Origin of the sequence: Psychrobacter sp. 2Y5, from assembly GCF_051847375.1 — a bacterium.
GTDB lineage: Bacteria > Pseudomonadota > Gammaproteobacteria > Pseudomonadales > Moraxellaceae > Psychrobacter.
Genome location: NZ_JBPYDA010000006.1, coordinates 172,661 through 218,752 on the forward strand (window position 1 = coordinate 172,661; position 46,092 = coordinate 218,752).

The window sequence follows — 46,092 nt, forward strand, 5'->3', positions numbered from 1 at the left end:
GGCTCAGTGCTGATTGAGCGTATGCGCGAAGAAAAAGACTTCACTGGTATCACCCCAGTGTTTTTCTCAACCAGTAATAGCGGCGGCGATGCGCCAAGCTTTGATGGTATTAGCCCAAGTAAACTCAAAGATGCTCATGATATTAATTCCTTAGCGGACTGCGACGTGATTATTACCTGCCAAGGCGGCGACTATACCCAAAAGGTGCACCAGCCCCTGCGTGATAGCGGCTGGGAGGGTTATTGGATTGATGCCGCGAGCACCCTGCGTATGGATGAGGATAGCATCATTATTTTAGATCCGGTTAATCGTAACGTCATTGACAATGCTTTAGCTAATGGCAAAAAAGACTTTATCGGTGGTAACTGTACGGTATCACTTATGCTAATGGCTATCGGTGAGCTGTTCAATAGAGGCTGGGTGGAATGGGTCAGCGCGATGACTTATCAAGCGGCAAGCGGCTCTGGCGCTAACAATATGCGCGAACTTATCAATGGTATGGGTATATTACAAGATGCGGTCAAAGCTGAGCTCTCTGATCCTGCTAGTGCCATTTTAGATATCGATAAAAAGATCGCCGAGACTCAGCGCTCAGCTGATTTTCCTCAGCAGTATTTTGGTGTACCACTAGCTGGTAGTTTGATTCCTTATATCGATGCGCAAATGGAAAATAAACAATCAAGAGAAGAGTGGAAAGGCGGCGTTGAAACCAATAAAATCCTTGGTAACGATGTACAGAGCAATATCCCTATCGATGGGATGTGTGTTCGTATTGGTGCTATGCGCTGCCATGCTCAAGGCTTGACTATTAAACTTAAAAAAGACATCCCGCTAAGTGAGATCGAAGAAGCACTAAAAAATAGCGATAATAAATGGCTAGATGTGGTCGAAGATACCAAAGAAGCCACCGTTGAGCGTCTAACGCCGGTAGCCGTGACAGGGACTTTAACAGTGGCCTTAGGACGCCTGCGCAAACTGAACATGGGTCCTGAATACTTAGGTGCCTTTACCGTCGGCGATCAGCTATTATGGGGCGCAGCAGAGCCTTTACGCCGGATGCTTAACATCATTCGTGAGCAAAACAGCTAACTTAAAAACGAGTATTTCAATTACATTTATTTGTAGAATAAAAAAGACAGCATTTGCTGTCTTTTTTATTGCCCCGTGTATTTGGCAACGAGGCTTCTCTTAAGCGTATAGAAATAACGATCGCACAAAAAATCGCTAATAATGATATAATTAGCGCCATTTTCATAGCTCAGATAGCGATTATCATATGCAATTTACTTTACACAAAACTGCTAGCGGCGAGACTCGTGCTCGTCGCGGTACCGTTCATCTTAATCATGGCGAGGTACAAACTCCTGCCTTTATGCCTGTTGGCACTTACGGTACGGTCAAAGGTATGCTACCGCGCGATATTGAGGCCATTGGCGCAGATATCATATTAGGCAATACCTTTCACCTCTGGTTACGTCCGGGTACTGATATCATCGATCAGTTTGGCGGTCTGCATAAATTTATGCATTGGGATAAGCCTATCTTGACCGATTCTGGTGGCTTTCAGGTCTTTAGCCTTGGCGCAATGCGCAAGATTACCGAAGAAGGGGTAAATTTTAAGTCGCCTATTGATGGTGCTAAAGTATTCTTGTCTCCTGAAAAGTCGATGCAAATTCAGTATAGCTTGAATTCTGACATCGTTATGCAGTTCGATGAGTGTACGCCTTATCCGGCGACTCACGCTGAAGCTAAAAAGTCTCTAGAGCTCTCGCTGCGTTGGGGTCAGCGCTGTCTTGATGAGCATCAAAAACTTGGCAGTACTAATGCGCTCTTTGGTATCGTGCAAGGCAGTATGTACGCCGATTTGCGTCAGCAGTCGCTTGAGGGCTTACTTGAGATTGGCTTTGATGGTTATGCTATCGGCGGTCTCTCTGTAGGGGAACCTAAAGAAGAGATGATGGCAGTGTTAGATTACCTACCTGATGATATGCCAGCAAACAAACCGCGCTATCTGATGGGCGTGGGTAAACCTGAAGATCTAGTCGAAGGCGTGCGCCGCGGCGTCGATATGTTTGACTGCGTCATGCCGACTCGTAATGCGCGTAATGGCCATTATTTCGTTACTGGTGATGCCGATAATGCTGGTGTGGTACGCATTCGTAACAGCCAATACCGTACAGATGAAGGTCCACTAGATCCTGAGTGTGACTGCTATACCTGTCAGAACTTTAGCCGTGCTTATCTTTATCATCTCAATAAATGCAAAGAAATGTTAGGCGCGCAGCTCGCAACTATTCATAACTTACGCTACTATCAGCGTTTGATGCAAGGCGTTAGAGACGCGATTGAGCAAGATAATTTTGATGAGTTTGTTAGCGAGTTTTATAGCAAGCGCGGACAACAAGTGCCTGAACTAACCCTACACTAAGCTAAATGGCTCTTAATAAAACGCACCTAGTTTTATTAATACTTATGTTAATACCAAAAGAGCCAGTCGCTAATATTAGCGACTGGCTCTTTTTATAACTTTTAGCTGCTGATAACCTTAGTAGATCTGATCATCTGGCAACTGACTCATCGGAATGTCAGGATGCTTTCTCAAATGTAAGATAGCAGCGAGCAAACCACCCCATATTAGTACCATTGAGATAATCATAAAAATGATTGCTGAAGTTGTCATAATAAATTCCTCTTAGAATATTTATTGCCTGCTTATATCGTCTTATGATGCATCATCAAGAACGCGTGACTTATCATCTTCTGCGTCATGGATGCCTTTCATACGACTCAATATAAATGCGCCTAATCCAAAGAACACCACTACGCCCCAACCAAATAATAATAGGATAGTCGCCGAGTACCCTTCATAAGGCTCTTGTACTAAATCGATGAGTTTTAATCCCAAAGCAATGGTCAGTACCGTTGGTGTAATAACGGTTAGCATAAATACCCAAGCGCCGCCGAGTTTGACACTAGAGATACGGTTGATATGCTCTAATAAACCAGGGATCTTATGGCGGTTAAACCAAGTGACCCAAACAATGGACATGAGACCACCCGCTACGATACCGATGTTATTGGCAAAGTGATCGATGACATCGACTAAGACTAGCGAGCTACCGGTTGAGAATGCACAGATAGAGATTACTGCACAGACTCCGCCAATAATCGCTACTGCCTTTCTACGTGACCAAGCGAACTTGTCCTGAAAAGCTGAAATAGGCACCTCTAAAATACTGATCAAGGAGCTAATACCCGCTACTACTAAAGAGCCAAAGAATAAGAAACCAACAAGATCGCCACTAGCGCCCATGGTAGAGATAATTTTCGGGAACACGAAGAAGGCTAGTCCAACGCCGCCGCTAGCGACTTCACTAACGTCTTGACCCGTTGACATCGCCATAAAACCAATAGCGGCAAAGATACCAATACCAGCGATAAGCTCAAATGAAGAGTTGGCAAAACCGACCACTAAACCTGCGCCTGTTAAGTTGGTATTTCTCTTAAGGTATGAGGCATAAGTCACCATAATACCAAAACCTACTGATAGCGAGAAAAACACGTGACCATAAGCGGCAAGCCAAACGTTAGGATCGCTCATTCTAGTCCAATTCGGCTCAAAAAACGCATTTAAACCGATAGTAGCACCCGGCAAGTTGATCGCTTTAAAGACCATAATACCAAAGAGCACGATAAGTAATGGCAGACAAATTTTGTTAGCCAGCTCGACGCCTTTACGAATACCGCCAAACATAATCAGCATGGCCAAGGCCCAAACAATCACTAGACCTGTGAACATCTGCGGTACAAAAACTGAAGTCAGCTCTCCGGTATGCTGTACAAAATCGCTGACAAAAAAGTTGGTCGTATCCTCTCCCCACTTTTGCCCAAACGAGAAGACCATATAACTACCCGCCCAAACGATAACGGCCGCGTAATAAATAGCAATGACAAAAGACACTAACGTCTGCCACCACCCTACAAACTGGGCAGAAGGTACCATTTTTTTATAAGCACGAGGTGCGGCAGCGCGGTATTTATGACCGATGATATAATCTAGAAATAATAAAGGAATACCTGCGGTTAATAAGGCGATGAGATAAGGCACCATAAAGGCCCCACCACCATTATCATAAGCCACATAAGGAAAGCGCCATATATTTCCTAATCCCACTGCTGAACCGACAGCTGCTAGAATGAATCCAGTTCTACTGGACCAATTTTCCCTTTGCTGTGCCATATAACACTCCTAAAATTCACTGGTACTCTCTTTAAACGCCTCAAACAATACACTCTAAAACGATGAGATAATCAAAGAGACTACCAGTCAGCTATTGGTTAAAATAAGTTACTAAAACCTTACTACATATGATTGGAAAGTTTCTGCTAATCGACAGCAAATGTCAAGCAATGATAAACACAAAAAGCCATAACTTATCGTTATGGCTTTTTAAGTGGTAAAAATTATACTGTGTAGACTTGAATTAGGAGTACTGAATATCTAGAGTTAACTCTTAGCGCACGACTCCGCGTTTGCTATGTTGTAAGGAGTCAATGAGCAGCTGGATTTTTGGCTCTTTAGGGAGCAGCTCATTTTGTAAAACCTCAAGCGCTTGCACAGTGGTGAGACCAGATCTAAAAACAATACGATAGGCTTGACGTAAGACATCAATAGTCTGTTTCGACCAGTCTTTGCGGCGCATGCCTTCTATATTTAGACCATGAGCGCCCGCTGGATTACCCGACACCATCGTAAAAGCCGCGACGTCTTTTAAAATAAGGCTCGCTCCGCCTACTAAGCTGTAGTCATCAACCCGGCAGAACTGATGTATACCCGAATTACCACCGATGATAGTATGATCGCCGATGGTCACGTGTCCGGCAATGCCAACATTATTAGCTAACACATTGTGACTACCAATAGTGCAATCATGAGCGATATGAGTGTTGACCATCAATAGATTATGACTGCCAATTTTGGTGATAGTAGCGTCTTGCGCCGTACCGCGGTGCAGGCTACAAGCCTCACGAATAGTGTTATGATCGCCAATCTCAAGCCAAGTACGCTCACCGGCATATTTGAGATCTTGTGGGTCCTCGCCTATGCTAGCAAACTGATAAAACTGATTGTGCTGTCCTATACGCGTCAACTTAGCCACTACCACATGACGATGCAAAATCGTGTGAGCGCCGATAGACACTTCATCACCAACGATACAATACGGTCCTATAACCGCCGTTTCATCAATAGTTGCAGAAGGTGAGATGAGTGCTGTAGGGTGAATCTGGCTCATAGTACAGGCCTTAGTATCATCTAATTCAATGGAATAATAAAAATAGCTAACTCTGACTTGTCAGGGTTATTTTTCTTGACGAGCAATCATAATTTGCGCACTGACGGCGAGTTGCTGCTCAACGTGGACCGTACAATCAAACTTGTAGATGCCTTGCTTTTGCATCATTATCTTAGAGCGAATAATAAGCTGATCTCCTGGAATCACTTGGCGTTTGAAGCGCACCTTATCTACTCCTGCAAACAGGTATAGATAGCCATCCTCAGAGGTCAGACCGGCACTAATAAACCCTAAAACCCCAGACACCTGCGCCATACACTCTACCATCAACACCCCAGGCATAATAGGCGCGTCAGGGAAATGACCATTAAAAAACTCTTCGTTGATAGTGACGTTTTTTATACCCGTGATCCACTCTCCAGGCTTACAGGCCGTAATCCGATCTACTAGCATAAAAGGATAACGGTGCGGCAAATAATGCTTCAAATCATGATAAGTCAGCGGTAAAGTCAAACCGTTTGCTGCTAACTTATCGATATTTTCATCCGTTAATTTATCGAAATCAATGGCACTCATAATGGGCTTCCTTGCGCTACTCGCAATTAAAATACAAATTAGAAACGTTCACTTCTAAAAATAGTTATCTTTAAAAACAATCACTTTTATCAGCAATCACTTTTAAATATTCATTCTTAAATAGTGGTTTTAGCTGTAACATTTAACTTAAAGGTATCAATTTAATCATTACCCATTTGGCGAAAACGTACCGCCGCCCGTCGCCATTTAGCTGTTGGCATCGCTGCTGTGCCAGACGAGTATGAGCCTGAGGTTTTAATCGATTTAGTCACCATAGTCATGCCAGATAAAGTCACATCATCAGCAATCTCAATATGACCGGTGATACCGACAGCGCCGCCAACGATACAGCGCTTACCAAGACGAGTACTGCCAGCGATGCCGGTATGAGCAGCAATAGCAGACCCAGCACCGATATGAACATTGTGGGCTATCTGTACCAAATTATCGATAATCACGTGATTGCCTATCACCGTATCATCGATAGCGCCGCGATCGATACAGGTATTGCTCCCTATCCGAACCTGATCACCAATGATCACTCGCCCTAGCTGAACAATGCGCTCCCAGCCACTGTCACTAGGATCTTTAGTTGGAGCAAAGCCAAAGCCCTCAGCCCCTATACTAGCGCCGGCATGTACTCTGACATGATGACCTATGATGCAGTCATGACCGACGACCACTTGTGATTTAAAGTGACAATGCTCACCAACGCAAGTGTTCGCTCCAATGATCACATGAGCATCAAGACAACTGCCTGCGCCTATCTGTGCGCGCTCATCAACCACACAAAAAGGCCCTATACTGACCCCTTCACCGATGATAGCACTATCAGCAATGACCGCTGTCTGGTGTATGGTTGCTGTCGCAGGCTTGGTTTCAAATAGCTGAGTACTACTAGCATAGGCTAAATAAGGGTTAGCAACCACTAAAGCGATCGTCGGTGCGGTGACAGCCTCAGCATGCGCTTCGCTAACTAATACTACTCTAGCTTGACTCGTTGCAAGATAAGAGAGGTATTTTGGGTCAGTCAAAAAGCTAAGCTGCGAGCTAGTCGCAGTAGCCAAACTCCCGACACCGCTAACTTCAAAATCAAGTTGCTCAGGACTGAGCGCCGCCTTATTCAGTACGGGTTGGCGCTGCTCAATTTGAGTAATGAGATGCTCAATCGTAGTCATAGTCAGTAACACTGCTAACAATATATTAAAAATAGACACTAAGCTAAGGCATGCTAAAAGCTTGGCTTAATAATCCGTTCTACCCTTTCGTTTAAGAGCTGGCATGTGAGCCAGCTCTAAATAAAGCAGTTATGGTAGCGACTTAGAACGTACTACCAATTTGGAACTGGACTTTTTCAGTTTCATCACCTTCTTTATCGCCAATAGGTACCGCATAGCTAATAGAGATAGGTCCGATAGGCGTGTACCAAGTCACGCCAGCACCAGCACTAAAACGTAGATCGTTGTCCTGCTTTAATAATGGAATATCAATAGGATTACCATCTTTATCTACAGGACGCTTGCCACTTATAGGATCAACAAAGTTACGATCTTCTCTGTCGGTAGTATCAAAGACTTGTCCGCCTTCTGCGAATAATACCGGACGCACTTGATCTGCCCAGTCGCCTTTGAACGGTAAGGGTAGAATTAGTTCCGCACCGAAGCTCGCTAGCGCATTACCACCGACTTCTTCGTCTCTAATACGATCAAAACCCTCGACGGCATCGTAATAAGCTTTAGATCTAGGGCCTAAGCTTGAGGCCTCATAACCCCGTACTGAGCCATAGCCGCCAGCATAAAAGTTCTCATAAAAAGGCAGGTCATTACCATAACCAAGCTTAGTATAACCACGTGCTATCACATCTTTATAGACCGGATAATAGACGTTACCGCGATAGATGGCTTTTTGATAATTCGCATCACCTAAGCCGATAGTCGCGTCCACACTGTGGCTCATACCACGAGTTGGAAAGACTGGACGATCTAAAGTGCTATAGTCCCAGCCAAGTAGTAAATTATAAGTCGTATAGTCGTTTTTAAAGCCTGTACGATCGGTTGGGTTACCTGCATTATCTTTGAAAACTGAAGCGCTGCCGCCATCATTAAGAATCTGATCGACGTTGGACACACCAAGGAAGCGCCCACCGCGTACTGAGGTATTATCCACGTTGATACCGGCGCTCACGCGCTTAGTTTCATCAACAGGATAACTATAATTTAAAGTAGCGCCGTAAGAGTCAGTAACATAGTTGCTGACGTTTCTATCATCGTATTTGGTCTCGCGGTAATAAGCACTAACCCCTTGTGAGACGCCGTTTTCAGTGAAATAGGGATCGGTATATCCTAAGCTATAAGAATCGCGCGTCTCTGAACGCGAGAGCGCCGCATTGACTCGGTTACCCGTACCCATAAAGTTGTTTTGGGTCAGATCTAACTGAAAGGTAATACCGCCACTTTGCGAATAACCAGCAGCAATAGTTGAGCTGCCTGAAGGTTGCTCTTCAACGGTATAGTTTACGTCGACCTGATCTGGCTGATTAGGCACTGACTTAACATCAACGTTGACGGTCTTAAAAAAACCGGTACGCAGTAAACGGGTACGCGATAGCTGAATTTTTTCGTTAGAGGCCAGTGAGCCTTCTAACTGACGCATCTCTCGGCGCAGTACTTCGTCTTGGGTTTTTATGTTGCCGTTAAAATTAATACGGCGCACATAAATAGGTCTTACCGGATCGATATAATAGTCAACATCAACGATTTTAGTGTCGTCATTGATACGCGGTACAGGGCGAATTTGCGCTAGATAATACCCTTCGTTGCCATAGCGGTTTTTGAGCGCGGCGGTAGTCGCATCGAGCTTCGCTTGTGAGTACTGCTCATCAGCATTAAAAGTCACAAGCTCACCTAGCTCATTGACATCGAATTTGGGCTCACCTAAAAAGCTAATATCGCCGAACTGATACTGATCGCCTTCGGTTAAGCTGACTTCAATAAAAACACTTTTTTTATCTTCGCTGATATTGAGTATCGCATTGTCGACGTTGAAGCGCACATAACCATCGTTTTGGTACAGCGCTTTTAGGTTTTCTAAACTCGCGGCTAGCTTTTCTTTGGCATAGCGGTCTGACTTAGAGATGATATTCGTCCACGAAGTTTCTTTTACTGCGAATACATCCTTAATCTCTTCATCACTAAAGTGCTTATTACCAATAACATTGATATCGACCACTTTGGCAGCTTTGCCTTCGATAAAGCGTACATCAAGCTTGACCCGATTACCATCGAGCAAAGTCTGATCCACTTCGATACTGCTGTTGTAATAGCCTTGGGAGATATACTGCTGCTGTAGCTCATTAGCGACACCTTGCAGCGTCGCTTGCTTGAGGACGTCGCCAACTGATAAGCCAGCATTTTCTAGGCCTTGCTCTAGGCCTTCTTTGGGAATGAGCTGGTTACCCTCAAAATTAACTTCGGCAATGACAGGGCGTTCAATGACATCAAAGGTCAGCTGATTGCCCTCAACACGGCTTTGGATGTTTGCGAAATTGTCGGTAGCATATAAAGCTTTAATACTAGCCGCTAAACTGGCATCGGTAACCGTATCACCAACGTTGATCGGCAACACTGGATAAAGACTAGCGGGAGTCAGGCGTTGTAATCCAGTGAAACCAATGTCAGTTGCCACAAAATCTGCCGCTTGTGCAGAAACACTCATCATTGCTACCACTAACGGCAACCCAGCCGCGCTCATAAGTAAAGGCGTACGCATAAATACTATCCGTCAATAAAAAACTTGCTTAAGTTAAGGTAAAAAGCATATTTTGTCTATCTCATTGAGACCTTGCCTGCGACTCGATAAGATAGAATTAGAACACTTTATATAAAACGCATCATAAAATAAACTAAAAGTTACGTTAAATAAAGCTTAGCTACTATGAGTATTGTTTATTTCTATTTGTATAATGTTAGGTACAATCCTGCGCAGGCGTTAGTGTAGCGCATTTGGCTCGACATGTCGCGCCGCGTTCGCTTAAAACAGCCGGCTAATATCATTACCAATCGCTAACACCATGAAACCTGCTAGCAAGAGTAGGCCTATATTTAAGCCGGCGATTTGCACCCCTTCTGGTAGAGGTTTGCCTCGTATTAGCTCGATAACGTAATAAACGATATGACCGCCATCCAATATCGGAATGGGTAATAAGTTCAATACCGCTAGGCTGAGGCTGATCAAAGCGGCTGTAGATAGCACCATCTCCCAGCTAATATCGAAGCTTTGCTTAGCGACCTTAGCAATGGTGATGGGACCGGATAAATTATCTAACCCTATCATACCTGAGAGCATTTTCCCCATCGAGCTGACTGTCATTACCGCTAATTGTTCGGTTTTCTCAAACGACTTTACTAGCGACTCACCGGGCCCGTAAACGACGGTGTTTTTGTAGACTTCAGGGATGACGATATCAGTCTTAGCAACCATCGCGCCAATCTGCCCATAGCGATTGCCTAAATTGTCTTTTTTACCTTGCGGCATGATCTGTAGCTGCAGCGAAGTACCATCACGCAGTACCGTAAAGTTGAGCAATACCTCTGGGCTATCACGTATGATACGCGTGGCACTGATCCAATCGTTGATAGCTGTGTCGTCGATAGCGGTAATCTGATCGCCAACCTGCATCCCCTGCAAACTAGCCGCACCATCAGAAGTTAGAGCGCCAATGACAGGTTCAATAGTCGGCTGCCACGGTAGCGTGCCAAAGCTGGTCAGCGCATCTTTGCCTTGCGCTTGCCCTTGCATAAAATTAGTCACTGGCGCTTGATAAATGGTTCGCTGAGCGCTTGCCGCCTCTGTTGCTTGCGATTGTAGCGTGACACTCACGTTATCGGTCTCGCCCATGCGACTGGCTAAGCGGTAGTTGATGTTTTCCCAAGTCTGCACTTCATGACCGTCGATAGCGACAATCTTCTCACCCGCTGGTAACTGCGCCATAGCGGCTGGCGTGTCGGGTAACACTTGCCCGATGTTAGTCGCTAGCTGCTCTGAGGGCGTCATAAATAACACCCAAAACAAAGCAATGGCGATGATGAAGTTCATGATAGGGCCAGCGGCGACGATAGCTATTTTCTTTAAGGGATGCTGACGATTAAAAGCCAAATGCTGCTCATGTTCAGCCACTTTACCTTCGCGCTCGTCAAGCATCTTGACATAGCCACCAAGCGGCAAAGCAGAAATTCGGTAGTCTATGCCGCTACGTTTACTCGTCCAACCAGTAAGCTTGGGCCCAAAACCAATAGAATAAGTCAACACTTTGACGCCGCACAGACGCGCGACGATATAATGCCCCCACTCGTGCAAAGCGATTAAGGGTCCTAGTACAAATATAGCGGCAAGCAGCGTTAATATAAAAGTCATAGGTGGATCTCAACTTAGGTATAGATTTGAGGCGAACTCAAACTATCTGGCCAATAAGCGTCTGCGTATAGCGACGAGCAGCCTCATCAATAGCTAAGATATCATCGATACTAGCATCGGCAGCTAAGGTAGCTACATCGACTTGGCTGAGCGCTTGCTCATTGATATCCGCTATGTCAGTCAAGCGCACCCGCTTTGCTAAAAATGCGGCAACCGCGATCTCATTAGCCGCATTCAACACAATAGTCGCCTGAGTCCCTGCCTGCATCGCTTGCCGTGCCAGGCGCAAACAAGCAAATTTTTGCAGGTCTGGAGCAATAAACTCCAAGGCATTTAGCGCAAATAAATCTAACGGCTGTGAGCCACTATCGATACGCTTAGGGTAACTGAGGGCATGGGCAATGGGCGTCTTCATATCCGGGCTACCCAGCTGGGCCAAGTAGCTACCATCGTTATATTCTACCATTGAGTGAATGATACTTTGCGGATGAATCACCACGTTTATCTTACTCTCCGGCAAATCAAACAAATAACAGGCTTCAATCAGCTCCAAGCCCTTGTTCATCATTGTCGCTGAATCGACAGATATTTTTTGACCCATCGACCAATTGGGATGTTTAACCGCCTCAGCGACTCCCGCTTGCTGCATATGTTCAAATGAATGATGTAAGAAGGGTCCGCCAGAAGCCGTCAACCAAAGCTTACGTACCCCGTGATAAGACTGATGGATCTGAGTACTATCCTGCTGAATAGTCGGCGGCAGACATTGAAATATGGCATTGTGCTCTGAGTCAATCGGCAGCAAAGTGGCATTGTGGGTTTTAACCAGCGAGATCATCACTTGCCCGGCCATGACTAATGCTTCTTTATTGGCTAATAAAATACGCTTGCCGGCACGTGCGGCTGCTAGCGTCGAGGCCAATCCCGCTGCGCCAACGATAGCTGCCACCACCGTATCTACTTGACTGTCTGCAGCGATATCATCAAGACCTGTAGCGCCGCCAACAACCTCAGTGTTGAGTCCTGCCTGCACAAGCTTCGCGGCAAATTCATCGATCTTATCTACAGGCACACAAACACGCGCAGGGTTGAACTGTCGGCACAGCTGTAGCAGTTTATCTAAGCGCTGATGACCGGATAAGGCGTAGACTTCAAAGTCGTCGCCATGCGCCGCTAAGATAGCTAAGGCGCTATCTCCGATAGAGCCAGTCGCGCCAAGTACAGCGATGCGTTGTCTGTTAGTCATAAGCTGCGGTGCCTATAGTGTTATTAAAAGTATTATTAAAATAAGTAAGAACAAAAAAGCGAACTAAACTAGCTAAACGATGAGCAGACCAAGCTGCTGTAGACCTAAAAACCCTAAGGCAAAGATAGGCGTCGCAGACAGTAACGAATCGATACGATCTAGTATGCCGCCGTGACCTGGCAGAATAGTTCCCGAATCTTTGACCTTGGCACGGCGCTTGAGCATCGATTCAAACAGATCACCTAACACGGATATCAAAATAGTCACTACAGATAAGGCTACAAAAGCCAGTAATGCTGTACCGGTCAATTGCAGCATAAACACGCTAATACCGATAACAACCAATAAGCCAGTGACCACTCCGCCTGCTAATCCTTCCATACTTTTATTTGGGGAGACATTTGGCGCCATCTTACGTTTGCCAAGCTTACGGCCGACGAAGTAAGCGCCGCTATCTGCGCACCAGACTAGTAAGAACACATACATCAGCCACCAAGGCGACTGCTGCCATAAAAAGAACATGGCAGTAATGGAGGCAACTAATATCACCATCCCCATAATCGACAGCCTACGACCATACCAACTGGTATGGGTAGGAAACTTGCTCACCCAAGATAAGGCCATCAGCCATATTATCAAAGAAGCTGTCCACCATAATACCCATGTCATCGGAAATACGAGTGAGATGAGCGTCAGTGCTAAAACGATCAACACAAAAACCGTCGGTTGACGCCATTTCGGCATGAGCTTGGTCCATTCATGGGCCGCAATCGTCACGCCAATAGCCAGTAGCGGCGCAAAGAGTATAGGCGTTTGGCTTGCAAATAGAGCAATACCTACAATGATAATTAAGACGACTGCTGTTCTAATCCGTTGCCACATACCAATCAAGCCTTATACTAGTTAAAGAGTACTCTAGGGGGTATAGGGTATCCGAGAGACGACAGACACGGTTTATCGCGTGCCAATTATAACGAGATAACGGAGAGCTATCACATTATTTGAAGCTCAAGCTTCAAAGACTAGTTTGCATAGCCACCTGCTCGCTAGTTTTACCAAAGCGGCGTTGACGTTGACTAAACTCCCTTAGCATACCATCAAGCTCACTTGCGCCAAAATCTGGCCATAGTGTTGGCGTAAAGAACAGCTCAGCATAGGCGGACTGCCATAACAAAAAATTAGAGAGTCTATACTCACCGCCTGTCCGTATCAGCATATCAACAGCTGGAGCATCAGCAAGCTGCACATGCTGAGTCAGTAATTCCGCACTAATTTCATCAGCGTTAAGCTGTCTAGCTTGTACTTGCCGAGCAAGTTGCTGCGCGGCATGAGCGATATCCCATTGTCCACCATAACTGATGGCAATCACTAAAGTCATAGCCTCAAAATGCGCCGTCTTATCCTCAGCATCGCCCATCAATTGCTGCAGATTGTCATCAAGCTGGCTTCTATCGCCAATAAAGCGCAAGCGAATACGGTATTTATTCATCCGCGGCAGCTGCTCATGAATAGTTGAGGTCAATAGACGCATCAGTAATGCCACCTCAGCTGCAGGACGTTGCCAGTTCTCACTCGAAAACGCAAACACGCTAAGCACCTCCACCCCAACCTCAAGACAATGCTCGACGATAGGGTCCAAAGCGTCTTTACCGGCGACATGCCCTTCACCTTGACCTAAATCATTGGCCCGGCCATAACGATTATTGCCATCCATAATAATGGCGATATGACGAGGAAGTATAGAGGTTGCGTTACTATGATTGCTATGATTAGACATTTTGGAGCCAGTTTGATTGGAGTGTTTGAGCACTGTGATAAAGCGCTGCTTAACAGTATGGTGTTGACGATTGAGCTTACCTAAATTTTCTATAGCCTAAAATCACTAGAGCCGTCACTGATAGAGCCATATCATCCGTCATAACACCTGTCTTTATAACAGACTTTATCAAAGACAGCCTAATAAACAGGTTAGTAATAAAAAACTGGCACTCTAACAATTAGTGCTTGATAGATGCCAGTTTAAAGATGCTGCTTAATAGCGATGCTAATTCAGACTTAAAACATAAAGATACTAATCGATTTAAACTTCCATCAAATCGCTTTCTTTTTTGCTTAAGCGGCTATCAATGGTTTCGATATACTTATCAGTGATTTTTTGGATATCATCATTAGCGCGGCGCTCATCATCCTCTGAGATCTCTTTTTCTTTGGCTAGATCTTTGATGTCATTCATCATATCACGGCGAATGTTACGGATAGAGACACGGCTGTTTTCCGCTTCGCTACGAGCCAGCTTTTGCATATCGCGGCGGGTCTCTTCAGTCAGTGCAGGCATAGGCACACGAATCACATCAGCACTCATTGGGTTAAGCCCCAAATCGGCTTCGCGAATGGCCTTGTCTACTGCTTGCACCATAGTACGGTCAAAGGGCTGAACGAGTAAGGTACGAGAGTCTTCAACGTTGACGCTAGCGACTTGGTTCAATGGCGTATCCGCCCCATAATAGCTGACCATAATCCCTGATAGCATACCAGGGTGAGCGCGGCCAGTACGCACTTTACTAAAAGTATTATCAAGGGCCTCTAGCGTTTTTTTCATGCGCTCTTCGCCGTCTTGTTTGATTTCTTTAATCATCATATTTCCTTAATTTATTTATACGACAATAGTCATAGTTACTTATTTTGAAGGTATACGGTTATAAATAGTGGACTGCCGGTTAATGATAGACACGAGTGCCTTCATTTTCGCCCATGACGACATTTAATAATGCGTTAGGCTTAGTCATATCGAACACTTGTAGCGGTACATTATGCTCGCGGCATAGGGCAATAGCGGTCAGATCCATCACCCCAAGCTTTTGCTCGAGCACTTCATCAAAGGTGAGGCCATCGTATTTAGTCGCGTCGCTATGCAGACTTGGGTCTTTGTTATAAACCCCATCAACCTTAGTCGCTTTTAAAATGAGACCGGCTTCGATCTCAATACCGCGCAAGCAGGCGGCGGTATCGGTGGTGAAAAAAGGATTGCCGGTACCGGCCACAAAGATACAAACCTCGCCGTTCTTAAGGTAGCGAATGGCATTACGGCTGCTGTAACTTTCAGTGACTTCGCCAATAGGTAAAGCCGACATCAAACGCGTCTTAATATTGCGGCGCTCAAGCGCATCACGCATCGCCAGGCCATTCATCACTGTCGCGAGCATCCCCATCTGATCGCCTGTGACTCGGCCCACAAGCCCCTCTTTTTGTAATTGGGCGCCGCGGTATAGATTACCGCCACCAACGACGATACCGACTTGCACCCCAAGGCCACGTAAATGAGCAATGGATAGACTCATCTTATCGAGTACCTCAGTATCGATACCCATGTCTTTGCCGCCCGCTAAGGCCTCGCCTGATAGTTTAAGCAAGATACGCGAAAAACGGGGATTTTTATCAGACATAAGAGCACCTTTTTATCATTAAATATTATCGTTAAATTACCGTCAGAACTGTCATCAAGTCGCCAATAGCCTGATCAGCAGAGCAAATCAGCTAAATTGCGCTAATTGTAGCAAAAACTATCCCTTATTGGGCAATTTTCATTCACCGCCTCTGTCATTACTCATGACAGCTATACGCTTTTATTTAGCCTTAGCCTTGAAAGCTTGCAAACAAATCATATTCGCTCGCGTCATCGATAGTTACTGTCAAAAATTGCCCCACTTGCACCCTAGCGTCAATATTGTCGACATAGACGTGACCATCAATTTCTGGCGCGTCCGCGTAACTGCGGCAGATAGCGATATTTTCTTCAACGTCAATCTCATCGACCAACACTTGCAGCATCTTACCGATTCTCTCTTGTAGCTTTTGCGCTGAGATTTCTTGTTGTAGTGCCATAAAGCGCTCGTAACGCTCTTGTTTAACCGCCTCAGGAACGGGGTTAGGCAAGTCGTTAGCGACAGCGCCTTCAACTTCTGAATAAGTAAACGCGCCGACGCGGTCTAGACGGGCTTCAATCAGCCAATCGAGCAGACATTGAAAGTCCTCTTCGGTCTCACCTGGAAAACCCACCACAAAGGTTGAGCGAATGACAATCTCAGGACAGATCTCACGCCACGCTTTGATACGCGCCAAGGTGTTTTCGCTATGCGCAGGGCGTTTCATAGCCTTTAGAATCTTATGACTGGCATGCTGGAACGGGATATCAAGATAAGGCAGTAGCTTACCCTCACCCATCAGCTCAACCACTTTATCGACGTGCGGGTACGGATAAACGTAATGCAAGCGCACCCAAATGCCTAGCTGATTCAGCGCTTGACACATATCGTAGAATTTGGATTTGAGCGGCATACCGTTCCAAAAGCTGGTCTTGTATTTGAGATCTAATCCGTAAGCTGAGGTATCTTGCGAGATAATAAGCAGCTCTTTGACGCCTGCGTTTTTTAGCGCTACCGCTTCATTCATCACCTGATCAATGGAGCGCGAAACTAAGTCACCGCGCAGACTTGGAATAATACAAAAAGTGCAGCGATGATTACAGCCCTCAGAGATTTTAAGATAAGCATAATGGCTTGGCGTCAGCTTGATGCCTGCTTCATCGATTAAGTCGATTTTGGGATTGTAATCTTTATCTTGCTCTCTATTAGGACGCGGCACATGCTGGGCAACAGCAGTAATGACCTCGTCATAAGCATGCGCGCCGGTCACCGACAATACGGCTGGGTGCATGGTACGGATTTTGTCCGCTTCTTTGCCCAAGCAGCCGGTGACGATAACTTTGCCATTTTTACTGATGGCTTCGCCGATAGCGTCGAGCGACTCTTGTACTGCCGACTCGATAAAGCCGCAGGTGTTCACTACGACTAAATCAGCGCCGTCGTAATCACTTGCTACTTGATAGCCATCGCGGCTCAGCTCAGTGATAATACGCTCGCTGTCAACCAAAGCTTTTGGGCAGCCTAAAGATACAAAACCGATTTTGGGCGCAGTGACAGGCGAGCTGGCGCTAACCTCAGCAGAATGCATACTGCCGCTTTGCTCGATGCTACGGTTTTGGTTGTGATTGGCCTTGTGGTGATAAGCCTTATTAGTAATAGGCGCTTGGTCAAGACTTTCGTTACTAGGCACTTGCGTAGGATTAAATAGGGTCGCAGTATTTTTTAGAGCGGCGTTAGCTGGCGATACCGTTACCGAATCGGCTAAAATAGTATCATCTGATGGCATAGAATTTTTGGACATAGCTGACCTTGCTTGAGATAAAATGGCTGAGCGCATTGTACGTTTTTTTTATGATAACTGCTAGTTTTGCCATGCTATGCTGTTGATTTATGGTTAAATGTTGCTGATTAAACCATAAAGGTGCAAAACATCGCACCTCTTTACTTATTAGGCAGTATCAATGACTATAAACTCAGTACCCGCAGCGACTGTGCCCGACTTAGCCTTTATCTCCCAGCAGCTATTCACCGCCGTCTTCTGGGTCGATGGCTCATTAGATATTGAGTGGGTGAATGCTCAAGTAGAGCAACTACTGGCCATTAGCCGCGGTAGGTTACTGGGACAATCCATACTCAAACTACTTGCGCCCGAAGAGTTAGAGCGTGCAGCTACAAGCTCATCTATAACGACGGTTCACACTCCAAATGGCCCACTGACTGAACGTTTTTATCAAGCACAGCAGTATCAGCAGCCTTTTGTCACTCATGATCATACGATAAATTCTTCTTCTAACAGCCGTGCGGCACTACTCGTAGACTATAGCGTGACTCCGGTGATTTATCAGGATAAACACTACTTTATCATTGAAATGTGGGGCAAAGATCGACAAAGCCGCATCACGGATGATCAGCGCCAACAGCAGCAATACGAAGTCGCTCGGCAAATGCTGCGCTCGGTTGCTCACGAAGTCAAAAACCCGCTCGCAGGTATCCGCGGTGCCGCGCAGCTACTCGAGCGCCAATTCAATAAGCTTCAAAACATCAAAGACTCACTACGCAATGAAAGCAATACTATAGAGACTGATGACAACACAAAAAGTAATGCTCTCAGCGAAAAACTGCACGCTTATACCGATATTATTATCTCCGAGACTGATCGCTTAACGCAGCTTATCGGTCAGCTGTTAGGTTCTAACCAGCCTGCCCATTGGCAACTGCTTAACATCCATCAGCCCTTAGAGCATGTTTTGGCCTTAGTCTTTAGTCAATATCCCGAAGTGAAGGTGCAGCGTGATTATGATTTATCTCTGCCAGAGCTGACAGCCGATAGAGATCAGTTGATTCAAGTGTTTTTAAACTTGCTTAATAATGCTTGCGAGTCGATGACTGAGCATGCGCAGCGACAAGGTAATCCTAACTATCAGGCGCAGCTAGAGATTCAAACGCGTATCGCTTTTCAGCACACTATCGGTCAGCAGCAGCATAAGCAAGCACTGCAACTCTCCATCACTGATAATGGCGGCGGCATAGAGTCAAACTTGCTCGGACAGATATTTTTCCCGATGGTGACGAGCCGCGCGGCAGGTACAGGACTTGGTTTATCGATTGTGCAAGATATTCTCAGCCGGCATCATGGTATGATTGAAGTCAGCTCTAAACAACATGAGAAGGGCAATTCAACTTGCTTTACGCTGTACTTACCTTTTACTCAACCGTTGAACTAACTTGATTTTATAAATTATGTCTACTGCTAATAACGATGAGCTACATAACACTATGACCACTCTTGCTACCTTATGGCTTATCGATGACGATGCCGCGCTACGCTTGGTATTAGCCGATACTTTCACCGAAGCCAATCTAACGGTTATCAGCTTTACACAAGCGCAAGCGGCATGGACGCGCCTCAATGAGGTGTTACAAAAGCGCGCGTCTATCTCTGAGCTACCTGATGTTATCTTGACCGACATTCGTATGCCGATGATGGATGGTCTGTCATTCAGCGATTGGGTGCATAAGCACTTTCCTGAGCTACCTATCGTCATTATGACCGCGCATTCAGATCTAACCTCAGCAATTAACAGCTATCAGGCAGGCGCTTTTGATTATCTAGCCAAGCCCTTCGATTTAGACGATGCCGTAGCGATTATTTATAAAGCGCTCAGCTATCAGCCGAGTGGCGATATTCATCAAGAAAGCTTAATTGAGAATAATACGGCTATAGACGAGGCGCCTATAGAATCAAACCCTACTCAGAACACCAACAAACAGCAAGAGACTAAGACTACTAGCAAGGCCAAGAGTAAGCTTACTTCTAAGCCAAGCGTCACTACCAATCCGAGCGGCATCATCGGGCAGTCGCAAGCCATGCAGACGGTATTTCGTGCTATTGGTCGTTTGGCACATTCGCCGATTACCGTGCTTATCACCGGCGAGTCGGGCACGGGCAAAGAGCTGGTGGCGAGCGCCCTACATCAACACTCACCGCGCGCTAAGCACCCTTTTATCGCGCTAAACATGGCGGCTATTCCGCATGATTTGATTGAGTCTGAGCTGTTTGGGCATGAAAAAGGCGCTTTTACCGGAGCAACGACTCAGCGCCAAGGCCGTTTTGAGCAAGCCGATGGTGGTACGCTATTCTTAGATGAAATCGGTGATATGCCGTTTAGCACCCAGACGCGACTACTGCGCGTGCTCGCGAACGGAGAGTTTTACCGAGTCGGTGGTCAGCAGCCTGTCAAAGTCGATGTGCGTATTATCGCTGCCACCCATCAAAACCTAGAGCAGCTCGTCCAGCAGGGCAAGTTTCGTGAAGATTTATTCTATCGTCTCAATGTTATTCGCCTGCCACTACCGCCTCTGCGCGCTCGCCGTGAAGACATTCCGGCCTTAGCCAGTCATTTTATGCAGCAGGCGGGCGAGCAGATGAACACCACAGTCAAACAGTTAAGTCCTGATGCTCTGCGAATTATGCAAGACTTTGACTGGCGCGGTAATGTGCGCCAATTAGAAAATGTTTGTCTTTGGCTGACGGTTATGGCGGCTGGGGATACGGTGCTTACCCATGACCTACCTCCTGAGCTGCTAGCTCAAAGAGCGCCGGACTCAGCGTTTAGTGATAGCTTTCAAGCCACTCTTGCCCCTCAACCGTCTCAGTCTACGCAAACCTTAGATAATACTTCGCCTATCCATTCGCATACCCATACAGCGGTAAATGAGACTCCAATTAGCTGGCAGCAAGCCTTAGCAGACTGGGCTAAGCAGTCTTTGCAAGCGGGTGAAACTGACATTCTACAGGCAGCGACCCCAGAGTTTGAGCGGGTACTCTTGAGAGCCGCGCTTAACCATAGTGGTGGTCGCAAGGTAGCTGCGGCTCAGCTATTAGGTTGGGGCCGCAATACGTTGACACGCAAGCTAACACTGCTCGATGTATCAGAGCCTAACCCTGCTACAGAGGATTAAGCAAGTCTTTGATAAGCTTAGCCTTCCTATAAGAGAATCAACAATTTCCACTCCAGCACCAAAAAAATTAAATTAATTTGCAAAAAGGGGTTGCCAAAACTGCGAAACTCTATATAATAGCCAACCACTGAGACGCACTACCGAATCAGTTATCTGTCTGTCAGAGGTTTGAATTTAAGCGCTGACGATGATAGAGTAACGATAATGGGGCTGTGGCGGAATTGGTAGACGCACCAGATTTAGGTTCTGGCGCCGCAAGGTGTGAGAGTTCGAGTCTCTCCAGCCCCACCATTTTTCGATAGTTCTTCTCAAACCGTATTTAACATTAAGCCTGCTTTTTAGCAGGCTTTTTTGTGTTTGCAGATTTATTTTATAGTTCCAAATCTTTCAAAACCTCATCCATATTGAAGTAACGCTGCCCTACTCGCTTAGCCATAGCTTTCATAACAACATCATGATAATTATTATACTGAGAAGGTAATTTTGGAACAGACTGCTGACAATGCTGAATCGCCCAGTCTTTTAGCGGCTCACTAGTCGACGACTCAATAGCGTAAGGTCGCGCGCCCGCTAAAATCTCATACATCAGAACCCCAAAAGCATAAATATCACTTTGCACTGCCCCGCCCTGACCTTGCCAGCGTTCAGGCGCAAGATAAGCAGGCGTGCCTGCGCTATTTTTAGCTTGCATATTGTTTTTAGGGCTATTGTCAATTGGCTGCGCTAAAGCAAAATCCGTTAATAGTAAACTCAGCTCTTCATCATTATTGATTAATAGATTACTAGGCTTAATATCGTTATGCAGCCATCCTGCTTGATGCAAACTATCGATAGTTTTTGCCGCTTGCACGATCAGCTGGTGCTTTTGTTGAAGGGTTAGTGACTGCTTGAGATGTTGCGCTAAACTGCCTTGTAAGTAATAAGGCATAGCTAGCAAAGTTAACCACTGCTTTTGCTGTAATATGTTTAAACTCAATATTTCGTAGGCTAGAATTGGCGGCGCGATAGCGTTTTCATTAGCGGTTTCATTGCTACTTTGCAGACTGTTCAGTATTCTTAAAACTCCTATTTCATGATTCAATGATGTTGAATCTAACAAGATATCAGTGCTAAGTTGCCATTTTATCATCACCTCATTAAACTGCTGATGCACAGCACGGCTTAAGCCTTGATAGGTTTTTGCAGAATCGTTTTGTTGGCTAAGCCTTTGATGCACTATATCAAGATAACCTAATTGCGCAAGCTCATGGGTTATCGTAGGTAATAGCTTGGCAGCCTGTCCCTGCAACCCTTGTTTTTTTGACCCATGACTTTCCTGATTTTTCATAGTAAAGTAAAGCCCTTATATTGCTATTGCCTGCATTAAATTTAACCTAAACGATTAGAATAACTATGTCTGAATCAAAGCCGTTCGATCACTACGCCCTACCCGAACCATTGCTGAAATTGCTCAACCAATATCTACAAGAGCGGGTCACGCCAACTATCCAAATTGACCCCGAACAGTTGGCCTATCGCTGGGTCGGTGGTCGTACAGGGCACCTTGAGCCGTTAGCGGTCAATCTGTTTTTAAGTTTAGACGATTTGCAGGGTATTGATAAGCAAAAAGCAAAACTGGTACAAAACACGCGTCAATTTCTTAAAGGCTTTCCGGCCAATCACGTATTAATGACCGGAACTCGCGGCGCTGGTAAATCATCGCTGATTCGTGCCCTGCTACAAGAATATTGCAGCGAAGGTTTACGTATTATTGAGATAGCGCGTGATGACCTACAAGTGCTCGATAAGATTCGCGCCGCTATCAATGAGCTGCCCGCTGACAGCCAGTGCCGTTATGTAGTGTATTGTGATGATTTGGCGTTTAATGGGCAAGATGAGAGTTATAGAGCGCTCAAAAGCGTGCTCGATGGTGCGCTTGACTCTGAGCAAGACAAGCTACTGGTGTATGCGACCAGTAACCGTCGCCATCTATTACCACAATTGATGAAAGATAATATCAGTATTTATGATGGGCAGACCGATGAGGTCAACCCTTATGAGACCGTGGATGAGACCGTGTCTTTATCGGATCGCTTTGGTCTCTGGTTGTCTTTTCATCCGATGGATCAAAACACTTATCTTCAAATTGTGCAGCATTATCTGAGCTTAGAGCAAGCGATAATATCTGGCGCTTTAGAAACTAATAGCGAGGCTAAAACGAATACCATTAGCAAAGAAGATAAGCCTCTAGCTGATGATATCAGAGCCGCGGCTTTACGCTGGGCATCAGAGCGTGGAGGCCGCTCAGGCCGAGTTGCTTATCAGTTTAGTCGCTATTGGAGCGGTAAAGCGCAATTGGCTGCGGCTGATAATCAGGGCTAATTTTCGGAAATTTTGAAAGACTCGTTTATTTACTAGCTTTTATTATAAGACCTAAATACTGTACTGTGCTGTCAGGATGACTGTCAGATTTACGATCAGGCTTAGCAGTAACTGCTTGGCCTGCCACTAAATATTGCGCAAAGTCCTCGGCTAACCATAAATTACCTTGATAAAACGCTTCAGCTTCTAAGCGAAGATGACTCATATTAGCAGTATCGCTATTAGGATTATCAAAGTTCTGATAACGAGCGCTAAAATGAGTCAAGATTAAATTTTGTAGACCGCTGTCCTTCGCAAATTGCGCCACTTGTTGAGCGCTACTATGCATAGGATCAAAGCCTGCCTTGCTAGACATTTTGGCTAAAATACGCGCTTTTATCTCGTTGGTATAAGTCGCTTCATGTATTAGTAAATCCGCGTTTTTGACAGCCGTATTCAATAGCTCTGGTCTATCGTTATCGCCTGCCACCACTATTCGTGTACGCCGTTGGTTATTATCCACATACTCTGCCGATAGTAGCTGCTGCCCATCTGCAAGGTAGACATCATGGCCCTGCTGCAATTGACCCCATAACTGGCTAGCAGGGATGCCCGCCGCTTTTAACTTATCCGTATCAAGCACCCGCTGACTAATCGTTTGTGTCACCTCAAAAGCATGTGAGGCCACCCGATGCGACAGCTTGGTGATATCAATCTCTAACTCATGCTGATTATCTAAAGCCAATTTTATTTTATCATTCTGCATTTGACTACTGACAGTTTTCTCATTTGTATCATCACTACTTTGTTTACTGTCATCTGCAGCGATATTTTTATTGGACAAAATATCTTCTATCGCTATAAAGTCGATAGCAAAAGTAAAATGCAGCTCAGTGGTTGATTGTATGGCAGTAAGGAATGCATCGATGGCTTTGGGCGCAATAATGGTCAACGGCGCAGTGCGTCCTGACATAGCGCTGCTTGCGAGCAGACCTGGCAGGCCATAGCAATGATCACCATGCACATGAGTGATACAGATAGCCGTCAGCTGATGCAAAGACAGTTTAGTCTGTAGCAGTTGCTGCTGAGTGCCTTCGCCGCAATCGATAAGTAGCCAAGGTCGTGATTTTTTGCGTGACTGATTTTGACTAGAGAAGTAAGGATTAAGGCATTCGATAGCGAGCGCGGTGACATTACGCTGCTTAGTTGGTACTCCCGCTGAAGTGCCCAAAAAGGTCAGTTGTAGCATAGCTTACGGCTTACTCCTTAAAGTCAAAACTAAGGTAATTCACAAATAAACGTGCGTTTTCCTTCAATGATTTGCCCACCACTAGCGTAACATTCGTTCGCCATATTAGACTCGTAAGACTTCCAGCCACCATAAAAACTTGCGATACAAAGCAGCGCGACTAGTAGTTTTTGTCCCCAGGACTTTAGCGAGATTGGCTGCTGCTCGATAATCTCTTCCTCAAAAGGCTCATTAGTCGTTTTATTTGGCTCTTTCATTATCTTACCTTTTTGCAGCGTTTAATTATATTTTGCTATTACAAAGTCTACTAAATAGAAAATCATTTGCTAGTCATTATAACCAAAAAGCGCATCATCAACGAATTGAATGACACGCTTTTCACTTATACCTATAAAGCCATCTTGCTGGTTTTTAACCGCTTAGAAGTTCAGACGACCGCCCTTCTCTTCGCTGCGCTTAAAGGCCGGACGCTCTTCACAGCGTTTGAGCCAGTTTAGAATGTTGGCATATTTCTTTCTATTCAAACCTTCGCCTGCATTGGCGCCTAATATTGGCAGATGCATTTGAATATCGGCAGCACTGAATTCACTACCCGCAAACCATTGGTTATCTTCTAAATGCTTCTCCATCATCGCAAATATTGGATCTAGGCTTGATTTAATCATGCTTTTTTCGATCTGCGCTTGAATCTTTTTACTGACCGGTTTGATCAGCATCGGCGATTGCTGCACCACTTTGGTAAATACCAAACGCATCACTAGCGGCGGCATAACTGACGCTTCTGCAAAGTGCAGCCAAAAGGTATATTTCTCCCAAGCGGCTTCGTTGTCATCTGCAGGCTTAAACTGCTGCTCTTTATCATAGTGCTTGAGTAAATATTCAATAATGAATCCTGACTCTATTAGTGGACGTCCATCTACTTCTAATATTGGCGCATGACCTAGTGGATGGACTTCTTTTAGGCTATCTGGGGCGCGGTAAGCTTTGGTTCGATTATAACAAGTGAGCTGATAGTCAGCCCCCAATTCCTCTAATAGCCATAAAATACGAAAAGAGCGCGAGTTTTCTAGATGATGAAGATGCAACATAAATTCTCCTAATAATATTTTGATAAATTGAGCCAGCTGATGGATTGTGATGGTGAATGATATAGATACCAATGATTTAAAGTCTTACCACTTTAATATCATCATATCTCAGTCAATCCCCCTTTAACACCAGCAAAGTCTATTACAGTTACCAAAAATAATATCTAACCGGTCAAAGTTTCGCAGCCCTGGAGTTTATCTATAAATACTGTATGTGCTCGAAAGAGTTGACTTACTTAGTATTTAATTTATCAATCTTACGCGACATTTTCGCTATTTTTTGTTGATAGCGGCTGATTTTGCGAAAACGCCTAGCCGCTAATATCCCTTCAATACGGCGATTTTTGAGACGTTGACGCGAAGGAAAGCTATGTACTAATGGCTCATTATAACCATGCAACCGATCTTCGCGGCGACGATATAGATAACCTCTAGCGCTGTCTATAATCATAATCGCTAAAGCCACTATAATCATGCTATACATAAATAACGAGCCACCCTCATCGAGGCTCTGACTCAATACTGTAATAGAGAATATAAATAAGAAAATTGGCTCTAAATAGCTCAAAGTTCCAAATAATGACACCGGCAATTTACTACTAGCTACCATCGTCAGCGACATTGCAAGCGCGCTAAATATTCCTAATAGTGGCAAAAAGTACCAAAACTTGTTATCGCTTAGCGCTACACTAAAGCCGCCACTGCTATACAGCGCAAAAAGCACCACCGGCAACAGTAAAGTCAGATCAGACAATAGACCGGTGATCGGTGGCACGGCAAGCTTGCGACGCATCAAAAAGTACGGCGGATATCCTAAACAGACAAATAAAGTCGCCCAAGATATCGTGCCGTATTGATAAATATCATACGCGACGCCTAGCGCCGCTACTAGCGCTGCTAACCACTGCAGAGCGCTCATATACTCTTTATAAAAAAAACGCCCTACCATGATCATCACTAATGGCAATAAAAAATAGCCCAAAGTGACATCGAGTCCTAAGCCATTGACCGGCCCCCACATAAATAGCCAAATCTGTCCGCCCAAAATCGGCGTAGGTAGAATAAATATTAGCCACTCTTTTAAAGTCTTTAAGGTTTTTAGATAATCAAAAACATGCTGCCACTGCTTAGTTAAGCTGACCAATACTGTCAGGCTGATAAGCATCATAATGACCCGCCATGACGCTACTTGCGTGCCTGTTAAAGGCTGCATCAATAAACCAAATAAGAATAATAGCGAGAATAAAAAGCTCGCAAGCGATCCGGCGATAGTTCCTTGTACGGTTTGATTGGTCTTGAGCATAACAGCAGCCTTACAAAATGAGCTGATACAGAAAGCAGCAGGTAAAAAAGGTCTAGAACTATAGAAAAATAAATGTCTTGTTAATGAAAATAGTAAAAGCCTCTAACAAGGGTGTCAGAGGCTCTTTATAAGAGGCCGTGAGATTAGCAAACTAGTAATTTAGCGTGAGTGGTTATATAAAATAATTGGAGACTAAAACGAGCTTAATCTAGCAAATATCTAATCACTACATGACAATACGGCCCCCTCTATTTTCAGCTTGCTTAAACGCCTCTCGTTGTTGACAGCGCTTCATCCAAGCGCTTATATTAGGGTAACCGCCCTCTGCTAATGCAGTACGAGATTGAGCGGCAATAGCTACAAAGTATACTTGAATATCAGCGGCGCTAAAACTCTCACCTGCAAACCAAGTGTTATTTTGCAAATGCGCTTCCATCATGGTCAAAACAGCGCTAATACTATCCGCTATCATACTTTTTTCGACCTGCTTCTGAATGCCTTTAGCGACAGGCTTTATCAGTAGCGGTGATCTCTGTACGACTTTATTAAACACCAAACGCATGACTAGTGGCGGCATCGCTGAAGCTTCGGCAAAATGCAGCCAAAAAGTATAATGTTCCCACGCCGTTTCATCGCTATCGGCAGGTTTCAAGCTTTGCTCGTCATCATAATGCTTAAGCAAATACTCAATAATAAAACCAGACTCCAATAAGGGTCGACCATCGACTTCTAATATCGGCGCATGCCCTAGCGGATGCACCTTTTTTAGGCTATCCGGAGCTAAGTAAGCTTTGGTACGATCATAGCTAGTCAACTCATAATCAGCCTTCAGTTCTTCTAAAAGCCAAACAATACGAAAAGAGCGAGAGTTTTGTAAATGATGCAGATGTAACATAAGTCATCCTGATTTAAGTCAATTATAAAAGGCTATCGTTGATTGATAGTAGCGTAGTTTCTTGAACTTTGATACTAACTAGTAGTTTGCCTCTTTCATTCTGGCATCAAATTTGCTAAAAGCAAAAACCTCCAACGATGAGGTTAGAGGCTTTTTTTTAAAAAGGTTAAAATTAGAGTGCCATTGATGGCGCTAGAGGTTTATTTTTCGTCGTTAACTTCGCTATCCTCATCCTCTAATGAATAGTCGTTGGCGATATCGACAGCGTCACTAATATCATCGTTTGCGCCGCTAGCGGTGGCCGCATCGATATCTGCCTGCTCTTGACCATCAACGTCAAAAGTACCATCCTCACGCATGGCTTCAATCAGCTCGTTGTCGTCTTCTTCATGCTCAACCCTTGCCATAGCGACTAGCTTCTCATCTTTAGACAGACGGATCAAGGTCACCCCTTGAGTATTACGGCCAGCACTAGCAACATGCTCGACAGGCGTACGTACTAAAGTGCCCTTATCTGATATCAAGATAATATCATCTTCTGGATCGACTTTGGTTGCACGAACCAAAGCGCCATTACGCTCGCTAGTTTTGATAGCGATAACGCCGCCACCGCCGCGATTCTGCGTATTGAACTCTTCAATAAAAGTACGCTTACCAAAACCGTTTTCACAGGCAATCAGAATCTCGCGAACATCATCTTCAATAACCACTAAAGATTTAATAAACTCATCATCTTTTAGACGCATACCGCGCACGCCTTTGGCAGTACGGCCCATAGCTCGGGCATCGTTTTCATCGAAGCGTATGGCTTTACCACTGGAGGCAAATAGCATAACTTCTTGGCTACCGTTAGTGATACGCGCGCTGACTAACTTATCGCCTTCCTCTAAATTTACCGCGATCAAACCATTGGAGCGAATATTGGCAAACTGCTTGAGCTCTACGCGCTTCACTGTACCATTAGCCGTCGCAAAGAAGACAAAAGGCGGCTCGGCAGTAGTACTACCTTCTAATGACTCCTCGTCTATCTCGTTTACCGTAAGTTCATGTTTTGCAGAGGACTCTTCTACTATTTTCGGAATAGGCAGTATCGTCGTCACCGACTCATCACCTGCTAAGCCAATCAGATTGACTAAAGGACGACCTCGCGAACCGCGACTGGCAATCGGCACTTCAAAGCCACGTAGACTAAAGACGCGGCCGGTATCCGTGAAGCACAAGACAGTAGCATGCGTTGAAGTAACCAAAAGGTGATCGATGACATCATCTTCTTTCATCGCCGTCGCTGACTTGCCTTTGCCGCCACGTTTTTGCGCCACATAATCGTCGATAGGCTGCGTCTTGGCATAGCCAGTACGCGAAACCGTCATCACGACCGTCTGCTCAGGAATCAAATCTTCGCGGCTAAAGTCAGTACGCGAATCGATGATATCGGTGCGGCGCTCGTCGCCAAAGTTCTCACGGATTTCAATCATCTCGTTAGAGATAATGGTCATCAGCTTACTAAAATCGCCTAGAATAGATTCTAAATTAGCAATCTCACGTAACAAGTCTTGATATTCTTCGGTCAATTTATCTTGCTCAAGGCCGGTCAGACGATGCAATTGCATCTCTAAAATCGCATTGACCTGCTCAAGCGATAAGCGATAACTTTGCTCGCCTTTAATCGTGTCATCGATAAGCCCAAACGGCGCTTTGGGATCTTCGCCTTCTATATACTCAGGGCGTACCGATTGACTACCGGCTGCCTTTAGCATAGCGACGACGCTACCTGAGCCCCAAGTATTACCAAGCAAGCTCTCACGCGCTTCACCGCGGCTAGCAGATGCTTTGATCGCGGCGATAATATCATCAATATTGGCTAAAGCGACCGTCAAGCCCTCGAGCAGATGACCGCGAACCCGCGCTTTATTAAGCTCATAAATGGTACGGCGCGTCACCACTTCTTGACGATGACGCACAAAGGCAGCAATCAGCTGACGCAAGGTTAATAGCTTAGGCTGGCCATTATCGAGGGCCACCATATTGATACTAAAGCTAGTCTCAAGCGGCGTCTGCAAGAACAAATTATTGACGATAACTTCAGCGGTTTCGCCGCGGCGCAGGTCAATAGCGATACGCATACCGTCTTTGTCAGACTCATCGCGGATCTCTGTGATACCTTCGATTTTTTTGTCGCGTACTAATTCTGCGATACGCTCAATCAGCTTAGCTTTGTTGGCTTGATAAGGCACCTCGGTGAAGACAATACGCTCACGATCACGGTTGACCCCTGTGTCGCTCATCGGCTCAATATGATAGCGACCGCGCACATGTAAGCGGCCTTTGCCCGTGCGGTAAGCGTCTTGAATACCCGCGCGGCCATAGATGATACCGCCTGTCGGGAAGTCAGGGCCTGAGATGTGAGTCATCAGCTCTTCGCCCGAGATTTGCGGATTCTCAGCATAAGCTAGACAGGCATTAATGACCTCAGTTAAGTTATGCGGCGCCATATTGGTCGCCATACCGACCGCAATACCGGTCGCGCCATTGACCAATAGGTTGGGCACACGAGCGGGTAACACGCTAGGCATACGCTCGGAGCCGTCGTAGTTGTCTTCCCAATCGACAGTATCTTTGTCCAAATCGCCTAGCATCTGATGGGTGAGCTTGGTCATGCGCACTTCGGTATAACGCATCGCCGCCGGTGGATCATCATCAATCGAGCCAAAGTTACCTTGACCATCGACCATAGGATAACGCAAGCTAAAGTCCTGCGCCATACGTACGATAGCATCATAGACTGCGCTGTCGCCATGTGGGTGGTATTTACCAATCACATCACCGACCACACGCGCCGATTTTTTATAAGGCTTGTTGTAGTCGTTAGAGAGCACATGCATCGCGTACATGACGCGGCGATGTACTGGCTTGAAGCCGTCACGGACATCAGGTAGCGCGCGCGAGACAATCACACTCATCGCATAATCTAAGTAGGACTGTTTTAATTCATCTACAATGCCAATAGGACTGACCGACTCGCTCATATACACTCCTTCACTCATATTCTCTTCATTAATTTTGCAGGCTTTATAGATAGCTCACCGGTCTAAGCGAACTGTGATAAATATCAAAAAATCAACCGGTAAAACAACACCATAAAGCGTGAAAAATCTTGGAAAACTGATGATCGTTTTAGTAGTAAACAAAGAGGACTATTTTAGCACAAAACTGCTCTTATAGGGCGTTGTGTGCGCCAATAAGACCCATCAAAAATGCGCTATTATGATCGCTGAATTCAACAATAAATTAAGGTGGTCAACGTTGGTATCTTAAATACTACAAACCCGTGGTCAAAAAGACTAGACCACTACAGTATTACAGGGTCAGATTAATTCGACATTCAGATTAGACTCTAACGTTAAGTCCCAAGTGTATATATGACCTAAATGTCGGGTCAATCGACGTCCAGTAGAGGCAATCGTCCGCTGACCGGGATCGCGACACACACTAGAACTGCCTCACCCACGGTCGTAGCTCGATTTCCCAACTCCAAGAAGACCGATGCTGCTCGATCAGATGTATATAGTTCTGGGCGATCTCATCAGGATCCATTGGACTGTACGTTGGGTCAGAAGATGTTGAGTTTTCTTCCTGTCCGGCCTTACCAATACGGCCATCAATGACCACATGCCCGATGTGAATATTCTGAGGATGAAGCTCGCGTGCCAATGATTGACACAGACCTCTCAAGGCAAACTTACCCATCGCATAGGCAGCAGAGTTAGCGTAGCCCTTCACCCCAGAGGAGGCACCGGTAAACAGCATTGTGCCGCTGCCATCATTTAGCATCCGTGCGGCAGCCTGCTGGGCCATCAGGAATGCCCCAAACGCCGTTACTTCAATTACTTTGTGCACTTCAATCGGGTCAAGCTCAGTGATCGGACCCCGAATCCAAGGACTCGGATTGTAAACGGCAACATCAAGAGTGCCATCCATACCGTCGATCGTCCTGAATAGCTCAGCAACGTCATCCGGCTTACTGGCATCACACTGCAGTGCAGTAGCGTTAACCTCGGCGCAGAGAGCATCCAGTTTGCTTATATCTCGGGCTACCAAGATCAAGCGATAGGAGCGCTGAGCAAGCGCACGAGCAATCGAAGCCGACAAGCCCGAGCCAGCACCTACAACGAGCGCGAGAGAAGTCATTGTGAATACCCCCTACAGTGCACAATAATAGTAAAAAAAGTTCTTCCCAAAATATAGTTCCCAGTCAAGGACTTAGCAGAACACCCGTAATAAAAGGTGAGTAGAAAGGCTGGGGCGGAATACATCAGCGATGATTTCCTGCGCCATCCGCGCAATAACGTCATAAACAGCACTGTCGCCATGTGGGTGATATTTACCGATAACATCACCGACCACACGTGCCGATTTTTTATAAGGCTTGTTGTAGTCATTTAGTAGTAAACAAAGAGGACTATTTTAGCAAAAATTTGCCTGCTTAGGGATATCTATATACTAATAAAATCAAGCAAAACAGCTGATTAGTAGGCTTTATTTTATAATAAAAAACTGCGGTTATTTGCTCTTCATAAACGACCTTTATTCGTGAAGAAATCGGTAAGCAATCAAAAAAACTGCACCCTCTTGAATGCAGTTTTTGTCTACGTTATTGGCTAATTACAAATCACTATTTTTAGCTTAAGACTGATCGAAGTCTTGTTCAAAGAATTCGCGAGCCGCTTGTGTACAAGCTGCCGTCACTAATACGCCATGATAGTTACTATAAAATGCTAATAAAGGATTGGCACCTTGTGCGGTAGCATCATCTTTGACTTTTTGCACGCTATTACTAAATCTAGTTTGTACGCTATCTACCACGTCGTTAATGTCCCACGTATTCATCGATGCTTGTCCAATGGTGGTCAAAGTCGTATTGTTTGGGCGTGCATCAGCGTTATCTCTATCGACGTCTAGGACAGTAATGTTAAGGTTTGAATTAGGAGTGTTAGCACTAGCCGCTTGTAGCAACTTAGTTATAGATCCTGTATTGGTATCAAAATAGACTGTTGGGTCTTGATTACCACCACAAAGCAGGGTGGGCATAGTCGGCACGTAACCACGTAAATCGTTATCTTTTAGCGCTTTACGTAAGTTGTTTTGCGGGTTGGCAGCCGGTAAAAGGTTACCATTAGCCACGTTTAGGCCATCAGGATTATTAATAGCGTCAGTCACGTAAGCGGCGCGAAAATCTGATTTTATCAGATAGTTACTATCATCATAGCCGCCTAAAATTGAAAATATAGCACCTTTACCTAATCCTGCCAGCACCGGATTGCTCGGGTTATTTTGGAACAAGGCATTATTAGGCACTTCGCCCGCTGTTACTAAATCGCCAAATGCTGTATTACTAGGTAGTCGTACGTCAGCATACTTGTCCAAAAAGATATCTGAGGGTTGCTCATAAATATTGCCATACTTCTCTTGTAGCCCGATACCCAATAGTGGCGCAAATCTAGAAGCACCAATATTAACGTTCCCTTTAAAGATCTCGTCGCCAAAGGCTGCCAACGCATAAGGCCCTGAGAGCGGTGCGATTGCCGTCACTTTTTTATTTTGTGACTCAAGTAATCTAGCAGTCGCCATAGCGACGTGACCACCTTGTGAGTAACCGGAGAGATATAATTTATCAGAATCATCGATATTGGTATAATTGATATTGTTCGCAAGCTTTTGCTCATCGATAACAGCCCGGGCACTCTCTAACGCATCGACCATATCATTAGACTGCTGCTCAGCGACTAGATAAGGATGATAATCAAGCTCTGACTCATCGTAACCGGCGTAGTTGGGTGCAACGACAATATAGCCTTGGGCGGCAAAGTTAGCTGCTATTAGCGTTGATTCACCGGCGGCAGGGTTATTGGGATTACCGACTTGGGTAAAATCATAGCCTTTATCGGTTGTCGTGCCATGAGCGTAGAGCAGCACAGGACGATCACCTTGGCACTTATCGCTATCCCCTGTCGGTATCATCAAAGCTGCGGTAGCATTGGTTGCCTCTCTCGCAGCGCCGACAGTCGCATAGCTGACCTTTTCGATAGTCACCCCGCACTCAGCATCAGGGGTGTCAGCAGTATCTCCAATGAGAGTGTCGATTTGCTCTTGACTTAATGTCTTTACAAACTTAGAAGTTGTTGTTGAGGATGGCGTTGACACTTGCTTATTGAAGTCATTATCATCATCGCCGCAGGCCGTTAGTAATAAACTACTTGCTACTGCTACTGATAATAAGCCGCGAGTCATGATTGGTTTTTTGGAGAAATTAGAATGGGAGAGAGACATATTCGCTATCCTTAGCATTGAGTAACAGAGTTTGAGTATCTTATTGAGCTGTAATTTTAGTGAGCTATAACAGCCACTTTATCAATTGAACTACTTTGATAATTAATAATCAATATTGCTTGTACCTTACTGTTTATACCGTAAAAAGCTCATAAAAGATACTCTAAAATTTATAATTCAAGCTCTTGGATAAGCTTTTGGTTTTAAGCAAACCAATATAGTTATAGACAAAATATTCTTAGTCGCTAAACTGACTACACATTTTCTCTCACCAGTTATCAAGACTAATTCTCAACTTATTATTTTTGCAGGCCATTTTTATGGATATCGTTTTAGCTATCGTTTGGATTTTGGCAATGGTGCTCTACAGCTTCTCTAGTGACTACGCGCAGTACTTTCCCAATCATAACAACCGCGCCCTACCCTTTGTGCGCTGGGGATCATTATTGCTAGCGATGGCGCTATCGGCCTATCTTGCTCAGGCCTATCAACAACACCTACAAGGCACTGGCATTTGGGTCTTTGTCATTGTGGTCTTCGTCATCATTATGTTAGCCAAACTAGTCTTTAAGTGGGTGCTAAGACGCCGTCGCTAGAGGGTAAGCACAAGCGTATCCACTTTACCAAACTTCTCACCCCTACCTTAATAATATAATATAAGCTCATATGACAGACCAAACTCAAGATAATTCAGCTGAGATAACGACACAAACCCGCACCGATCGCAGCTTTGAGGCGATTGCCGATCATTTCGAAAAAAAGGTCTATGGCGGATTAAAAGGTGAGATTAGGCTTGCGGTACTGCGCCGAGATATCTTTGAGTATGCTCAGACAAAAAGTCAAAGCTTAGGGCGGCCGCTGCGTGTCTTAGATGTGGGCGCAGGACTGGCGCAGATTGCTATAGAGCTGGCAGCGCAAGGTCATACGCTCGTCATCAATGATATCTCAGCTAGTATGCTGTCAAAGGCGCAGACGCAAGTAGCCGCTATTGAGGCAGATAATAACACCAAGCTTGATATCACCTGGATGGTTTGTCCTTATCAGCAGCTACCCGCTAAATTTGCTGAAGACCATAGCGATAAATTCGACCTGATACTCTGCCATGCCTTACTTGAGTGGCTGGCCAAACCTGCTGAGATAATGGACTTTTTTGATGCGCAGCTAAGCGCTCAAGGTGCATTATCGTTATGCTTTTATAATCCTGCAAGCTTTGATTATCGTAACCTAATTATGGGTAATTTTAATCTACTGGATCGTATGCTCGATGGCGACTATGCTGCCGATAATAAAAAGAGCCTAACCCCTAATCATCCGGTCGCTATGCAAGAGGTGCAAGCGTGGCTACAACACCATCACTATAAAATCATGCTAGAGAGTGGCCTGCGCGTTTTTCATGATTATGCACCGCTCAAGCGTGGCGGACATAATGACCCAGAAGCGGTGATAAAGATGGAGCTACGCTATTCACAACTCGCCCCTTATAAATGGCTAGGACGATATTTACATATCTTAGCGACTGCTGGGACTTAAAGCTTTAGTCAATTCCACTACAGCGCTCAGTGTGATCTATCGTATTCTGACCACGTGGTCGCATTGACGTCTTTTTCATCAAACACTACCACATGTTCAAGTAATGGCAAAATACCAATATGGCTGCCAACCTCATGATTATGGTGGCTCGCCACAAGTGACAACACCGTTTGACCATTCTCTAATTGCAAGCGATACAGATAGTTAGCACCGCGAAACACCCGTCCAACCACTAGAGCAGTCTGCGGGCTATCATCGTCATGAATAATATCGTCAGGACGGACGAGGACTTTAATAGGCGTGCCATTAGGATAGTCATACTCACAGTATTGCGGCTGACCTGAAGCATCATAGACCTCCATGCGCCGATAGATATCGCCAAGTGCCGTCTCAACATGACCCTCTTTGATGATGCCATCTATCATCGCGCCCTCGCCAACGAACTCTGCGACAAAAGGACTAACGGGTTCATGATAGAGCTCACTTGGCGTTGCCCACTGTACGAGTTTACCTTGATGCATCACCCCGACTTTATCCGCTATCGCAAAAGCCTCGTTTTGATCATGCGTCACTAAGATAGCAGTCGTATTGGTGCGTTTTAGGATGTCACGCACGCTCATCGCTAGTGACTCGCGCAGTACCACGTCGAGATTAGAGAAAGGCTCATCAAGCAGTAGCAATTTAGGCTTAGGGGCCAGCGCCCGAGCTAAGGCCACGCGCTGCTGTTGACCACCCGATAACTCAGCGGGACGCTTATCTGCATGCTCATTCAATCCCACTAGCTCTAACATCTCCGCTACGCGCGCTTTTTTGTCGCTTGCAGACCATTTATTGAGACCAAAACCGATGTTTTTAGCGACACTGAGATGACCAAATAGCGCATAGTCTTGAAATACCATGCCCATACTGCGTTTGGCAGGAGCTACTGCAAATGAGTGGCGTTTATCTTGTTCGGTTAGGCGTTGATGATTGAGCTCAATTCTACCTTGACGGGTAGGTTCAAGACCGGCTATCGCTCGCAGCGCTGTAGTTTTACCGCAGCCGCTATAGCCCAAGAAACAACCAATCTCGCCTTGCTGTAAGCTCAACGATAAGCCATTGACAATAGTTAAATTATCATAGCCAACGATCAAATCCTCTACCTTTAAAAAAGGCTCAGTGTTGCTGCCCAAAGCGCGCTTTCCACTATTAGCATCAACTTGTCCAAGCATTTGCTCATTTTGCATAGATTGGCCTTTTTGAGGTAACACTGATAGAGGAATCACAGATGATTTTTTACTCGCTTCTAGTCTGGCTTTGGCTCTTGTAAGCTTTGGATCTAGACCTTTTGCAGATTTTTGACTGCTTTTTACAGAAGGCTCTTTTTGACTCTTATCTTCTTTGTCTAGAGCGTTATTAGTCAAGTTAGTATACATAGAAGGTACTCGTAAGCTATCAATAAATAAGACTAGCGACTATCAATATTAAGGGTGATGACTACTATTTAAAGAGGCTAAACTTAAAGGTGCTAAATTTAAGAGTGTCACATTTGAAAGTGCTAACACTAAACTTTAATCATTTAACATAGTCATTTACGTGGATTAGTTATACTTTTCACTTTGACGCAGTAATATCCATACTGGTATTAGCCCCACTAAGACAATCAGCAAACTTGGTAGCGCCGCTCTCGCCCACATGCCTTCGCTAGTCATCTCAAACACTCTTACTGCAAGCGTATCCCAGCCTTGGCGACGCGTCATTAAGGTAATCGGCATCTCTTTCATCACTTCCACAAAGCCCATTAATAAGGCCGTCAGCACCCCAGGACTGAGCACCGGTAACACCACTTGCCGCCAGCGCTGTAGCGGACTGGCGCTCAATAGCTCAGCGGCGGCTTCTTGATTGACCGTAAGCCGCTGCAATTGCCGATCAATTGGCTGAAAGCTCACCGTCATAAAGCGGGTCGAGAGCGCTAATAACATCACAATGACGCTACCTGACAACACCTGCTTTGAGGTAACGCCAAAAGCGATCAGCTGATTGTCCAGCCAAGCAATAGGAATAAACACCCCAACCGCTAGCACTGTGCCCGGTACTACATAGCCTAAATTAGCTAAAGTGGTCATCAGTTTCGTGCTTTTATCGGCATACTGACGCTTAATCCAAGCAATAATGATAGCGAGAAAAGCAATCAGCACTGTGGTCATGCTCGCGATAAGCAGACTGTTGGTGACAAAATCAATATAGCGCGCATCAAAGTCTTGGCGGTAGTTCATCGCCGTCCAATATAGTAGCTGCAAGAACGGCACTAAAAAGGCTAACAAAAATATAAGACTGCAGAGCAGCGTCATGCCCCATTTAGCTGCTGCATTACTAGTCAGACGCTTATTGCTACTTTGCGCGCTTTCTTTGCCGCGACGCGCCTGCCAATACTGCTCAAATATCACGACAATAAATACTACGCCAATGAGTAAAGCCGCCAGTTGCGCTGCGGTGGTCAAACTAAAAAAGCCAAACCATGCCTTGTAAATAGCAGTGGTAAAGGTATCGACATTAAATACCGACACCGCGCCAAAATCCGCTAGAGTCTCCATACTCGCCAGCAGTAAGCCGCCAATAATCCAAGGCAGCGCTTGCGGCAGTGCTAAACGAAAAAACACGCGGCTACGACTGAGCCCAAGCATCTGCCCCGCTTCGATAGCGCGGTGACCTTGCGACAAAAAAGCTTGCCGAGCTAATAGGTAAACATAAGGATAAAAAGCAAGCGATAAAATAAAGCCTGCGCCCCAAACGTTGCGCACTGAAGGAATAGCGGTGCTAATGCCAAACTCTCGTAAGCTGGTCTGCAAAGGCCCACTAAAATCAACAATCCCCACCGTCACAAAGGCGAAGACATACGCAGGTATCGCTAATGGTAGCATCAACGCCCAAGAAAAAAACCGTTGCCCTGGGAAGCGGTACATACTGGTGACCCAAGCAAGCGAGGTGCCTAGGCTACCGGAGATGATCGTCACCATCGCTAATAAAATAGCGGTGTTTTTTAGCACTTGCGGCAGCACATACTCGCCCATATGCGACCAAATATCAGCCATCGGCTGTGTCCATGATAGTAGGACGATCAAAATCGGTATCAGCATAAACAACGAAATCAGTCCTAAGACTGATTTTGATAAAACACGCTTAAGAAGGGTACGGTCCTTAACAACAACAAGGTCCGGAGTCCCTATATCGTCTTGATGTTCGGACGCTTTTGGTATCGTTAACATAACCTTACTACCATCTTGTACCCTTTATAGCGACTCTAATGATTGAAGCCTACTTATAGCCAGCTTTATCCATCATTTGGATAGCTTGAGTTTGCAGCGAGCCAAATTTTTGTACATTGATGTCATCTTGTTTAAAGCTGCCCCAAGATCTCAGCATATCTGACTGATCAACGCCTTCTTTTACCGGATATTCTTTATCGGAGCTGGCATAGATGCCTTGCGCTTCATCAGAAGATAACCATTCCATCAGTTTAAGCGCGCCATCTGGATTGTCTGATGCCGCTACCACGCCAGCGCCAGAGATGTTGACATGCGTACCGGTGGTGTCTTGATTGGCCCAAAATATCTCTACGGGAAAATCAGGGTTTTCATCAAGGATACGTCCATAATAGTAGCTATTGGCAATACCCACTTCGCACTGACCAGCAGCGATGGCTTCCAGCATACTAGTATCATCACTGAACACATCAGTAGCTAAATTATCCACCCAGCCGCGGATGATCTCTTCGGTTTTCTCGGGGCCTAAATGCTCAATCATACTGGCAACTAATGATTGGTTATAGACCTTTTTTGAGGTGCGCAGGCATAGCTTGCCTTTCCATTTTGGATCGGCCAAATCGGCATACGTCGATAGCTCCTCAGCATCAACCTTGCTAGGATCATAAAAGATAGTACGAGCGCGTAGTGATAAACCAGTCCAATTGCCCGCTGGATCACGGTACTTCGCCGGAACATTAGATTCTAGCACGGTAGAGGCCACAGGCTGCAATAAACCCTGCTCCCCTGCTTGCCATAAGTTACCGGCATCAACGGTCAAGAGCATGTCGGCTGGCGTGTTATCTCCTTCTGCTTGCAGACGCGCCATCAGTGGGCCCGTTTTATCGGTCACCAGCTCAATCTTAACCCCAGTCTCTTCGGTATAGCGATCTAATAATGGCTTAATCAGCTGCTCATTACGCGACGAATAAATCGTCACCGTTTGATCGCTATTGGCCGTTGCTGCCTCAGTCTCAGTCGTTGGCGTCTCACCCTCAGCCGTCTGTTCAGGCGTCTGCGCTTGATTACAACCGACCAAACCTAACATCATGCTAAAGATAGCCACAGATAACGTGGTTCTTATGGGTTGACTTACCGCGACTGAGTCATTGAGCGCTTGTAACGACATGGCTTTCTCCAAAGCTGGATTATAAATAAAAGAACATCAATAAAGGAATATATAAAACGAGATAAACGGCTTAAAACTAGAAACCACATACTAATAGAAATGAGATTAATTATCAATAACTTTATGCGACTCGCTCTGTCAGGTATATCCTATTAAAGGCTCGGTTTTACAGCATTTATTAGCGATGTAAAATCCACTGTCCGACAATGACATTCACCGCCGCTTCAGTACGCAATATTCTTGGGCCGATAGTGAGCGCTTGGCAGCCTTGCGTAGCTAGCAGCTCAATCTCATAATCGATCCAACCGCCCTCGCTACCGATACAAACTATCTTAGGTAAGCCATTATTCTCAGGTAAGCCGCCATCAATATAAGCTCGCTGTAAGTATGCTGACAGCGATAACGAGCCATAAGGATGAGCCACAATCGCCTGTCCCTTTGCGGCGGTGAGCAAACCTGGCAGCTTGTCTTCCACAAAAGGTTTGAAGCGTTTCTCTATAGTGATAGACGGCGCGATAGTATCGACACTTTGCTGCAAACCTTCGAGCACAAACTCATCAAGGCGGCTAAGCGTTGGACTTTGCCAGTAGCTTTTTTGGCTGCGATAGCTATTTATTAAGATGATGTTTGCCACTCCAAGTGCGGTCATATCCATAATCAAACGGCGCAGCACCTTTGGGCGTGGCAGCGCTAAAATAACGGTTAGATCCAACTTAGCAGGCGGTGCAAGAGCGAGCTCCACCTCGCGCAGTTGAATGACCGTCGGTGTTATATCATCGATGATAGCGCTACCGAGCTTGCCACCCAGTTGCCCAATCTTTATAGTGTCGCCTACTTTTAGCCCTAATACTTTATCGATATGAGCGATTTGTAGAGGCGAAACAATGCGGGCAAAAGTACCTGAAAACTGCGCCTCTGGTAATAAAATACTATTCATAAACTGCCTTATCGATGCTTTGCTCAACAACCTGCTCAATCATCGTTAGTTGCTGCTCTAGCACCGATTGTTGCTCGGCTGTCATCTGCGCTCCTGCTTGCCCAGCTGACTTGGCAGATGACAAATGATTCAACCAAAACGCTAGCTGCTGATAGATAAGTTCATTATCACTGAGCATTTTAGAGTTTGAAATGGAATTATTTGCAGCATCCATAACGGGTAAACTACCTTTATCAGAGTGATAATGCTCATTGTTCGGCTGATATAGTGCGCCTACCTCTGCTAATTTATCCACTACGCTTTGACAAGACTGCGTATATTGGCCCATCAGTATAGGCGTTGCTACGCTCGCGGGCTCTACGGGATTATGACCGCCAATATCCACTAACGAGCCGCCAACTAGAGCGACATCGGCTTGCTGATACCAGTGCATCAACTCGCCCATCGTATCCGCTAGATAAACTTGCGTTTGGGCGCTAACAGGCTCATCTAAGCTACGTCTAGCCAGTGTTAAACTGCGAGCTTTGATCAGATCAGCGACCTCATCAAAACGCTCAGGATGCCGCGGCACTATAATCAATAGAGTATTGGCTAATTTGGTATCCGCTAATAAGCGCTGCTGCATAGATAAGGCAGCCTCCTCCTCGCCTTCGTGGGTGCTAGCCGCTACCCATAACGGTCGATTCAACGTTTTAAGCCCTACAATGTTAGTTGCGTCTGGCTCAGCTTGCTTGGCAGAGGTAGGCGTATTAATCACCCATTTCAACGAACCAGCTACTCGAATTTGCGCGCTTGACGCACCAAGCTGACGAAAGCGCTTTGCCGATTGGTTATCTTGCGCGATGATTAAGCTTAAGTTTTGCATCATGCTAGCGCTTACCGCGCCGATCTTTTGATAGCTGTTAAAGGATGATAAAGATAAGCGTCCATTGACCAAAATACTCGGAATGCGCCGTTCAGATAGTTTGCTCAAAATAGTAGCCCACAGCTCAGTTTCTATAAATAAAGCGGCAATAGGCTGCACGTGCGTCAAAAAACTCTCAATAACGACAGGACTATCAACAGGGACATAACTGTGACTCAAACGCCCTTGCGCGATATCATCAGCGAAGCGCTTGGCTCCGCGAGCAAAACCAGTTTGAGTGGTATTAGTCAGCCAAATAGCGTAGCCTTTTGCCATCAAAGCGTCCAATAAAGGAGCGGCAGTATTGGTCTCTCCTAGAGATACCGCGTGACACCAAATCACTGTTGGCGCTTGTTTAGAGGTCATTACCTGTGACGGTTGCGGCGGCGCAGGATACGTCTTGCCAAAACGCTGAGCGACCTCCTGCTGATAATTATCACGCTTGTGCGAGCGGTGCCAAACTTGCATACGATATAAGGGCTTGAGAATAGCAATAGCTACTCGATAATACCAAGGTGGCGCTACAAAAGAAGAGGACATGAGAGGTTCAGCTTGGGTTAATGAATAATATAAAAAGCGGTAATTTTACTGCAAATGATTAGAATAACGCTATTAGTCAGACAAAAATAATTAATAATAAGGCGACTAGCACTACCATGCCAATCAATAGCTGATAGCGTTTTAAGCTATGCTGTTCTTGGGCTTTAGTCGTCATCAAGAGCTGTGCTTGCTGCCATTGTTTATCGATAATCATCGCCTCAGGATGACCATTAGCGGCTGCTTGCTCTAGCCAATATTTGCCCATAGCTATATCCTGCGTAAGCCCAAACCCTTGATAATACAGCTTACTTAACAAGCGCTGGGCACGGCTATCATTGGCATCAGCCGCTTGCTTAACTAAGCTTATGCCTTTGTCTTTGCTAGCTTTGCCTATAGCCGCTTTGTCTTTATGGGCCGGACTCTCAGTGTCTATACTCGGCTCAGTCATGACTTCGCCTAATAGCTCATACATCGCCAGTCGTAACATAGCGGCAGTATGGCCTGCATTGGCTGACTTCTGTAATAAACTTAATGCTTGCTGGTGAGCAGCCTGATGAGTATCAGAGAACTTGACTTGCGCGCGCGGTTTATTTTGCTTAGCAATATGACGCTCGAACTGATCGAGTATGTGACAAGCTTGCTCGTATTCCTTGATACCAGCATTTTGTGGGAATTCAATCTCATTCAGCTCAGTTAATAGACGAGTAAAAACCTCAGGAGTTGGTTGGGAGTTTTTATTAGCAGCTTTATGATTTTTGGTCTGGCTATTAGGGCTTTTATTAACATGGTTATCAACCTTAATATCCGCCGTCATTGCAGGATTATTACCACTTTCAGTTGGCTTTAACTGCGCTGTGGTTGACGATAAGACAGTATGAGTAGGCGGCTTAGTGTCTATATCTACCGATTGACCTCGCCCTAATTTTTGCTGATATTCTGGCTTGTTTTCTGTGTTCGCCTGAGGTCTTTGAATCGTTGCTGTGGTAGTAGCCATCTGAGAGGTTTGAGAACGGATCTGAGGCAAGCGCTCTTTAACCGCCTGATATAGGCCACTAGCAATTTGCCCACCTTGAGCGGCGACAAACTGCCGATCAATATGACCGAAAAGTCGTAAGCCGATTGGCTCTAAAGCAAAAAATAACGCACTGGAATGAGGGTTCGCATCATTCAGATCGTTATTTACTTCAGGGCTATTTACTTGAGTGCCATCTACTTCAAGGCTATCTGCTCGATAAGCCACCGCCATTTCTTGATAAAAATCAGCAACAGATAAGCTCAGATCAGGATAACGGCGACGCAGCTCAGACTGACTATACCAATGCGGTAGGCTTTTCCACTCACGGGCTAAAATACGTCCGACATAAAACGCAAGGAACCATAATAAATGCCGAAAGCGATCGTCAGCCAATAAGTCAGCTTCTGCTGTGACATGCTTAGCATTATCTCGGCGTATTTGCGATAACAGCGTGTCCACGCGCTGCAAGCTCGCTAGCGTCTCATCTAGCTTGCAAGCCTGCAGCTGCTCCTCATAAGCGATACCACCGGCGATAGGTCGCTCTCCTAAAAAGTCTTGCCAGTACCCTTCAGCGATATAATCAAGTGAAGTTTTGGCTACAAAAGAATCAGAGCTAGCAGACATAACGAAACGTATCCTGTAGGTGAATGAACGTGCTAATTATAACAAGGGACTAAACAAGCGTATCACATTATCAAACAAGCTTTTAGAACGAGGGCGCTGCTGCCAATATGACAGCTCTAAGAATTGACAATTCTGTAAATAAGCATTTTGGCAGCTCACAACTTGTGCCACCATCTCTGGCGTATAAATCGCCAAAGTCACTTCCATATTCAGATAAAAGCTACGCATATCGATATTCACCGTACCAAACAGACAGTAATCATCGTCAATGACCACCGTTTTAGTATGCAGCAAACCGCCTTCAAAGCGTGCGATCTTAACGCCCGCCTCCAACAGCTCTTGATAATAAGCCTGCGAGGCGTGCTGCACTAAGAATGAATCTACCTTTTTTGGCACGATCAAAGTCACATCGACGCCGCGCCTTGCAGCCGTAGTTAGTGCGCCAGATAAGGCTTCGTCTGGCACAAAATAAGGGGTAGTAATTTGAATACGGGTATTGGCTCGGTGAATGACTGTTACTAAGGTATTATAAATCACATGACCTGTCAGCTGCGGCGCTGATGGAATCAGCTGAGCGACGACGTTATCTACTACAGGCATGGGCGCAATATCTATCAAGCTTGTTCCTGCTAGCGGCTGCACGGCACTCTCTTGCTCATCTGACTCCTCGTCGAGCACTTGCACCCGGCTATTGAGATCATTAATAGTAGGATGCATCACATAGAGCTTACGCGTGTAATTATTCACCCGCTTATCAAGCTCATAAAGATTATCTTGACTCTCAGCGCCGATATCGGTGACCACCACTTTAGTCATAGCCGTAGCGATACTAATCGGTTGCACGCTAGTACTACGAATCATCACATCAATCCACTGTCCGACATTTTTATCTTGTTTAAAAAAATTGGGATCAACCAAATTAAAGCTGCCGGTATAGCCTATATACTCATCGATGACAATAATCTTACGATGATTACGCAAGTCTGAGCGCTTAAATAAGGTCTTAAACAGCCCTACTGGCAGCGACTGATGGACAAACACACCCGCTTTTTCTAATGCTTCATGGTGCTTGCGATTAACAAAAGCTAGACTACCGACGCTGTCAGCTAATATGTGACACTCTACCCCGCGCTTTGCCGCACTGATCAAAGCCTGCAACACCTCGAGCACTTGGCCTTTAGGATAGACAATATAAAATTCCATATAGATAGTATGAGCAGCATTATTTATATCGGTAATAAGCTGATCAAAAATAGCGCTTGGACTTGTCAGCAGCTGCATTTGATGACCGGCAAACACTCCAAACCCAGTCTTTCGCGTTCCGATCAAGCTAACACCGCGATAATGATTGGACAATAGATCTTGGCCTTGATCAAAAACCAAACGCTCACGAGCCGCCATGTCGTTAGTCAATAGCTGCGCTTGATCGACTCGCTGCCGATAGCGCCGCCCAATCATTGGCTCCCCTAATAAAAGATAAGCGCTAAACCCCACCAAAGGCAGCGTATAGAGCATAGCAATCCAAGCAATAGATACGCCAATATTGCGCTGTACTGTGACGATGCGCAAAGTCATGACTACCATCAAAGTAATATGCAATACTAAGCCTAGACCGGCTAAGTCGATCCAAGACCAGGGTGCAAGCGTTTGTGGTGTCGCTAAAGGATCTATGGTAGGCTCCAATGATTAGGGCGTGAAAAGACAAACTGCTATAGTAAGCTTCTATCCTATAATTTATCAAATAGTATTTATCTATAAACTTTTATAGTCAATTTTAAATAAAAAAGTACAGCCCTTACAGCGTGCTACTATATCTGTTTTATAATGCCGCGACTCTATTCCTACGCACTTTTGACTACCGAAATTATTTATTTCACCGATTTATAAAATAGTGTTTGACAGACATGTCTAAATCTATATAATACACACCCACAGCAAGGAGCTTTATTGGTTCTGAGTTGTTAGAAGTTGATTAAGAGGTGACAGTCTTGATTAGCTAGATCTAAGAAATTCATTAG

At 45.4% G+C, this 46,092-nt stretch carries 36 protein-coding genes, 1 tRNA gene and 1 pseudogene (1 of these 38 running past the window's edge); 8 read left to right on the top strand and 30 right to left on the bottom strand.

Going from position 1 to position 46,092, the window contains the following annotated elements; genetic code table 11:
• Both asd and tgt read left to right on the top strand, forming a co-directional pair.
• On the top strand, nucleotides 1-1,089 hold the 3' portion of the coding sequence (gene asd / locus ACS8E3_RS08225; protein WP_439243095.1) for an aspartate-semialdehyde dehydrogenase. The gene continues 45 nt to the left of window position 1, outside the view; 1,089 of the gene's 1,134 nt are visible here — the last part of the coding sequence; its start codon lies beyond the left edge, outside the window; the stop codon is at nucleotides 1,087-1,089.
• A gap of 187 nt (nucleotides 1,090-1,276) precedes the next feature.
• Nucleotides 1,277-2,428 (top strand): tRNA guanosine(34) transglycosylase Tgt, encoded by a 1,152-nt coding sequence (gene tgt, locus ACS8E3_RS08230; RefSeq protein WP_439243097.1) that lies wholly within the window; start codon nucleotides 1,277-1,279, stop codon nucleotides 2,426-2,428.
• A gap of 117 nt (nucleotides 2,429-2,545) precedes the next feature.
• Here tgt and ACS8E3_RS08235 read toward each other — a convergent pair whose 3' ends face one another.
• From ACS8E3_RS08235 to rimO, 13 genes are all read right to left on the bottom strand, one after another.
• On the bottom strand, nucleotides 2,546-2,680 hold the full coding sequence (locus tag ACS8E3_RS08235; RefSeq protein ID WP_439243099.1) for a methionine/alanine import family NSS transporter small subunit: 135 nt from the start codon (nucleotides 2,678-2,680) through the stop codon (nucleotides 2,546-2,548).
• Between the two features lie 42 nt (nucleotides 2,681-2,722).
• The gene (locus ACS8E3_RS08240; protein ID WP_439243101.1) at nucleotides 2,723-4,240 is read right to left on the bottom strand and encodes a sodium-dependent transporter; all 1,518 of its coding nucleotides are present in this window, start codon (nucleotides 4,238-4,240) and stop codon (nucleotides 2,723-2,725) included.
• Between the two features lie 274 nt (nucleotides 4,241-4,514).
• Nucleotides 4,515-5,294 carry an acyl-ACP--UDP-N-acetylglucosamine O-acyltransferase gene (lpxA, locus tag ACS8E3_RS08245; RefSeq protein ID WP_439243103.1) on the bottom strand — a complete coding sequence of 260 codons (780 nt, stop codon included), beginning with the start codon at nucleotides 5,292-5,294 and terminating at the stop codon, nucleotides 4,515-4,517.
• A 66-nt stretch (nucleotides 5,295-5,360) separates the two neighbouring features.
• Nucleotides 5,361-5,870, bottom strand: coding sequence for a 3-hydroxyacyl-ACP dehydratase FabZ (gene fabZ / locus ACS8E3_RS08250; RefSeq protein ID WP_439243105.1), 510 nt, complete (start codon nucleotides 5,868-5,870; stop codon nucleotides 5,361-5,363).
• Between the two features lie 161 nt (nucleotides 5,871-6,031).
• A complete protein-coding gene (gene lpxD / locus ACS8E3_RS08255; protein WP_439243107.1) occupies nucleotides 6,032-7,048 on the bottom strand; it encodes a UDP-3-O-(3-hydroxymyristoyl)glucosamine N-acyltransferase in 1,017 nt (338 codons plus the stop codon).
• Nucleotides 7,049-7,190: 142 nt separating this feature from the next.
• Nucleotides 7,191-9,638, bottom strand: coding sequence for an outer membrane protein assembly factor BamA (bamA, locus tag ACS8E3_RS08260; RefSeq protein ID WP_439243109.1), 2,448 nt, complete (start codon nucleotides 9,636-9,638; stop codon nucleotides 7,191-7,193).
• A 261-nt stretch (nucleotides 9,639-9,899) separates the two neighbouring features.
• Entirely contained in the window at nucleotides 9,900-11,282 is a 1,383-nt protein-coding gene (gene rseP, locus ACS8E3_RS08265; RefSeq protein ID WP_439243111.1) for an RIP metalloprotease RseP, read from the bottom strand.
• A gap of 37 nt (nucleotides 11,283-11,319) precedes the next feature.
• Nucleotides 11,320-12,528, bottom strand: coding sequence for a 1-deoxy-D-xylulose-5-phosphate reductoisomerase (ispC, locus tag ACS8E3_RS08270; RefSeq protein ID WP_439243113.1), 1,209 nt, complete (start codon nucleotides 12,526-12,528; stop codon nucleotides 11,320-11,322).
• Nucleotides 12,529-12,600: 72 nt separating this feature from the next.
• Nucleotides 12,601-13,410, bottom strand: coding sequence for a phosphatidate cytidylyltransferase (locus ACS8E3_RS08275; RefSeq protein ID WP_439243115.1), 810 nt, complete (start codon nucleotides 13,408-13,410; stop codon nucleotides 12,601-12,603).
• Between the two features lie 133 nt (nucleotides 13,411-13,543).
• Nucleotides 13,544-14,305 carry a polyprenyl diphosphate synthase gene (uppS, locus tag ACS8E3_RS08280; RefSeq protein ID WP_439243117.1) on the bottom strand — a complete coding sequence of 254 codons (762 nt, stop codon included), beginning with the start codon at nucleotides 14,303-14,305 and terminating at the stop codon, nucleotides 13,544-13,546.
• Between the two features lie 303 nt (nucleotides 14,306-14,608).
• Entirely contained in the window at nucleotides 14,609-15,163 is a 555-nt protein-coding gene (gene frr, locus ACS8E3_RS08285) for a ribosome recycling factor (RefSeq protein WP_439243119.1), read from the bottom strand.
• An 82-nt stretch (nucleotides 15,164-15,245) separates the two neighbouring features.
• Nucleotides 15,246-15,971, bottom strand: a complete 726-nt coding sequence (pyrH, locus tag ACS8E3_RS08290; RefSeq protein WP_439243121.1) for a UMP kinase — start codon at nucleotides 15,969-15,971, stop codon at nucleotides 15,246-15,248.
• Between the two features lie 190 nt (nucleotides 15,972-16,161).
• A complete protein-coding gene (gene rimO / locus ACS8E3_RS08295) occupies nucleotides 16,162-17,538 on the bottom strand; it encodes a 30S ribosomal protein S12 methylthiotransferase RimO (protein ID WP_439243179.1) in 1,377 nt (458 codons plus the stop codon).
• Nucleotides 17,539-17,911: 373 nt separating this feature from the next.
• On the opposite strand from rimO, the gene ACS8E3_RS08300 reads away from it, so the two are divergent.
• From ACS8E3_RS08300 to ACS8E3_RS08310, 3 genes are all read left to right on the top strand, one after another.
• Nucleotides 17,912-19,174 carry a two-component system sensor histidine kinase NtrB gene (locus ACS8E3_RS08300; RefSeq protein WP_439243123.1) on the top strand — a complete coding sequence of 421 codons (1,263 nt, stop codon included), beginning with the start codon at nucleotides 17,912-17,914 and terminating at the stop codon, nucleotides 19,172-19,174.
• Nucleotides 19,175-19,190: 16 nt separating this feature from the next.
• Nucleotides 19,191-20,912 (top strand): sigma 54-interacting transcriptional regulator, encoded by a 1,722-nt coding sequence (locus tag ACS8E3_RS08305; protein ID WP_439243125.1) that lies wholly within the window; start codon nucleotides 19,191-19,193, stop codon nucleotides 20,910-20,912.
• A 206-nt stretch (nucleotides 20,913-21,118) separates the two neighbouring features.
• Nucleotides 21,119-21,203: transfer RNA gene (locus ACS8E3_RS08310), tRNA-Leu, on the top strand.
• Between the two features lie 79 nt (nucleotides 21,204-21,282).
• Here the strand turns inward: ACS8E3_RS08310 and ACS8E3_RS08315 are convergent.
• A complete protein-coding gene (locus ACS8E3_RS08315) occupies nucleotides 21,283-22,239 on the bottom strand; it encodes a serine/threonine protein kinase (protein ID WP_439243127.1) in 957 nt (318 codons plus the stop codon).
• 65 nt (nucleotides 22,240-22,304) lie between these two features.
• Between ACS8E3_RS08315 and ACS8E3_RS08320 the strand changes: the two genes are divergently transcribed.
• Nucleotides 22,305-23,273 (top strand): ATP-binding protein, encoded by a 969-nt coding sequence (locus ACS8E3_RS08320; RefSeq protein WP_439243129.1) that lies wholly within the window; start codon nucleotides 22,305-22,307, stop codon nucleotides 23,271-23,273.
• 25 nt (nucleotides 23,274-23,298) lie between these two features.
• Here ACS8E3_RS08320 and ACS8E3_RS08325 read toward each other — a convergent pair whose 3' ends face one another.
• The 9 genes and pseudogenes from ACS8E3_RS08325 to ACS8E3_RS08365 all read right to left on the bottom strand — a co-directional run bounded on the left by ACS8E3_RS08325 (nucleotide 23,299) and on the right by ACS8E3_RS08365 (nucleotide 34,114).
• Nucleotides 23,299-24,501, bottom strand: coding sequence for an MBL fold metallo-hydrolase (locus tag ACS8E3_RS08325; RefSeq protein WP_439243131.1), 1,203 nt, complete (start codon nucleotides 24,499-24,501; stop codon nucleotides 23,299-23,301).
• Between the two features lie 29 nt (nucleotides 24,502-24,530).
• A complete protein-coding gene (locus tag ACS8E3_RS08330) occupies nucleotides 24,531-24,758 on the bottom strand; it encodes a hypothetical protein (RefSeq protein ID WP_439243133.1) in 228 nt (75 codons plus the stop codon).
• Between the two features lie 162 nt (nucleotides 24,759-24,920).
• The gene (locus tag ACS8E3_RS08335; RefSeq protein ID WP_439243135.1) at nucleotides 24,921-25,589 is read right to left on the bottom strand and encodes a glutathione S-transferase; all 669 of its coding nucleotides are present in this window, start codon (nucleotides 25,587-25,589) and stop codon (nucleotides 24,921-24,923) included.
• Between the two features lie 232 nt (nucleotides 25,590-25,821).
• Nucleotides 25,822-26,892 carry an EamA family transporter RarD gene (gene rarD, locus ACS8E3_RS08340; RefSeq protein ID WP_439243137.1) on the bottom strand — a complete coding sequence of 357 codons (1,071 nt, stop codon included), beginning with the start codon at nucleotides 26,890-26,892 and terminating at the stop codon, nucleotides 25,822-25,824.
• A gap of 226 nt (nucleotides 26,893-27,118) precedes the next feature.
• On the bottom strand, nucleotides 27,119-27,787 hold the full coding sequence (locus ACS8E3_RS08345; RefSeq protein WP_439243139.1) for a glutathione S-transferase: 669 nt from the start codon (nucleotides 27,785-27,787) through the stop codon (nucleotides 27,119-27,121).
• 200 nt (nucleotides 27,788-27,987) lie between these two features.
• On the bottom strand, nucleotides 27,988-30,813 hold the full coding sequence (gene gyrA / locus ACS8E3_RS08350; protein ID WP_439243141.1) for a DNA gyrase subunit A: 2,826 nt from the start codon (nucleotides 30,811-30,813) through the stop codon (nucleotides 27,988-27,990).
• A gap of 463 nt (nucleotides 30,814-31,276) precedes the next feature.
• Nucleotides 31,277-31,975, bottom strand: a complete 699-nt coding sequence (locus tag ACS8E3_RS08355) for an SDR family NAD(P)-dependent oxidoreductase (protein ID WP_439243143.1) — start codon at nucleotides 31,973-31,975, stop codon at nucleotides 31,277-31,279.
• A gap of 135 nt (nucleotides 31,976-32,110) precedes the next feature.
• A pseudogene (locus ACS8E3_RS08360) lies at nucleotides 32,111-32,218 on the bottom strand (DNA gyrase subunit A); the annotation flags it as partial.
• Nucleotides 32,219-32,470: 252 nt separating this feature from the next.
• Entirely contained in the window at nucleotides 32,471-34,114 is a 1,644-nt protein-coding gene (locus ACS8E3_RS08365) for an alpha/beta hydrolase family protein (protein WP_439243145.1), read from the bottom strand.
• Nucleotides 34,115-34,434: 320 nt separating this feature from the next.
• Here ACS8E3_RS08365 and ACS8E3_RS08370 point away from each other — a divergent pair, with 320 nt between their 5' ends.
• Both ACS8E3_RS08370 and ACS8E3_RS08375 read left to right on the top strand, forming a co-directional pair.
• Nucleotides 34,435-34,710 carry a hypothetical protein gene (locus ACS8E3_RS08370; protein ID WP_439243147.1) on the top strand — a complete coding sequence of 92 codons (276 nt, stop codon included), beginning with the start codon at nucleotides 34,435-34,437 and terminating at the stop codon, nucleotides 34,708-34,710.
• 70 nt (nucleotides 34,711-34,780) lie between these two features.
• The gene (locus tag ACS8E3_RS08375) at nucleotides 34,781-35,644 is read left to right on the top strand and encodes a methyltransferase (RefSeq protein WP_439243149.1); all 864 of its coding nucleotides are present in this window, start codon (nucleotides 34,781-34,783) and stop codon (nucleotides 35,642-35,644) included.
• A 26-nt stretch (nucleotides 35,645-35,670) separates the two neighbouring features.
• Here ACS8E3_RS08375 and ACS8E3_RS08380 read toward each other — a convergent pair whose 3' ends face one another.
• The 7 genes from ACS8E3_RS08380 to ACS8E3_RS08410 form a co-directional block, all read right to left on the bottom strand.
• Complete coding sequence (locus ACS8E3_RS08380; protein ID WP_439243151.1) at nucleotides 35,671-37,059, bottom strand: ABC transporter ATP-binding protein; 1,389 nt, start codon at nucleotides 37,057-37,059, stop codon at nucleotides 35,671-35,673.
• Nucleotides 37,060-37,224: 165 nt separating this feature from the next.
• On the bottom strand, nucleotides 37,225-38,889 hold the full coding sequence (locus ACS8E3_RS08385; RefSeq protein WP_439243153.1) for an ABC transporter permease: 1,665 nt from the start codon (nucleotides 38,887-38,889) through the stop codon (nucleotides 37,225-37,227).
• Nucleotides 38,890-38,938: 49 nt separating this feature from the next.
• Nucleotides 38,939-40,054 (bottom strand): extracellular solute-binding protein, encoded by a 1,116-nt coding sequence (locus tag ACS8E3_RS08390; protein WP_439243155.1) that lies wholly within the window; start codon nucleotides 40,052-40,054, stop codon nucleotides 38,939-38,941.
• A gap of 178 nt (nucleotides 40,055-40,232) precedes the next feature.
• Nucleotides 40,233-40,991 carry a 16S rRNA (uracil(1498)-N(3))-methyltransferase gene (locus tag ACS8E3_RS08395; protein WP_439243157.1) on the bottom strand — a complete coding sequence of 253 codons (759 nt, stop codon included), beginning with the start codon at nucleotides 40,989-40,991 and terminating at the stop codon, nucleotides 40,233-40,235.
• Nucleotides 40,984-42,435, bottom strand: coding sequence for a 3-deoxy-D-manno-octulosonic acid transferase (locus tag ACS8E3_RS08400; protein ID WP_439243159.1), 1,452 nt, complete (start codon nucleotides 42,433-42,435; stop codon nucleotides 40,984-40,986). Before ACS8E3_RS08400 ends, ACS8E3_RS08395 begins: the two co-directional genes overlap by 8 nt.
• A gap of 76 nt (nucleotides 42,436-42,511) precedes the next feature.
• Nucleotides 42,512-44,074 carry a tetratricopeptide repeat protein gene (locus tag ACS8E3_RS08405; RefSeq protein ID WP_439243161.1) on the bottom strand — a complete coding sequence of 521 codons (1,563 nt, stop codon included), beginning with the start codon at nucleotides 44,072-44,074 and terminating at the stop codon, nucleotides 42,512-42,514.
• A gap of 36 nt (nucleotides 44,075-44,110) precedes the next feature.
• Entirely contained in the window at nucleotides 44,111-45,757 is a 1,647-nt protein-coding gene (locus tag ACS8E3_RS08410) for a cardiolipin synthase (RefSeq protein ID WP_439243163.1), read from the bottom strand.
• Between the last annotated feature and the right edge of the window lie 335 nt (nucleotides 45,758-46,092).

Excerpts from the sequence above, each read along its gene's own strand:
- ispC (WP_439243113.1), bottom strand. The coding sequence starts at position 12,528 with ATGACTAACAGACAACGCATCGCTGTACTTGGCGCGACTGGCTCTATC.
- rimO (WP_439243179.1), bottom strand. The coding sequence starts at position 17,538 with ATGCATTCTGCTGAGGTTAGCGCCAGCTCGCCTGTCACTGCGCCCAAA.
- ACS8E3_RS08275 (WP_439243115.1), bottom strand. The coding sequence starts at position 13,410 with ATGTGGCAACGGATTAGAACAGCAGTCGTCTTAATTATCATTGTAGGT.
- ACS8E3_RS08380 (WP_439243151.1), bottom strand. The coding sequence starts at position 37,059 with ATGTATACTAACTTGACTAATAACGCTCTAGACAAAGAAGATAAGAGT.
- pyrH (WP_439243121.1), bottom strand. The coding sequence starts at position 15,971 with ATGTCTGATAAAAATCCCCGTTTTTCGCGTATCTTGCTTAAACTATCA.
- rarD (WP_439243137.1), bottom strand. The coding sequence starts at position 26,892 with ATGCTCAAGACCAATCAAACCGTACAAGGAACTATCGCCGGATCGCTT.
- lpxA (WP_439243103.1), bottom strand. The coding sequence starts at position 5,294 with ATGAGCCAGATTCACCCTACAGCACTCATCTCACCTTCTGCAACTATT.
- ACS8E3_RS08395 (WP_439243157.1), bottom strand. The coding sequence starts at position 40,991 with ATGAATAGTATTTTATTACCAGAGGCGCAGTTTTCAGGTACTTTTGCC.
- lpxD (WP_439243107.1), bottom strand. The coding sequence starts at position 7,048 with ATGACTACGATTGAGCATCTCATTACTCAAATTGAGCAGCGCCAACCC.
- ACS8E3_RS08405 (WP_439243161.1), bottom strand. The coding sequence starts at position 44,074 with ATGTCTGCTAGCTCTGATTCTTTTGTAGCCAAAACTTCACTTGATTAT.
- ACS8E3_RS08355 (WP_439243143.1), bottom strand. The coding sequence starts at position 31,975 with ATGACTTCTCTCGCGCTCGTTGTAGGTGCTGGCTCGGGCTTGTCGGCT.
- ACS8E3_RS08385 (WP_439243153.1), bottom strand. The coding sequence starts at position 38,889 with ATGTTAACGATACCAAAAGCGTCCGAACATCAAGACGATATAGGGACT.
- ACS8E3_RS08240 (WP_439243101.1), bottom strand. The coding sequence starts at position 4,240 with ATGGCACAGCAAAGGGAAAATTGGTCCAGTAGAACTGGATTCATTCTA.
- ACS8E3_RS08235 (WP_439243099.1), bottom strand. The coding sequence starts at position 2,680 with ATGACAACTTCAGCAATCATTTTTATGATTATCTCAATGGTACTAATA.
- ACS8E3_RS08300 (WP_439243123.1), top strand. The coding sequence starts at position 17,912 with ATGACTATAAACTCAGTACCCGCAGCGACTGTGCCCGACTTAGCCTTT.
- ACS8E3_RS08375 (WP_439243149.1), top strand. The coding sequence starts at position 34,781 with ATGACAGACCAAACTCAAGATAATTCAGCTGAGATAACGACACAAACC.
- rseP (WP_439243111.1), bottom strand. The coding sequence starts at position 11,282 with ATGACTTTTATATTAACGCTGCTTGCCGCTATATTTGTACTAGGACCC.
- tgt (WP_439243097.1), top strand. The coding sequence starts at position 1,277 with ATGCAATTTACTTTACACAAAACTGCTAGCGGCGAGACTCGTGCTCGT.
- ACS8E3_RS08315 (WP_439243127.1), bottom strand. The coding sequence starts at position 22,239 with ATGAAAAATCAGGAAAGTCATGGGTCAAAAAAACAAGGGTTGCAGGGA.
- ACS8E3_RS08400 (WP_439243159.1), bottom strand. The coding sequence starts at position 42,435 with ATGTCCTCTTCTTTTGTAGCGCCACCTTGGTATTATCGAGTAGCTATT.
- uppS (WP_439243117.1), bottom strand. The coding sequence starts at position 14,305 with ATGTCTAATCATAGCAATCATAGTAACGCAACCTCTATACTTCCTCGT.
- ACS8E3_RS08330 (WP_439243133.1), bottom strand. The coding sequence starts at position 24,758 with ATGAAAGAGCCAAATAAAACGACTAATGAGCCTTTTGAGGAAGAGATT.
- gyrA (WP_439243141.1), bottom strand. The coding sequence starts at position 30,813 with ATGAGCGAGTCGGTCAGTCCTATTGGCATTGTAGATGAATTAAAACAG.
- ACS8E3_RS08365 (WP_439243145.1), bottom strand. The coding sequence starts at position 34,114 with ATGTCTCTCTCCCATTCTAATTTCTCCAAAAAACCAATCATGACTCGC.
- ACS8E3_RS08320 (WP_439243129.1), top strand. The coding sequence starts at position 22,305 with ATGTCTGAATCAAAGCCGTTCGATCACTACGCCCTACCCGAACCATTG.
- frr (WP_439243119.1), bottom strand. The coding sequence starts at position 15,163 with ATGATTAAAGAAATCAAACAAGACGGCGAAGAGCGCATGAAAAAAACG.
- ACS8E3_RS08335 (WP_439243135.1), bottom strand. The coding sequence starts at position 25,589 with ATGTTGCATCTTCATCATCTAGAAAACTCGCGCTCTTTTCGTATTTTA.
- ACS8E3_RS08325 (WP_439243131.1), bottom strand. The coding sequence starts at position 24,501 with ATGCTACAACTGACCTTTTTGGGCACTTCAGCGGGAGTACCAACTAAG.
- fabZ (WP_439243105.1), bottom strand. The coding sequence starts at position 5,870 with ATGAGTGCCATTGATTTCGATAAATTAACGGATGAAAATATCGATAAG.
- ACS8E3_RS08370 (WP_439243147.1), top strand. The coding sequence starts at position 34,435 with ATGGATATCGTTTTAGCTATCGTTTGGATTTTGGCAATGGTGCTCTAC.
- ACS8E3_RS08345 (WP_439243139.1), bottom strand. The coding sequence starts at position 27,787 with ATGTTACATCTGCATCATTTACAAAACTCTCGCTCTTTTCGTATTGTT.
- ACS8E3_RS08390 (WP_439243155.1), bottom strand. The coding sequence starts at position 40,054 with ATGTCGTTACAAGCGCTCAATGACTCAGTCGCGGTAAGTCAACCCATA.
- bamA (WP_439243109.1), bottom strand. The coding sequence starts at position 9,638 with ATGCGTACGCCTTTACTTATGAGCGCGGCTGGGTTGCCGTTAGTGGTA.
- ACS8E3_RS08305 (WP_439243125.1), top strand. The coding sequence starts at position 19,191 with ATGTCTACTGCTAATAACGATGAGCTACATAACACTATGACCACTCTT.